The sequence below is a fragment of the Streptomyces sp. NPDC087859 genome (assembly GCF_044742595.1).
GTDB classification, from domain to species: Bacteria; Actinomycetota; Actinomycetes; order Streptomycetales; family Streptomycetaceae; genus Streptomyces; species Streptomyces canus_F.
In genome coordinates this window covers 516,810-574,134 of sequence record NZ_JBIUUU010000005.1, presented here as the reverse complement: position 1 = coordinate 574,134, position 57,325 = coordinate 516,810, and the positions used below count along the sequence as shown (strand labels likewise).

46 protein-coding genes and 4 pseudogenes (2 of these 50 only partly in view) are annotated in these 57,325 nt (G+C 70.6%); 29 read left to right on the top strand and 21 right to left on the bottom strand.

Annotated features, from left to right (window positions below; all coding sequences use genetic code 11):
* Both ACIOHP_RS15255 and fxsT read right to left on the bottom strand, forming a co-directional pair.
* Nucleotides 1-318, bottom strand: the 5' portion of a protein-coding gene (locus tag ACIOHP_RS15255) for a DUF6313 family protein (protein ID WP_401887529.1). It extends 99 nt beyond the left edge of the window; the window shows 318 of its 417 coding nt (coding positions 1-318); its start codon is at nt 316-318; its stop codon lies off the left edge, out of view.
* A 173-nt stretch (nt 319-491) separates the two neighbouring features.
* Nucleotides 492-2,198, bottom strand: coding sequence for an FxSxx-COOH system tetratricopeptide repeat protein (gene fxsT, locus ACIOHP_RS15250; RefSeq protein WP_401887525.1), 1,707 nt, complete (start codon nt 2,196-2,198; stop codon nt 492-494).
* A 612-nt stretch (nt 2,199-2,810) separates the two neighbouring features.
* On the opposite strand from fxsT, the pseudogene ACIOHP_RS15245 reads away from it, so the two are divergent.
* From ACIOHP_RS15245 to ACIOHP_RS15235, 3 pseudogenes are all read left to right on the top strand, one after another.
* Nucleotides 2,811-3,161, top strand: a pseudogene (locus tag ACIOHP_RS15245) (transposase family protein); the annotation flags it as partial.
* A gap of 238 nt (nt 3,162-3,399) precedes the next feature.
* Nucleotides 3,400-4,521 (top strand): annotated as a pseudogene (locus tag ACIOHP_RS15240) (IS110 family transposase).
* Between the two features lie 16 nt (nt 4,522-4,537).
* A pseudogene (locus ACIOHP_RS15235) lies at nt 4,538-4,933 on the top strand (transposase family protein); the annotation flags it as partial.
* Nucleotides 4,934-5,011: 78 nt separating this feature from the next.
* On the opposite strand, the gene ACIOHP_RS15230 reads toward ACIOHP_RS15235, so the two are convergent.
* Nucleotides 5,012-6,175, bottom strand: coding sequence for a hypothetical protein (locus ACIOHP_RS15230; RefSeq protein ID WP_401887522.1), 1,164 nt, complete (start codon nt 6,173-6,175; stop codon nt 5,012-5,014).
* A gap of 286 nt (nt 6,176-6,461) precedes the next feature.
* Here ACIOHP_RS15230 and ACIOHP_RS15225 point away from each other — a divergent pair, with 286 nt between their 5' ends.
* Nucleotides 6,462-6,923, top strand: a complete 462-nt coding sequence (locus ACIOHP_RS15225) for a hypothetical protein (RefSeq protein ID WP_401887519.1) — start codon at nt 6,462-6,464, stop codon at nt 6,921-6,923.
* 7 nt (nt 6,924-6,930) lie between these two features.
* Here ACIOHP_RS15225 and ACIOHP_RS15220 read toward each other — a convergent pair whose 3' ends face one another.
* Together ACIOHP_RS15220 and ACIOHP_RS15215 are read right to left on the bottom strand one after the other, a co-directional pair.
* The gene (locus ACIOHP_RS15220; RefSeq protein WP_401887579.1) at nt 6,931-9,744 is read right to left on the bottom strand and encodes an FtsX-like permease family protein; all 2,814 of its coding nucleotides are present in this window, start codon (nt 9,742-9,744) and stop codon (nt 6,931-6,933) included.
* A 5-nt stretch (nt 9,745-9,749) separates the two neighbouring features.
* Entirely contained in the window at nt 9,750-10,427 is a 678-nt protein-coding gene (locus ACIOHP_RS15215; RefSeq protein WP_401887517.1) for an ABC transporter ATP-binding protein, read from the bottom strand.
* A 75-nt stretch (nt 10,428-10,502) separates the two neighbouring features.
* Here ACIOHP_RS15215 and ACIOHP_RS15210 point away from each other — a divergent pair, with 75 nt between their 5' ends.
* Nucleotides 10,503-11,093: a PadR family transcriptional regulator gene (locus ACIOHP_RS15210; RefSeq protein ID WP_401887515.1), complete on the top strand. Its 591-nt coding sequence runs from the start codon at nt 10,503-10,505 to the stop codon at nt 11,091-11,093.
* A 6-nt stretch (nt 11,094-11,099) separates the two neighbouring features.
* Here the strand turns inward: ACIOHP_RS15210 and ACIOHP_RS15205 are convergent, their stop codons facing one another.
* Complete coding sequence (locus ACIOHP_RS15205; protein ID WP_401887512.1) at nt 11,100-11,282, bottom strand: DUF4232 domain-containing protein; 183 nt, start codon at nt 11,280-11,282, stop codon at nt 11,100-11,102.
* Between the two features lie 44 nt (nt 11,283-11,326).
* Between ACIOHP_RS15205 and ACIOHP_RS15200 the strand changes: the two genes are divergently transcribed.
* From ACIOHP_RS15200 to ACIOHP_RS15190, 3 genes are all read left to right on the top strand, one after another.
* Nucleotides 11,327-12,304 carry a radical SAM protein gene (locus tag ACIOHP_RS15200; RefSeq protein WP_401887509.1) on the top strand — a complete coding sequence of 326 codons (978 nt, stop codon included), beginning with the start codon at nt 11,327-11,329 and terminating at the stop codon, nt 12,302-12,304.
* A gap of 9 nt (nt 12,305-12,313) precedes the next feature.
* Entirely contained in the window at nt 12,314-12,454 is a 141-nt protein-coding gene (locus ACIOHP_RS15195; RefSeq protein ID WP_401887507.1) for a hypothetical protein, read from the top strand.
* Between the two features lie 65 nt (nt 12,455-12,519).
* Nucleotides 12,520-13,323, top strand: a complete 804-nt coding sequence (locus tag ACIOHP_RS15190) for an aminoglycoside phosphotransferase (RefSeq protein ID WP_401887505.1) — start codon at nt 12,520-12,522, stop codon at nt 13,321-13,323.
* 397 nt (nt 13,324-13,720) lie between these two features.
* Here the strand turns inward: ACIOHP_RS15190 and ACIOHP_RS15185 are convergent, their stop codons facing one another.
* From ACIOHP_RS15185 to ACIOHP_RS15165, 5 genes are all read right to left on the bottom strand, one after another.
* A complete protein-coding gene (locus ACIOHP_RS15185; RefSeq protein ID WP_401887503.1) occupies nt 13,721-14,818 on the bottom strand; it encodes a hypothetical protein in 1,098 nt (365 codons plus the stop codon).
* Entirely contained in the window at nt 14,815-16,557 is a 1,743-nt protein-coding gene (locus ACIOHP_RS15180) for a hypothetical protein (protein WP_401887500.1), read from the bottom strand. The genes ACIOHP_RS15185 and ACIOHP_RS15180 overlap by 4 nt, the downstream gene beginning before the upstream one ends.
* Nucleotides 16,550-17,656 (bottom strand): hypothetical protein, encoded by a 1,107-nt coding sequence (locus ACIOHP_RS15175; RefSeq protein WP_401887498.1) that lies wholly within the window; start codon nt 17,654-17,656, stop codon nt 16,550-16,552. The genes ACIOHP_RS15180 and ACIOHP_RS15175 overlap by 8 nt, the downstream gene beginning before the upstream one ends.
* Nucleotides 17,657-18,162: 506 nt before the next feature.
* Nucleotides 18,163-18,342, bottom strand: coding sequence for a hypothetical protein (locus tag ACIOHP_RS15170; protein ID WP_401887496.1), 180 nt, complete (start codon nt 18,340-18,342; stop codon nt 18,163-18,165).
* A gap of 408 nt (nt 18,343-18,750) precedes the next feature.
* Nucleotides 18,751-19,647 (bottom strand): hypothetical protein, encoded by an 897-nt coding sequence (locus tag ACIOHP_RS15165; RefSeq protein ID WP_401887494.1) that lies wholly within the window; start codon nt 19,645-19,647, stop codon nt 18,751-18,753.
* A 198-nt stretch (nt 19,648-19,845) separates the two neighbouring features.
* On the opposite strand from ACIOHP_RS15165, the gene ACIOHP_RS15160 reads away from it, so the two are divergent.
* From ACIOHP_RS15160 to ACIOHP_RS15065, 20 genes are all read left to right on the top strand, one after another.
* Nucleotides 19,846-20,445: a DUF4255 domain-containing protein gene (locus ACIOHP_RS15160; protein ID WP_401887492.1), complete on the top strand. Its 600-nt coding sequence runs from the start codon at nt 19,846-19,848 to the stop codon at nt 20,443-20,445.
* Nucleotides 20,442-21,320, top strand: a complete 879-nt coding sequence (locus tag ACIOHP_RS15155) for a hypothetical protein (protein WP_401887489.1) — start codon at nt 20,442-20,444, stop codon at nt 21,318-21,320. The genes ACIOHP_RS15160 and ACIOHP_RS15155 overlap by 4 nt, the downstream gene beginning before the upstream one ends.
* A gap of 22 nt (nt 21,321-21,342) precedes the next feature.
* Nucleotides 21,343-23,220 (top strand): phage tail sheath family protein, encoded by a 1,878-nt coding sequence (locus ACIOHP_RS15150; RefSeq protein ID WP_401887487.1) that lies wholly within the window; start codon nt 21,343-21,345, stop codon nt 23,218-23,220.
* A 36-nt stretch (nt 23,221-23,256) separates the two neighbouring features.
* Nucleotides 23,257-23,718: a phage tail protein gene (locus ACIOHP_RS15145; RefSeq protein ID WP_401887485.1), complete on the top strand. Its 462-nt coding sequence runs from the start codon at nt 23,257-23,259 to the stop codon at nt 23,716-23,718.
* Nucleotides 23,715-25,673, top strand: a complete 1,959-nt coding sequence (locus ACIOHP_RS15140; RefSeq protein WP_401887483.1) for a phage tail sheath C-terminal domain-containing protein — start codon at nt 23,715-23,717, stop codon at nt 25,671-25,673. Before ACIOHP_RS15145 ends, ACIOHP_RS15140 begins: the two co-directional genes overlap by 4 nt.
* An 11-nt stretch (nt 25,674-25,684) precedes the next feature.
* Nucleotides 25,685-26,203 carry a phage tail protein gene (locus ACIOHP_RS15135; protein ID WP_401887480.1) on the top strand — a complete coding sequence of 173 codons (519 nt, stop codon included), beginning with the start codon at nt 25,685-25,687 and terminating at the stop codon, nt 26,201-26,203.
* On the top strand, nt 26,200-27,552 hold the full coding sequence (locus tag ACIOHP_RS15130; RefSeq protein ID WP_401887477.1) for a hypothetical protein: 1,353 nt from the start codon (nt 26,200-26,202) through the stop codon (nt 27,550-27,552). Before ACIOHP_RS15135 ends, ACIOHP_RS15130 begins: the two co-directional genes overlap by 4 nt.
* Nucleotides 27,549-27,722, top strand: coding sequence for a hypothetical protein (locus ACIOHP_RS15125; protein ID WP_401887474.1), 174 nt, complete (start codon nt 27,549-27,551; stop codon nt 27,720-27,722). The genes ACIOHP_RS15130 and ACIOHP_RS15125 overlap by 4 nt, the downstream gene beginning before the upstream one ends.
* Complete coding sequence (locus tag ACIOHP_RS15120; protein WP_401887471.1) at nt 27,715-28,803, top strand: phage late control D family protein; 1,089 nt, start codon at nt 27,715-27,717, stop codon at nt 28,801-28,803. Before ACIOHP_RS15125 ends, ACIOHP_RS15120 begins: the two co-directional genes overlap by 8 nt.
* Nucleotides 28,800-29,477, top strand: a complete 678-nt coding sequence (locus ACIOHP_RS15115) for a phage baseplate assembly protein V (protein ID WP_401887469.1) — start codon at nt 28,800-28,802, stop codon at nt 29,475-29,477. The genes ACIOHP_RS15120 and ACIOHP_RS15115 overlap by 4 nt, the downstream gene beginning before the upstream one ends.
* Nucleotides 29,478-29,484: 7 nt before the next feature.
* The gene (locus ACIOHP_RS15110; RefSeq protein WP_401887466.1) at nt 29,485-31,044 is read left to right on the top strand and encodes a hypothetical protein; all 1,560 of its coding nucleotides are present in this window, start codon (nt 29,485-29,487) and stop codon (nt 31,042-31,044) included.
* 12 nt (nt 31,045-31,056) lie between these two features.
* Nucleotides 31,057-34,470, top strand: coding sequence for a DUF4157 domain-containing protein (locus tag ACIOHP_RS15105; RefSeq protein ID WP_401887463.1), 3,414 nt, complete (start codon nt 31,057-31,059; stop codon nt 34,468-34,470).
* Between the two features lie 87 nt (nt 34,471-34,557).
* A complete protein-coding gene (locus tag ACIOHP_RS15100; protein ID WP_401887460.1) occupies nt 34,558-35,457 on the top strand; it encodes a tetratricopeptide repeat protein in 900 nt (299 codons plus the stop codon).
* A gap of 24 nt (nt 35,458-35,481) precedes the next feature.
* Entirely contained in the window at nt 35,482-35,868 is a 387-nt protein-coding gene (locus ACIOHP_RS15095; RefSeq protein ID WP_401887458.1) for a GPW/gp25 family protein, read from the top strand.
* Between the two features lie 18 nt (nt 35,869-35,886).
* Nucleotides 35,887-38,085 (top strand): putative baseplate assembly protein, encoded by a 2,199-nt coding sequence (locus ACIOHP_RS15090; RefSeq protein ID WP_401887455.1) that lies wholly within the window; start codon nt 35,887-35,889, stop codon nt 38,083-38,085.
* Nucleotides 38,085-40,178 carry a phage tail protein gene (locus tag ACIOHP_RS15085; protein ID WP_401887452.1) on the top strand — a complete coding sequence of 698 codons (2,094 nt, stop codon included), beginning with the start codon at nt 38,085-38,087 and terminating at the stop codon, nt 40,176-40,178. Before ACIOHP_RS15090 ends, ACIOHP_RS15085 begins: the two co-directional genes overlap by 1 nt.
* On the top strand, nt 40,175-41,743 hold the full coding sequence (locus ACIOHP_RS15080; RefSeq protein ID WP_401887449.1) for a hypothetical protein: 1,569 nt from the start codon (nt 40,175-40,177) through the stop codon (nt 41,741-41,743). Before ACIOHP_RS15085 ends, ACIOHP_RS15080 begins: the two co-directional genes overlap by 4 nt.
* Complete coding sequence (locus ACIOHP_RS15075) at nt 41,736-43,712, top strand: AAA family ATPase (protein WP_401887446.1); 1,977 nt, start codon at nt 41,736-41,738, stop codon at nt 43,710-43,712. The genes ACIOHP_RS15080 and ACIOHP_RS15075 overlap by 8 nt, the downstream gene beginning before the upstream one ends.
* 11 nt (nt 43,713-43,723) lie before the next feature.
* A complete protein-coding gene (locus ACIOHP_RS15070; protein ID WP_401887444.1) occupies nt 43,724-44,959 on the top strand; it encodes a hypothetical protein in 1,236 nt (411 codons plus the stop codon).
* Complete coding sequence (locus ACIOHP_RS15065; RefSeq protein WP_401887441.1) at nt 44,956-46,650, top strand: hypothetical protein; 1,695 nt, start codon at nt 44,956-44,958, stop codon at nt 46,648-46,650. Before ACIOHP_RS15070 ends, ACIOHP_RS15065 begins: the two co-directional genes overlap by 4 nt.
* Before the next feature lie 292 nt (nt 46,651-46,942).
* On the opposite strand, the gene ACIOHP_RS15060 is transcribed toward ACIOHP_RS15065, so the two are convergent.
* From ACIOHP_RS15060 to ACIOHP_RS15045, 4 genes are all read right to left on the bottom strand, one after another.
* Complete coding sequence (locus tag ACIOHP_RS15060) at nt 46,943-47,731, bottom strand: BTAD domain-containing putative transcriptional regulator (protein WP_401887438.1); 789 nt, start codon at nt 47,729-47,731, stop codon at nt 46,943-46,945.
* Between the two features lie 80 nt (nt 47,732-47,811).
* Nucleotides 47,812-48,015, bottom strand: coding sequence for a hypothetical protein (locus ACIOHP_RS15055; RefSeq protein ID WP_401887435.1), 204 nt, complete (start codon nt 48,013-48,015; stop codon nt 47,812-47,814).
* A gap of 24 nt (nt 48,016-48,039) precedes the next feature.
* Nucleotides 48,040-48,804, bottom strand: coding sequence for a BTAD domain-containing putative transcriptional regulator (locus ACIOHP_RS15050; RefSeq protein ID WP_401887432.1), 765 nt, complete (start codon nt 48,802-48,804; stop codon nt 48,040-48,042).
* A complete protein-coding gene (locus ACIOHP_RS15045; RefSeq protein ID WP_401887429.1) occupies nt 48,801-49,394 on the bottom strand; it encodes a hypothetical protein in 594 nt (197 codons plus the stop codon). Before ACIOHP_RS15045 ends, ACIOHP_RS15050 begins: the two co-directional genes overlap by 4 nt.
* 412 nt (nt 49,395-49,806) lie before the next feature.
* Between ACIOHP_RS15045 and ACIOHP_RS15040 the strand changes: the two genes are divergently transcribed.
* Nucleotides 49,807-52,584 (top strand): AAA family ATPase, encoded by a 2,778-nt coding sequence (locus ACIOHP_RS15040; RefSeq protein WP_401887426.1) that lies wholly within the window; start codon nt 49,807-49,809, stop codon nt 52,582-52,584.
* A gap of 143 nt (nt 52,585-52,727) precedes the next feature.
* Here ACIOHP_RS15040 and ACIOHP_RS15035 read toward each other — a convergent pair whose 3' ends face one another.
* From ACIOHP_RS15035 to ACIOHP_RS15010, 6 genes and pseudogenes are all read right to left on the bottom strand, one after another.
* Entirely contained in the window at nt 52,728-53,657 is a 930-nt protein-coding gene (locus tag ACIOHP_RS15035) for a CHAT domain-containing protein (protein ID WP_401887423.1), read from the bottom strand.
* Nucleotides 53,590-53,970 carry a hypothetical protein gene (locus ACIOHP_RS15030; protein ID WP_401887587.1) on the bottom strand — a complete coding sequence of 127 codons (381 nt, stop codon included), beginning with the start codon at nt 53,968-53,970 and terminating at the stop codon, nt 53,590-53,592. Before ACIOHP_RS15030 ends, ACIOHP_RS15035 begins: the two co-directional genes overlap by 68 nt.
* Before the next feature lie 391 nt (nt 53,971-54,361).
* A pseudogene (locus tag ACIOHP_RS15025) lies at nt 54,362-54,598 on the bottom strand ((2Fe-2S) ferredoxin domain-containing protein); the annotation flags it as partial.
* Nucleotides 54,579-55,400 (bottom strand): ABC transporter ATP-binding protein, encoded by an 822-nt coding sequence (locus tag ACIOHP_RS15020; protein ID WP_401887420.1) that lies wholly within the window; start codon nt 55,398-55,400, stop codon nt 54,579-54,581. The gene ACIOHP_RS15020 and the pseudogene ACIOHP_RS15025, both read right to left, overlap by 20 nt.
* Nucleotides 55,397-56,410: a FecCD family ABC transporter permease gene (locus ACIOHP_RS15015; protein ID WP_401887417.1), complete on the bottom strand. Its 1,014-nt coding sequence runs from the start codon at nt 56,408-56,410 to the stop codon at nt 55,397-55,399. The genes ACIOHP_RS15020 and ACIOHP_RS15015 overlap by 4 nt, the downstream gene beginning before the upstream one ends.
* Nucleotides 56,407-57,325 carry the 3' portion of an ABC transporter substrate-binding protein gene (locus tag ACIOHP_RS15010; RefSeq protein ID WP_401887415.1) on the bottom strand. 134 nt of this gene lie beyond the right edge of the window, so only the last 919 of its 1,053 coding nucleotides appear in the window; the start codon falls outside the window, past its right edge — the gene reads right to left on this strand; the stop codon is at nt 56,407-56,409. The genes ACIOHP_RS15015 and ACIOHP_RS15010 overlap by 4 nt, the downstream gene beginning before the upstream one ends.

Sequence of the window (57,325 nt, the reverse complement as noted above, 5' to 3'; positions counted from 1 at the left end):
CTCACGGCTAACGAGGTATCCGGCCGCGCCGCCGACGAAGGCAGGCACGAGCAGCCATCCCGTCACCGACAAGACCACACTAAGCTCTGGATGCAACGTGTCCCTGGGCGACTTGATGCCGATCATGACCTCGTATGCCGTTCCCCAGCCCAACACAAGACTGCCCAGGACGTAGAGCGAACCGAACCCGGCACACCATCGCACCGCACGGGTCAGCAGCCAGTATTGTGCCCGATTCAGCCGGGACAGTGATCGAAACCAGTCACGCGCCCGTTCACGCCCGGTGTCAGGCGGGGCAGAAAGCGGCGGGTCGACCATGTGCTCAAACTACCGAATCGCGCCGCCACTTGAACCCACGTCCCTGCGTCAGCTCGCGGTGGGCCGCTCGCGCGTTGGCAAGCAGAACTCGAGCTGCTACGTCAACAATCCCTCTGGCCCCCTCCCCCCACTCGCCATTCGACCGGCAGCCGGACGATCAACCGGCGCTCAACCTAGTTCTGCAGCAGGGTGTCGTACAGGAGCTGCAGGCGGTCTCGGGCGAGGGAGGGCTGGCCGTGGTCCATCAGGTACCAGCACGCGCCACGGAGCGCCTTCCTTCCGTCTGTGGTGGTGAGGGAGGCTGGGTCCACGGCCAGCAGGTGCGGCAGCAGCACCTGCCACACCGGCCACCCCACCGGATCGGTCATGTCTTCGGGGGCCGCCGCGGTCAGGAGTGCTTCCGCATCCCGTAGCGCCTGCTCACGCTGGGATGGGGTGAGCTGGTCGGCCAGGACGGCCTGGGTCAGGCGGTGCAGCTGGAGGGTGCCGTTCTGGGTGCGGGCCAGGCTGTGCCGGGCGATCGCCTCCACCGCGCTCCCGGCGCGCAGCCGCGACGTCATCGTCTCGCTCAATGCGGTGCAGGTCTGATCGGGCAGACGGCCGACGCAGGCGGTCAGCGGGAAGGGCTCGGGAGCCAGCAGCGCGAGCGCGGCCAGCACGGCGGCGGCGCCCGGATGCTCGGTATCCAGACGGGCAGTGGTCAGCCGGACTTGCGCGGCCAAGGAGACCGGATAGTCATCCGGACGGCCCTCCGCCAGCACCTCATGCATGCTCCGGGCGAGTTCTGCCGTCAGATCGGCGGCCGACAGGCCCCGGGTGAGCAGCGCCGCGGCCTGGGCGAGCGCCAGGGGGAGGTCGTCCAGGGTGTGGGCGAGGTGGTCGGCGTCCTCGTCAAGGAGGTCGGCGCCTTGGGCGCGGAGCAGGGCGATGGATTCGGTACGGGCAAGGGTGTCCACGTCCAGCGGGGCGGCGTAGGTACGCCAGTGGGGGTTGCGCGAGGTGATCAGGACGTGCCCGGTAGTGCCGCCGGGCAGGAACGGCGCCAGGGCGCTGGGGTCTTCGGCGTTGTCGAAGACCAGCAGCCAGCGTGACATCGTTCCCAGCTCCCCCAGCAGCAGCTCGACCGCGGCAGCGGGCGACGTGCCAGCAGGCGCGGCGCCGATCCGGGCGGCGAGAGCCGCGAGCTGGCCGGGGATCAGGGCCGGGTCTTCCGCCGGGACCCACCAGGCAAGTTCGTACTCGCCAGCGAACCGGTAGGCGTACTCGATCGCCAGCTGAGTCTTGCCGACCCCGCCCCGGCCGTGCAGGGCCTGGACCGCAACCCGCTGGCCGGACGCGAGTGCCTGGCGCAGGTGGACTAGGAGGCTGTCGCGGCCGGTGAACGCCGCGTTGCGGGCCGGCAGGTTCCGCACCCGCGGCAGACTCCCCGGCAGGCGAGGACCGCTGGCGCCAACCTGCCGCACCACCCCACCCGGGCCGGGGAAGGGCGGCTCCGCATCCGGCCGTGCCGGGCCGTCGACCCCCTCCAGCAACACCCTGCGCGCCTCGGCCGGGCCCAGGTCGAACAGGTCGCGGCACAGCAGCGGGCGCAGGATCGCCGGCGGATCCACCCCGGACAGCCGCACGGGGGTGATCTTCTCCCGCATCGCCACCACCGCAGTCCACTCCGGGGTCGTGAACCGTTCTGGTTCGAAGTAGGCCGGGGAGAACAACGCCAGGAGCCGGCCGCGCTCGAGGGCGGCGTTCATCTTCACAACGAAGTTGTCGCCGGTACCCCAGTCCCAGTAATCCAGCTCGACCTGGTGCCCGGCGTCCAGGAGCTGCCAGCCGACCCACTCCGCCCACGCACGATCCGCCCCCGCATGGCTGATGAACCACACCCGGTCCGACCTACCGTCAGACGCCCACGTATCAGCCATCCATGCCCCCGCACCGTGCCGCCGTACGTCACCAACCAGGCTATGACCAGCGGCCCTTGACCCGCCCCACGTTCACCAGCATCCATCCCAGGTATCGGGAGGGCCCGGGGGATCTGCGTCGCATGCCGGTCGACGCGGACCCGCCGCATCGCCCGACCACCCCCGATCCGGGGCAGATACCCCGCCGCGGTACGTCCCGGCAGCGCACGGGCGGCCTCCAAGGATTCAGCAAGCGCCGTCGGGCGGGCGCGCACATCGCGTGGGTATCGGGCCCTTTCCGGCGCTGCAGCTCGTCGAGCCGGGCCTTCCGCGTCTGCGCGCGGTTGCTGAGCCAGGGCGGCAACAGTGGCATCCAGTGCACCTCTTGGTGGTAGACCAACCACCTCTCTGCTCCGCGTCAATAGTGCGCCGGCACCCATCGCCGGCAAGCCGGAGCAGGTCCAGGCCCAAGGACCACTGAACTTCTTCGATGTGGCTACCGATCGGGTGACGGCGTGCGAAGCGCAACGAGCGAGGCCCCCGGGCTGTTGATCGAGATGTCTGACGTCTCAATCACTTTGCTCGGGGGCCTCGTTGGTCATCTACCCTGCCGCACTCGACCTGCCGCATGCGCTCGTGGAGTGGGTGACCATAGTGGTTGTCATCCGTGAGGGCGACCGGCGCTGCAAGCTCCACCCGTCTCAGCGTGCGATGGTGGCACTGGTGTATCTGTGCGAGCACACCACCCTGGCGACGATCGCCGCCGGGTTCGGGATCAGCGAGTCCACTGCCCACGCCTACAGCAGCCGGGTCATCGACCTGCTCGCCGACCGCGCGCCGGGCCTGCTGAAGGTCCTGCGCGAGACCGGTCCCGACTTCGTCCTTCTGGACGGCACACTTGCCGAGTGCGACCGGGTCGGCGACGGACGGGCCGACTACTCCCACTGTGAGGATGGTGGCCGTGTCGTTCTGGCCAAGGCTTGACTCGTACTCTCACTGGCTGCTTGTGCGTTGTGTTTGATCTGTCAGCCTGGCCGGAGCGACACGTACCGGCACCGGGCCGGCGGAGCGTGTCCCGATAGGGGCCTTGGCCTCGAAGGCACTGTCACAGTCCTGACCGCTTCACCGACCGGCACTGACTATCGGTACGTCGTCGAACAGGAGCACTGTGACCACCCTCAGCATGTCTGCTGGCTTTCCTGCTGTCCACGCTGTCGGGGCCGCGGCCGAGCCGTGCGTGGTGGTGCTCGGCGTCGACACCCACAAGGACGTGCACGTCGCCGCCGTCGTTGACCACCTTGGCGGGCTGCTGAGCAGCGGGGAGTTCCCGGCCACCGCGGCCGGCTACCGTCACCTTCTCGATTGGGCGCGCCAGTGCGGGACGGTGCTGGGCTGGGGTGGAGTGCACCGGTTCCTATGGTGCGGGTCTGGCCCGCTACCTCGCGACCCAGCAGGTTCCGGTGGTGGAGGTTGGCCAGCCCGACCGATCCACCCGGCGCCGCCGTGGCAAGACCGATGCCGTCGACGCCGAGGCTGCCGCCCGGGCCGCGCTGTCCGGCATCGCACGGGCGCTACCGAAGAGCGGCGACGGGCAAGTGGAAGCGCTGCGTATGCTCGGCTTGGTGAAGAACTCCGTGGTCAAAGCCCGCGCCCAAGCCCTCAACCAGCTCAAGGCCGTGCTGATCAACGCTCCGTCCGCCCTACGCGAGGAGCTGGAGCCGCTCTCGACTTCGCAACTGGTCCGCCGGTGCGCAGAATTGGCCGACGCCCGCGAAGGCAACCCGGTAGCTGACGCGGCAGTCTTCACGCTGGGGCTGCTGGCACAGCGCGTTGCGCAGCTTCGGCAAGAAGCTACCGAGCTCGGAAGGCGCACGACCATAGCGGTCCGGGCTACCGCGCCCAGCCTGCTGAAGCCCTCGGGATCGGACCGGACAGCGCGGCGGCCCTGCTGATCACCGCAGGCGACAACCCGGAACGGCTGGGCAGCGAGGCACCCTTAGCCGCCCTGTGCGGTGTCAGTCCTGTTGAGAAGTCCTCAGGGAAGAGCCAGCGCCGTCGACTCAACCGCGGCGGAGACAGGCAGGCCAACGCCGCGTTGCACCGCATCGTGGTCACCCGTATGCGACAAGACGAGCGCACCCGCCTATACCTGGAGCGACGCACCGCCGAAGGAAAGGGGAAATGCGAGGTCATGCGCTGCCTGAAGCGCTACGCAGCCCGCGAGGTGTACCAACTGATCCGCGCGGACATGATCACCCGCCACCAGCAGCCTGATACTTCAGCGACCCTGATGACCGCAGCTTGACGAACATAGGGGCATCAAACACCGGCGCCACGGCGTGAACGTGCAGGTCGTTACCGACCCTGGTGGCCGACTGCTGTGGCTCTCGCCCCTTCTGCCTGGCCGTACTCACGACCTGACCGCCGCCCGCACCCACCGGATCATCCGGATCTGCGAGCGCCAGGGCGTTCCCATCCTGGCCGATCTCGCCTACCAGGGCGCCGGCCCGTGGCTGACCACCGGCATCAAGCGCAGGCCCCTGCGGGAACTCACCCCCACCGAAAAGACCCTCAACCGGGCGCCGGCCGCTGCACGCGCACCAGTCGAACGCGGCGTCGCGCGCTTGAAGTCCTGGAGCATCTTCCGCAGGTCCCGGTGCAGCCCGAATCGAATGACGTCAATCGCCAAAGCCATCCTCACGCTGGAGCGGCAACGCTCAAGAAGCTCACTGCGAGCGGGCCGCCCCTGCGAGCCGTGCGGGGCGCGACGCCCTCAGGTATGCGCGCCGAACGGGTTACCGCCGGGCCGCGCGGCGACGTACGAGCAGGACCGTACCCGCACCGGCGGCTACTACCGCAGCCGCGGCGCCCGCGAGGGGCAGCGCAGGACCGGAACCGGTGGCGGCGAGGTCACCGCCGGTGGTGGAGGCACTCCTAGAAGATCCGGTGGCCGAGGAGCTGCCGGTGGTCCCGGATTCCCCCGTCGTCCCGCCTCCGCCGGTGGAACCCGAACCGCCCGCCGACCCGCTCCCGCCCGTCGAACCACTGCCCTCGACGTCGAGCAGGATGTCGGCCTTGTCGTTCGCCTTGTTCACGTCGTACGGGCGGGATTCGGCAGTGAGGGCCACCGAGCCCTCGGCCCCCGCCACCGCCTTGTCGATCTTCAGCTTGAAGGAGTAGGTGTTCACCTGGTCCTCCTCCACCCAGCCCTGTGCGATGTAGCAGTCGTAGGTTCCGGGTGCCGGCTTCTTGCAGTTCGGCGCCTTGACCGCGGTCGTACCCGAGGGAATCTTGATCAGGACTCGGGTCGGCACCGGAGGGCCCAGTTCCACCAATACCCAAGCGGGGCCGGCGTTGGTGAACTTCACCTGCAGGTCGATCGTGTCTCCGACCCGGCCCTCCAGCCGCGCTCCCGACACCTGGAAGTCGGCCGTGTTCGCCGCGTTCACCCGCACCCGGGCCTCGGCATAGTCGGGGTTCCCCGAGCTACTGCCGGTGAGAACGGAGCCGGGCCGCTCCACCAGCTTCGCCGCAGGAGCGGTTCCGCGCACGGGCCCGTGGGCGCCCTCGTCGGGGCCGAAGTCCCAGCTCCCGACGGCGACTTCGAGATCGTCGTACAGCGCCCGGTCGAGAGCCTTGAGGGTCAGCTTCTCGGGCGCGTAGACGACATCCGGCTCTACGGCCTGGTCGAACTCGCAGGTCATCTGGGATCTGGCCGGCAACTCGTCGTACGAGTTGATGTCCCACCGCACGCAGTTCGAGGGCATGTCGGCGTAATCCAACCCCTGGGTGACGGTGTACCGCAGCCAGACCTTCTCCAACGCCTGGGTGCCCTTGTTACCGAAGGCGACCGGCGCCTCAAAGGTGCTCCCCGGCTGCACTGCGCTGATCGGCGCGATGGTCTCCAGCACCAGCCCGGTCCCGGAACCATCAGCCACGGCGCAGGGAGCGGTGCTCAACGTGATCAGCGCGCCGGCGCCGATAGTTCCGACAGCCCTGCGAAGGGTACGGAAGCTGTGATCGGAGCGGATCATGAAATTGCCTCTGGGTGATGTGACGAAGATGGGCGGTGAGCCGGGGAAGGCAAGTTGCGTACATCAGACACACACCGACGTCCAACAGTTGTACCGGCGTCCGTCGCGATCGGCCGCAGGGTTGCCGAGGGGTGAGCCTGCTTTCCCGGGGCCTACCGACGAACTCCCTCACGGCCGCAAAGGCGCTCGAAGCCAGTCGTCGACCGTCTTCTTGTACGGCTCCATCCGTGGCGAGGTCCGCACCGGACGCTTGCGCGGCTTCGCCACCGGTGAGGCCAGAGCCTCCCGCACCAGACGCCGGTGGACGCCGTACTTCCGCGACAACGCCCGGACCGACAGGCACGACAACAACAGCGTCGACCAGCCGTGGCAGCACGCCGTATGGATCACCCCGGAGCACCAGGGGGTCTGTGGCCCGGCGGCGTTCATCCAGTCGGACTTCACCACCGGAGACCACGGGAACTTCGAGGTGGTCGTACCCTTCACCCGACCCCAAGGCGGGGTCGGGCTACGGCAGTTCTGGAGCGACAACAGCAGCGGCACCCTCGTCTGGCGTTCCCCGGAAGCGGATGACGGCGCCAGTCTCGACATCCTCCACGGCGTCGGCGAGGTCGCGTGTAGCGCATACAAATCGTGCGACCACGAGCTGGGGGTGTGGCGCAAGCCTTGCTGACCGCCGCTCACTCCCTCGCCAGCAGTTGGGCCGGGGCGATACGGGACATGGCCCGGATCGGGAGGGAGAGCACACCACAGACCAGGCCGACCCCGGCCAGGGCCGCCAGAAGCGCTGCACCGGCCATCGTCAACAGCCGCCCCTCCCACAATCCCTGACCGATCATCAAGACGGTGGCCAGTCCTGCGACGGCTCCGGTGAGGCCGCCCAGCAGGGCGAGGCCGGCGCCCTCGTACAGGGCGAGGCGGCTGAGTTCGCGCCTCGACCAGCCGGTGGCGCTCAGTACGGCTAGGTCGGCGGCCCGCTCCCGCTGAGAGAGGACCAGGACGTCCACGGCGCCGGCCGCGCCGAGTACCAGCGACAGGGCGACACTGAGGTAGTCGGCGGTACGGGCCTGGGCGACGACGGCGTTGCCCAGCAGCGAGCCGGCCACCTGGCCGCGGAAGGCGAGGGTGAGGGAGAGCAGCACGGTGAACGCTGCCACGCCGAGCGCCAGACCGGCCGCGCCGAGCACGGTCCGGCCGGGGACGCGCAGCAGGTTGCGCAGCGCGAGGCCGGCCACCGACCGCACGGCGACCGCCCGTCGGACACCGGTGACCGGGGGTGTGACGGCGTCCAGCGGCTGCACCCGGGTGGCCCGCCAGGCGGGCAGCACGCCCGCGGTCAGCGCGAGCAGCAGGGCGACGGGCAGCACGAGGGCCGCCTTCGCCGCCGAGGTGGGCAGGCCGAGCAGGGCGCCCAGGCCGTAGGCGAGGAGGGCGCCGAGCGTGCCCGCGGCGAGCCCGATCACCGCGAGTTCGCCGAGGATCAGCCGGAGGATCTCCGGCGCGCTCCAGCCGACGCAGCGCAGCGTGCCGATCTCGGTGCGGCGCGAGCGCACGGAGGCCAGGGCGCCTTGGGCGAGGAAGAGTCCGCAGACCACCAGGACCAGTCCGAACAGCACCGCGCTCTTGGTGTCCACGGCCCGCAGGATCCTCAGGGCGACGCCCTTGGCGACCCAGTACTCGGTGACCTTGACGCCTCCCGGCAGTGCCACGGTCTGCGGGGCGGGCGAGCTGCCGACGGTGACGTCCACCTGGAGCTTGGGGTAGGCGGTGCGGATCTGTCCGGCGACGGAGTTGACGCGGGCGCGGGAAGCGGGGTCGACGCCGGTCACTCCGGCCACCCGGATGCGGATGGCGCTGACGGGTGCCTTCTCCTGCGCGGTGGGCTTTCTGCGGCTGTGGGTGATGACGGAGAGCGAATCGAGCGTGGTGAGCAGGGTGGGCGGCGGACTGAGGTAGCCGCCGAGGTTGCGGTCGGGGCGTAGCGGCTGGTTGCCGAGGGCGGCCCGGGAGGCCATGTCGGCGCCGGTGACCTGCGGGGGCCGGTAGGTCTCCAGGGGGACCTGGGAAAGGGCGGAGAAGCCGCGCAGTTTGTCGGTGTCGTAGCGGCCGACGATGTTCAGGACCGGTGTCGGGCCACGCCCGGCGTCCTTGCCTGTGCACGTCTTGAAGGCCATGCAGTCGGTGGCTGCGTGGGCGGTGACCTCACGGAACTGAGTGCCGGTGTTCTCCTCCGGGACGTTCGGCACCAGGTCGTCCTCGACGTTGGTCCGCCACATGTCGCGCGGCTGGGCGGAGCGGGTCCGCGCGGTGAGACCGTCCTCGGTGGCGCGGTAGTCGACGGGGCCGGCGGTCCAGTACAGGGGTACCTCGAAATCGTCGTCACTGGTGATGGTGCGGAAGCCGGCGTCGAGGTCGGCGGTCACCTCGCCTGCGGCGCTGCCGTGCAGGCCGTTGACGTAGTCGTGGGCCTGGGGGCTCGCCAGCTCGGCGGGCAGGGCGGCGGGATCGTCGACGTCGAGCCGCTGGACGGTGGCCTTCAGGGCGCCGGCAGTGAGGGTTCGGCTGCTGAGGATGACGGGGACCTGGTAATCGTGCTGCCGTTCGGACTCCACCGGGTTCAGGTCGAAGGCGTCGGGCCCCCAGAAGGGCTTGTCCTTGCCGGTGAGCATCCGGCCCGAGGTGACCGCGCCGCCCAGACCGACCAGCCGGTCCTCGGCGGCGGGGTCGATCGCCGACAGGAGCACCGGGTAGGCGACCGGGATCTGCGCCGTGGCCTTGCCGTCGCCCGGTATGCAGGTCATCCGGGAGCGGGCGTCGGGGGTGAAGGCCGTCTTGGGGACGGGGTTCCACACAAACAGCGGCTGGGGCAGCCGCTCACCGAGGATGTCGAATGTGTCCCCCTTCTTGTCCTCGTTGTAGAACCAGCACACCGCGTACTTCTTGTCGCCGGCGATCTCGTGCTGGAGGTCGGGCCAGGTGTTCTCGGCCTCGTTCCACTTCTCGTACGTGACGATCGGTTTGCGGGTCAGGTAGACGTACTGGTCGGCCATCGGGTAACTGCTCAGTCCGGCCTTCAGCGTCGGTGTAAGGCGCAGGAGTTGGGCAGGCGCATCGCTGTCGCGGAAGGCGGACACGTCGACCGGGACCGTGCTCTGCACCATGAGGTAGCCGATGTTGGCGACCGGTGCGGCGGTCTCGATCCCGGCGAGGGACTTGATGTGTTGGTACTGGCCGAGGGTGATGCCGCCGAAGATGCCGGACAGGAAGTTGGCCTCGACCAGGCCCTGTTTCTTCTCGACGTCGCTGCCGGCGCCCGGCGGTCGAACCAGGAGGTCGTAGGCGGAGCGGGAGCTGTCCTCGACGAGGCCGGTGGTGCGGGCCTGACTGGTGGTGACCGTCGCGCTGAGCAGGGTGAAGCTGGTGGCGGCGACCAGGATGCCCGAGGCGAGCGCCAAGGCGCGGGAGCGGCGGCGCCACAACTGGGACAGGATCATGGTGATCACGGGCGCAGGCCTCCGAGCCGGTCGAACACGTCGTCGTTGGGGGCGACTCGCTCGTCGGCGACGATCCGACCGTCGTGCAGCCGGACGATCCGGTCGCAGCTCACGGCGACTTCGGGGTCATGGGTGGTGAGCAGCAGGGTCATGCCGTAGCGCTCGCGCAGGGAGAGCAGGAGATCGATGATCTCCCGGCCGGTCGCGCTGTCGAGGTTGCCGGTCGGCTCGTCCGCGAGGAGCAGGCCCGGGCGGTTGATCAATGCCCTTGCTGTCGCGACCCGTTGCTGCTGGCCGCCGGAGAGTTCGGATGGCAGGGCGTCGGCGCGGGCGGCGAGGCCGACGGCCTCCAGGACTTCCATGGCGCGGGCCCGCCGGTCGAAGTCCACCCTGCGGGGCAGCACGGGCGCGAGGACGTTGTCCAGCACGGTGAGCGCGGGCAGCAGGTGGAAACGCTGGAAGACGAACCCGATCTGGCGACGGTGAGCGTCAAGTTGACGGGCCGTCAGTTCCGCGCCGTCGACCTCGATCACCCCCTCGTCCGGCCGATCCATGCCGCCGGCCAAGTGCAGCACGGTGGACTTCCCCGAACCCGACGGGCCGGTGACCGCGACCGCCTCGCCGTCGCCGATCTCCAGATCGACGCCATCCAGGGCGACCAGCCCCGGATACCGGCGGGTCACGCCCCTCAACCTCACGCCCACTGCCAGTCCTCCTACATTGTGACAATGCAGCGGTACATTGTCACAATCCAGGAGGTGTGTAAATTGCCGCTGCACCACGCCGTGCTCGCCCTGCTGACCGAGGGGAAGAGTCATGGGTACGAGCTCAAGGGCCGCTTCGAGGAGGCCATCGGCCCGCAGTGGGGCGGCCTCAATATCGGCCACCTGTACCAGATCCTCGACCGGCTGGTCCGCGACGGCTTCGTCACCCGCTCCCAGGTGGCCCAGCCGGACCGGCCCGACAAGACCCTCTACCAACTCACCCCGGCCGGGCAGCAGGAGGTGCGGGAGTGGGCCACCAGTGCGTGGGTGCGCACGGGCGGGTTCCGCGACGAGCTTTTCCTGAAGCTGTTCGGCGCCCGCGCGCTCGGCGCCGAAGCGCTGGAGGAGTTCGTCGCGGCGCAGCGCCAGACCTACCTCTCCGAACTCGCCGGACTGACCCGGCTGCGCCGCACCCACACCGGCGACCCGCTGGTATCCCTCCTCCTCGACGCGGCCATCGGCCACACCAAGGCCGACCTGGGGCTGGTGGAGGGCGCGGCCGTGCGGCTCGCGCCGGCGGCCGGGCGGGGCGGGACCGCGGCCGACGGCGACTCAGAGGAGGTCAGCCGCCGTCGCCCGGCCTGAAGGGGCTCACCTGCGGGACCGTGTTGCCCGTGCTGGAGACCTTGCCGCCTTCCACGCCACCTTGAACGACTCGGTCTCGTCGGGCGGGATGACGAGGACCGCCACCGGGGGCACGGTGGTCACGCCGGTGACCTCCCGGTTAGTGAACGTCAGCGCCGACCGCGCCCTGGCGCCGGGCTTCAGCGTCACCCGCAGCCCGGTTCGAGAAACTGCGCGCGCCAGGGGCTGGCATCGTGCCGCAGTGGCTTACGGATGCCGTCCGCACGCAATGGGACCTGAACCTGGCCGGCCGACACGTCGACGACGTCGTCCTGCTGCGCGAGGCCGGGCCGTACGCGTTCAGCCGCGCCACCTGGGAGCTCAACCTGGGCTGCGACTACGACTGCGTGATGTGCTACCTCGGCCCGAAGCGGTTCGAAGGCCTGGACATCGACGGCAAACGCACACTGTTGACCATCCTGCGCGACGCGGGCGTGATCTGGCTCCAGATGACCGGCGGGGAGCCGCTGATCGACCCCGACTTCCCCCAGTCCTACCAACTCGCCTACGAGCTCGGCATGCAACTGGAGATCCTTTCCAACGGATCCCGGCTCCACAACGACCGCATCCTCCACCTGCTGCGCACCCACCCGCCGGCCAAGCTCACGCTGAGCCTGTACGGCGCGACCGCCGCAACCTATGACCGGGTGACGCGCCGCCGCGGCGGATTCGACCGCTTCACCCGCGGCCTGAACAAGGCGCTCGCCGCGGGCCTGAACCTCGACCTGAGCCTGATCATCGTCCGGGACAACGCACACGAAGCAGACGCCATGCGCACCTGGGCGCGCCGTCTCGGGGTGGCGTTTCGCGAGTACGCCACCATCTCGCCGACGATCCACGGCACCGCCGAACCGCTGCCGCAGCAGTCCCCCGAACACCTGACCCACCGGCAGCCGTTCACCGGCTGCCCCGCAGGCGTGACGTTCTTCCACGCCAACCCGTTCGGACACGCGTCGATCTGCAAGGTCGTCCGCGAACCGCACATCGACCTGATCACCGAGGGCGTGCAAGACCTCACACGGCTCGGCCGCATCGCCGACTCCCTCATGCTTCGCACCGGAGGATGCAGCGGCTGCACCCTGTCCGGCACCTGCAGGGTATGCCGGCCGATGGCAAAAGTCCTCCAGGAGGCGAAGGCACCACTCAAGCACTACTGCCAACACGGAAAATGAGGTAGCCACATGACCACTGTCATGATCGAACTGACCCGCAAACCAGAACCCGACACACAAGACCCGGACCAGATCATCTTCGTCGCCGACGTGGAAGAACTGACCGCCCACACCCTGCCGGGCTGCGGAGAAGACAACCCCTACAACTAGCCCCACCCGAGCCGGGGCCGTGCCACCGCGCGGCCCCGGTGCCCCCACGCATAGGAGCAACCCCTTTGCCCACGCTGCGGTTCACCCAACTCCCGGACACCGTGCTGCGGCTGATCGAGAAGAGCAGCGGCCCCGTCATCGACACCGAGACCATCAACACCGGCCTCAACAGCGCCATCGCCGCCCGCGTACAAACCGCCCAGCGCACCCTGTTCGTCAAGGGACTGCCCCTGGATCACCCGCGCGTGCGGACCCAGCAGCGGGAGGCGGATCTCGGCCCGCATTTGAAGGGCATCGGGCCAGCACTGCACTGGCACATCCAAGAGGACGGCTGGAGCCTCCTGGGCTTCGAGTACGTGCCGGGCCACCACGCCGACTTCGCGCCCGCCTCCCTCGACCTGCCCGCCCTCACGGCCACCATGACCCGACTCGCCGCCCTGCCCACGCCACCGCTCGAACTGAAGTCCATGGCGCACCGGCTCAGGACCTACGTGGACGACCCCGCAGACCTCACCTGGTTCGCCGGCAACAGACTCCTGCACACCGAATGGAACCCCCACAACATCCTCATCACCAGCCACGGAGCACTCCTCGTGGACTGGGGATGGGCCTCCACCGGCGCCCCCTGGATCGACCCCGCCCTCTGGCTGCTCTGGCTCATCGCCCACGGCCACACCCCACAGCAAGCCGAAACAGCAGCCGCCGCCCACCCGGCCTGGAAAGACGCCCCGCCCCAGGGCCTCAATGCGCTCGCCCGAGCCCAACAGCGCCTGTGGGACTCCATCGCCGCCCAGAGCCCCGACGACTGGGCCAACCCGATGCAACAGGCCGCCACCGCCTGGCACCAACACCTCCAAACACAATCCTGACCCCACCCCATGCCCCTCCAAGGCCCGCCCTGCAGGACAGTTCGGGGCTTCCAAGTAGCTGCACGAGACTGGCGCGATCTTGATCGGGCACCTCCGCAGACTCCGCTGCTCGACGACCCGGATAGGCTCAATGTCGACCTGACCCGCGGCAAGATCCGACGCGGCCTGCTGCGGAATACCCTCTACCTTGAGCAGTTCACGCACATCTTGGCCGCCGAGTGGCTGACTTACCGCCACCGCCGCTACGAGCTACCGGGTGTCTGTCAGCAGGACTCGTCGTCCTTGACCGTGAACCACGTCACCGGCGTGTCCGTGAGGTGCGTGCCGGCATCGGGCTCCTGGCTACATACGGTCCAGTTGCGGTCATAGACCCGGAGTTCGCAGGTCCTCCGCCAAGTCACAGGTCGTCGGTGTCCGGCGGCAGGTACTGAGTCCCGAGGAAATCCTCGAGGCAGATGGCGGCGAACGACGTCGAGACGTACTTCCAGCGATCCTCGCGGTCCGGGCCGTAGTCGCTGATGCCACGGAAGATCAGCCATGGCAGGCCATCCACGGCCTGGGAGAATCCGTATGCCTCCATGTCAGCGGCGCGGATGGTGTTGTCGATCAGGTGCAGACCCGGCAGGAACTCCCCGTCCCTGAGGACCTCTTCGCCCGAGGCGATGGTGACATTGGTGGTGTGCACCTCCGGCATGCGATCGGCCGAGAAGGTCACGGGAATCTCGTCGGGCAGCAGACCGCCGATGAACTCCCTGACCTTGTCCTGGAAGCCTGTCCTTCCAGGGGCGTAGTAATAGAGTCCGTGCCCGAAGTCGCTGCGCCCCTGCGCGTGTCTGGGGCGCGGCTGCACGACCTGTCCGGGCCCGCGGCGGCCGGGCGGGTAGTAGTAGACGCGGTCACAGGCCACCACATCCCCGGTCTGCACTTCGTCCTTGACACCTCCGGCGGTGCCCAGCAGGCAGACCAACTCCGGCTCATAGCGCTTGAGAAGAGCGCTGACGGATTTCGCCATCTGTACGTTGCCCGCCTTTCCCGCCGTGGTGATGACGACCGAGAGCGGCTTCTGCGGGCGGTATCCGTTCGGCAGGCGGGTCCGGTAGAAGCGCTGATCACCCACGACATCACGCTTGTTGAAGTCGTCCTGAGTCATGCCGAAGGCGCCGAGTGCCGCATCGAGCTCCTCAAGGATGACGACGATCACAGCGATGTCTACGGATTCGGCTGCCTTGGGTGCCATGTCCAATTTCCCCCTGAGGGCAGTCGGGTTGGGCGGCAGGAAGGATTCCACGACTATGCGGTCGAGCTCCTGGCGCAGCTCTGTGGGGAGGTCCAGGGACTGGCGCGCGTAGTCGGCGATCAGCATGTTCCGTTTGACGTAGGCGAGTTCATCCGGATTGCGGCCGGCCGGCACCCATTTTCGGTTGTGTAGGAGGTACACCAGCGTCCGGCAGGCCTCTTCAGCCGATTGATCCCACACGCCGCCCCCGACCCTCATGCTCCGCTCCTGGTCGCTCGTATCCGGTACAGGGAGTGGACGGGCAGCCCGTCGAGATCCGTCTCGCCAGAGAAATCGAGGATAGGTATGTACGCCACCGGATGGACGTTCTCACTCAGCAGGAGCGAATGCATCGCGCGGGCCGTCAGGCCGGTCGCCCTGAACTCGTCGAGAATCACCACTTTGCTTTTGCGCCCCCGCAGCGGACGGAGTTGGCGCCGCCAGACGTCACTGCCCGGTGCCCTGCGCCGACGGGCCCGGGCCCTCGCGCCGCCGGAGGACGTGCTGTGGTCCAGGGCCTCGCCCGGAATCGCTATCTTCACCGGCCGACCCTTCATGAGGGTGCTGATCCTGTCGACGAGCTTGTTGATGTGGTCCTCATCAGGACAGACGAGGACCACGCTGGAAGGCGCCGGCCCCAGCGCTCGCAGGAGGTTGATCACCTTGGACGCGATGCAGTCCCCGTACTTGTCGAATACGTCCCCCATGTCGGGGACGAAGGGGAAGAACAGCCCGTCCGCTGTCGGAAAGACCTCTTCCTCTCCCCACCTCGATGTGAGAAGGATGTCCCAGGCGTCGTAGGTACGCAATGCGTGGTGTTCTCGCGACGGGTCAGTGTGGGGCAGCCCGATGCTGCACTGCTCGCATTCCTGATGGCGAAATGCCTTGCGGCTGAGTGTCTGCTCGGCGTCGAGCGGAAGCGCTGAATCCACGAATTTCGCGTCCACATCGGTAGCCAGGACGGTCCAGGCCCGTTGCGCCAACTGGATTTTGTCCCGGCGCAGAGCTCTAATGATCTTCTCGAACTTCTCCCGCTTGCTGACCACGGCGAAAAAGAGCACGACAGTTTTGTGGATCCTCGAGGCGTCCAGCAGCGCCCCGCCGGCGTCGAAGATTCTTCCTTCGGCGTCGAACGTCCCGCATTCCAGGCCCAGCCCACTGGCGATACCCGCGATGGCTTCGTCAAGACCCGTCTGGCGATCTTTGCTCAGCAGCATGAGGTCGCTCGACACCTCGCGATCGGCCAGGACCGTTCCGCGCAGCCAGCGTTCGGCGAGCTCACCGATCTCCGGCGCGGCGTGCTCGGCATCGAAGAAGTAGCGGTTGCAGTGCGGGTCGGCGCGTCCGCGGGAGGCATAGTGGCCGAGCCTTCGAACGATCTGACGCGACAGTTGCTCGCCCGGGTCCCTCGGGGGCGGATCCTGCTTCAGCACGTAGACCGACTCGAAGTCTTGTCGGAAGCAGCTGCTGTCGCCGTGCAGCCACTTGGTCGTCCCGTCATTGGAGATGACCACCAGTTTGGCCTCACGCACTCGACTGCCCGCACTCGTACGCAAGGTGCGCCAGAGTTCGGACCCCTCATGGGGCAGCTCCGGCAGAAGAATCGCGAGCGACCGGTTGGCGACCTGCGCGAGCCACCTCTGAACGGTGCTGGCCACGCCGATGACCAGCGACTCGCGCAGCTGGCCGTAGGGGTTCGCCGCCAGATCGATGATGAGGAGCTGGGGCGCACGGCCTTTGGGCAGTGTTCTTCCCAGATACTCCTCGACCCTGAAGGAGTCATCGTTGAGTTCCTCGGAGGTGATGTAGACCGTGTCTCCGGCGGGCCTGGTCAAAGCGGTTTGGCCCATGAGGATCTTGCCCAACCACTGGTAGAAGTCGTCGCGCTCCTCCGGCACCAGCTCGGGGGCATCGCGGCCCACCGTGATCTGCCGGGCCGTGACCAGGGGCCTAGTCATCACGCACCGGTAGCCGCACGGTAAGCAGATTTCCGTGCTGGTAGGGGAGTTGGGATCCGGTGGCCACATCGACCCGGTACCGGACCGTGCCCGAACCCGGAACGGCGGACACCTCCAGCCGGGTCTGCCGCGACTCGATGCGCAGGCTCCCGCCGAACGCATCGACCGCGCAGTTGTAGAGGGCATACAGGCCGTGGCTGCCTTCCGCATGGCCTTTCGCGTACCGGTCGCGCGGTGCACTGCCGATCAATCCTGCCAGGAGTACCTCGGGATCCTCGGAATCCGGCCAGTGCCGCCAGTGGGCGCGACCCAGTTCCTCGCCGGGAGACCAGCCGTTGGCAGACAGGGCGAACTCGTCGGCCCTCAGTACCTCGGCAACCGGTTCGCGCTTCCTCAGGTGGGTGATCAGTGATTCGCTGTCGTCCCATACGGCGAGGGTGAGTGTGCCCGTGCCGGACTTCTCATCGGGCAGCTCGAGTTGCGCACCGGTGATCGCGACCCTCCCGCTGCTGCGTTGCAACGGGCCACTCACAAGCTCCTGGACCAGTACGCGGATCAGTTCGGAAGCGGGCCCCGCGAGAACGCTCTGGAGCAGCCGTGTCAGAGCGAAGCCGCCCCAGCAGGACGTCTCGCCCTCAAGCATGTGGAGCCGGGCCAGCTCGTCGTCGAGCCGGTAGGGACGCAGGCCGAAGCGCTGCTGGGCCGTGAGATAGGCAAGAACCGAGGAGCGTGGACTCCCAGCGTCGCTGACCAGCGGCGCGGGCAGCGTTTTCTCGCCAAAATACGCACGATCCTCGGGCGTGACCAGGACCCTGAACGGGACCCGGGCGACCGAGCCGACCGCGTGCGGGAACCGCCACAGACGCAGGATGTGCCGAGCGGCGGCGTCCGCAGGCAGCCGGATCATGGTCTCTACGCCTTCGTTCCTGCGGGCTGCAATCGTCGACAGCAATTGCTGCAACGCCGCCACGTCGAACGCGGTCGCCGCGGCAAGATCGAGGAGAACCGTGCCGGCAGACAGACGGTAGGCCGAAGCATCCACCAGCACCTTGTCCACCTGGGCCGTCGACACCCGCCCTTCGACGCGCAGACTCGGCATCGATTTCACTGAAAGTGAGCCGCGAGTCCGCATACGGCCTCCCGAAATGGGCGAGGTCGCCTGATGCTCCCTCTAGTGGGGCAAGGAGGAAACTATAGCGAGAATCGGGTTCAATCGACCCTATAGCGTGCACAGTTGGCGCAAACTCCCCCGGCGCACGCGGGGGCCGCGCGCGCCGGGTCCCGGCCACAACACGCCGGATCCAGACGGTGCCGGGACAATGGCTGTACGACAACGCCTCGTGCCGCCAGGACAATTGGCGCGTCCGTGATTCTTTGCTGTTATGACGGACACTGCGGGGCCTGCAGAGGTAGATCCGGACGGCGAGGAGGCCCGCGAACGCGGCGAAGTCGCCGCGCCCCTGCCGCGGCCGATGCTGGCCTCGTGTCCCAGACCAGCAATCCCGGGACCGCGTTCCAGCCGGTCTGCAGCTTCCTGTGGCCGTCGATCAGGTCGCCGGTGGTGTGGGTGGGCAGCATCCTCGCCGTGATGATCCGCGAGTAGCCCTAGACCATCACCAGTACCGGCGGGCGCCCGCTCTGCCCGTAACCGAGTGGGATGTCGACAGGCGGGAACCACAGGTCGCACTGGGCCAGCTCGCCCGGCTGATAGGTGGTGCGCGAGACCGGATCGACCGGCAGATAGGTCGTCCGCAGCTCGCGTACGCGTTCTTTGAAGACGGTCATGCCCCGGTCCTAACCGTTCCTCTCGGCGATCACCGTCGCAGGCATGGTCGAGGTCTGCTTCAGGAGCTCCCGGGTCTGCGGCTCGACCGCATCGACCGCCGAGGACGCCCTGCAGGCAGAGCCGGTCCGCCACCGGCCGCAGCCCCGGCGACCCCTCCGGCCAGGGCGAAAGCAGGGGCTCGATCGGTGCCCACAAGTCGTCGTCGACGGTCCACGGCCGAGTACCCACACCATCCCGAACCGCCGAAGCGTCACATGGGTCACGCCCGACCAGAACACATCAACAAGATCGTGTTGCGAGCTCCATGGAACCCGGAGCGGTTCAGAACCTGTCTGGCCTGTCAGGCTGGAAGACGCTTCGGCGAATCCCTGCGTGGGCGGACGACTTGACTGGTGCGCGGCAGAACATCACACGGTGTCCGTGTCAGCTGCGTCGCGATCGGTGCTCTGTTTGTCGAATTCGGCCAGGAGTGCTGCGACGAGGTTCTTCTCCAGCGAATCGCAGCGTTCTTCCTCCGCCTTGCTGCGGCACTCCGCCACGGCAATGGCCCCTTCGAAGACGGCTCGCGCCTGCCAGGCCCTGAGCTCGCAGGTGAGGGCCTGGCAGAGGCAGTCCATGTAGTCGTTGGGGCCAGCGAAACCCCGCCAGACGGCGTCGAGTTGCTGCTTCACAATCAGCAGGCGTGCGTACAGGCGGTTCAGGGCTGTGCCCTTCGGGTCCTTGCCCATCTCCTCGCTGATCGCGGCGAGTTCGCTCTTGGCGTCGGTGACCCTCTTGGTGAGCTGTTCCGCCTCGATGACGAGATCGTCGAAGCACTTCTCGGCCTGGGCGATGTGACGTTGGGCCTCAGCGAGCCGCGCATGCAGCTCACCGATCGACACGTCGGCCACATCCGTGTCGAACTCGCAGTCGTCATCGGCGCAACAGCCCGTGCCGCGACCGCAGTCATCGAGCTTCTCCCGTACGACCCGGTGTGCGCCCTTCATACGCTCCACGACGCGCGCGTCGTCGATCATGCACTTCAGCCGGTCCCACAGTTGGTCGGCGAGGGTCCGGGACGCCTCCACGGACTTGGCCGCGTCCTCACGGGCGTGGGTGTACAGGTTGCGCGCCGCGTCGTACTTCGTCCGGCGCTGCCCGACCGCGGTCGCCGCGCCGGCCGTGACCTCCGCCTGCTTCTTGATGCCCTCGGCTTCGCACTTGAGTGCGTCCAGCCCGCTGGTGTCGCAGCCCGCGCACGGCTGCGGCTTCGTCTCGTCATGGCGTTGGCCGGGCCTGCGCGGGTCCCGATGGGTGGTGGCCATCACTCCTCCTTCGACCGGTCAGGCGCAGTGTGGGACCGACCACGTCACCTGAGCGTCGCCGAACGCGCCACGGTCGGCGCGTGGCGGTGCGAGACCGCCATGGAGCGGAGGGCGACACCACCTCTCAGCCGCGCGATGCCGCGTCACCGATGGCTCGTGGCGACGCTGCGGTGACGACCGACGCGGAGCATCGGCGCCATGGCCGGATACCAGGCTCTCGCCGCCGTGGGGCGCAGCGTCGTCGCCCTGCTCAACCGCCGCTTCTTGGCGGAACCGCCCGGGCCGCGTCGGCCCACCGCGGTGCTGGTGGGCACCGGCGACCTGGGCCGGTACAACGAGCCCGGCGCGATGATCCAGTTCCCGGCGGTGTCCGTGTACTGCTACCGCCTCTCGGTCGACCGGGAGACCCGCCCCGGGTGGTCCGCGGTCTCCGGCTCCGATGGTGTGCCGAGGCTGCCGCTGCGGATGCACCTGCTGGTCTCCGCCTGGGACACGACGGCCGAGTCCGAACTCGAGTCGCTCGGCCTGGCGGTGAGCGCCCTGACCGCCGAACCCGTCCTGACCATCCCGCAGTTGGACGAGAGGGGGAAGTGGCGCCGGGGTGACTCGATCCAGGTTGTGCCCGACGAACTCGCCCTGGACTCCATGAGCGAGGCGTTCCAGGCGCTGACCGCCGACTTCCGGCTCTGTCTTCCGTATGTGGCGAGGTCCGTCCTCATCGAGAGCCCGCGGACGCAGGAGGCCGCGGAGCCGGTCGCCTCCGTGGTCGCGGGGCAGACGCCCCAGGGGACGACATGACGACGGCTCCTCTGCATCGGCTGGCGCTCGGGGTGGAAACCCTCGACGCCGTCACCGGACGTGTCACCGGCACAGCGCTCCGGGTCGGCCGTGAACGGCCACGTCGGCCGGGACGGCAGCGCTCCGGTGGGAGGCGGCCACTGGATCCGCTGCTGCAACGCGCCGACGCCCCGCTGGAGTCGAACGGCAGCGGCCGTCACCTGCTCCTCCACGACCTGCGCCGGGCATCGGCCGGCCCGGCCGGGGAGAGTGCCGTCGTACGGATCGACGACCCCTGGCGGCGCTACGTTCCCCGGCGGCTCACGGTACCGCTGTGGACACTCGCCGAGGTGGAGGCCGCGGAAGCGGCCGGCCGTCACATCCCCGTACGGTCCCGTCTCCTGCGCCCGTGGCTGTGGCCGGGCAGCGCGTACCTTCTGCCGTCGGGGGCCACGGGTCTGCGCGGAGTCGTGCACGCCGCCGACGGTGCCCTCCCCTGGGCGCGGGTCGAGGCCCGTCTGGATGCGAACGGGGCACTGGTGGGGCGGGCGCACGGCGACGAGCGCGGCGAGTTCCTGCTGGTCGCGACCTACCTCGGGGTCCGCGACCTCAACACCGCCTCGCCCCGGATCGCGGTACGGATCTCCGTCTTCGGCCCGGGTTCCGCGCCCGAACCGGCCGATCCCGAGCAAGACCCGCTGGCGGGTCTGTCCGTCGAACAGGTGCCCCGGACCCCGGACCGGCCACCGCCGCTGGACGCGGCGCTCGACACGCCGCTGATGCGCGGGGAGAGCCTGCCGCAGGGCTACCGGCAGTCGACGGCCGGCAGCGTCCTCGTCCGACTTCCGCCCGGACGTGTCCTGTCCGAACCCGTTCCGTTCCCGTTCAGCCCGTGACCGCGACCGAGGAGGTCCGCGCATGCCCGAGTATCTGACCCCCGGGGTGTACGTCGAGGAGACCAGTTTCCGCTCCAAGACGATCGAGGGCGTGTCCACGAGCACCTGCGGAATGGCGGGCCTGACCCGCTACGGGCCGGTGGCGCACACGCTGACCTTCACGTCCGCCGGCGGCGAGGACGAGGTGCGGCCGGTTCCCGTGGCGCCGCCGCTGCTGACCAGCTTCGCCGATTTCGAGCGGGCGTTCGGCGGAGTGGAGGAGCTGGAGAGTGGCCCCGGCTATCTCGCGCTCTCGGCACGGGCCTTCTTCGCCAACGGCGGCCGCAGGCTCTACGTCGCCCGGGTCTTTCCCTGGTTCCGGTCCGGGGGTGAGGTCGACATCGGCCGGATGGACGAGTGCTTCGCGAGCCGGGCCGTCGGTACGAGCACCCCGCCGGTGGCGCAGTGGCGCGCCCGCTGGCCGGGGCGGGCCGGGCGCGGCATCAAGGTCGACGCCGACTTCCAGCGGGGCAAGAACGTACTGGTGCGGACGGGGGATCCGGCCGTGCCCAGGCTGACCGGAGTGCGGGTGGGCTCCCTCGTGGAGCTGGCTCCGCTCGGTGGCGAGGCGCCCGCCGACACCGTCCTTCCGGTGGCGGCCAACCTCCGCGTCGTGGTGCGCGACCCGGCGGACGGCGAGCTGAAGCTCCAGGGGACGAACGCGCTGGAACTGCCCGCGGACCAGTCGGCCTTCCCCATCCGGTTGTCGGTCACCGCGACACTGGGGTCGCGCCGGATCGATGTCTACAACGACCTCGCCGTCGACAAGCGCAGCGCCCGCTACGTCTGCCGCGTGCTGGACCAGGTCGATCCGGCCGACGAGTTCTCCCTCGTATGGCTGCGCATCACCGGTGACCCCACGCCGGCACAACTCCTCGAAGCCCTGCTGCTGCCCGCGAGCAGCGGATTCCTGACCGGTGGCAGCGACGGCGACACGGAGTTGCGGCCGGACGACTTCAAGGGTCAGGAGGCCGACCCCGCCAACGCGTCGACGGCGGCCACCGGACTTGAGGCTCTCGCCGGGATCGAGGACATCGCGGTGGTGGCTATGCCCGACACAGTGCGCTGGGAGGACCTGGGGCAGAGCAAGGTGGCGGTGGACCATCTCATTGGCCACTGCGAGCGGCTGAGGTACCGGATCGCCGTCGTGGACCCGCCGAAGGAGAGCTCCCTGTCCCAAGTACGCGAGTTCCGGGCCCTGTTCGACACCAAATACGGCGCCCTCTACTACCCATGGGTCAAGATCCTCGACCCGAACACGGTGCCCGAGCCCGGGACTCCGGCAGCGACCTTGACGCTGCCCCCGTCCGGATTCGTCGCCGGTATCTACGCCCGCAGCGACTTCGAGCGCGGGGTGTACAAGGCGCCGGCCAACGAAGTGGTGCGCGGGATCACCGAGTTCGAGCACAAAGTGAACTACGACCAGCAGGCGGTCCTCAACCCGGAGGGGATCAACGCACTGCGCTTCTTCGAGGGCCGCAGCAACCGTGTGTGGGGTGCGCGGACCATGACCTCGGACCCGGAGTGGAAGTACGTCAACGTCCGTCGGCTGTTCATCTACCTGGAGCACTCGATCGAGAAGGCGACCCAGTGGGCGGTCTTCGAACCGAACAACCAGCGGCTGTGGGCCTCCGTCCGGCAGTCGATCGAGGACTTCCTGCTGGTGGTCTGGCGCGACGGGGCCTTGATGGGCACCCGGCCCGAGGAGGCGTACTTCGTGCGCTGCGACCGCACCACCATGTCCCAGAACGACCTCGATAACGGCCGGCTGATCTGCCTGATCGGGGTGGCGCCGACGTATCCGGCCGAGTTCGTCATCTTCCGCGTCGGCCAGTGGACCGCCGATGCCCAGCGCAGTTGACCGCAGTGAAGTGACCGGACGGATCGGAGACAGACGATGGCGTTGCGCGCGGAAAGCCCGTACGGGGCGTTCAACTTCCTGGTGAAACTGGGCGACAGCTGGGACGAGGCCCAGCTGATCGGCGGCTTCTCCGACGTGAGCGGGCTGGGCAACGAGGTGAAGTACTCCGAGTACCGGGGCGGCAACGACTCGGCGAACCATGTCCGCAAGGTCGCCAACACCAACACGACGGACGATGTGACGCTCAAGCGCGGACTCATCGGTGACGTCCGGCTGTTCGAGTGGCTCAAGGCGACGCGGGACGGCCGATTCGAACCGCGTACGGTGATCATCGCACTGCAGGACGAGTCGCGCACGTCCACCGTCTGCCAGTGGAAGCTGGAGGCTGCTCAGCCCAAGAAGTGGGTGGGGCCCACCCTGGCGGGCAAGGGCGGGGGCGAGGTGGCCATGGAGGAGTTCCATCTCGTCGCCGAGAGCATCGAGTTCACCTCACCATGACGGCCGGACTACGGCTCGGAGCGCCCGGCATTCGCCAGGTCGCCGCCCGCACCGACGACCGGTCGCTGCGGCCGGTCCGGCTGGACGTCGCCGGTTTCGTAGGGGTCGCGCCGCGAGGGCCGGTCGATGAGCCGGTGCTGGTGCGCAACTGGGGTGACTACCGGCGGCGGTTCGGCGGCTGCGAGGGTCCGGGGCTGCTGCCGTACGCCGTCTCGGTCTTCTTCGAGCAGGGAGGTGAGCAGGCCTATGTGGTCCGGGTCGGCCCGCGGGACAGCCACGGCGAGGACGACGGCCGGACGCGCTTCACCCTGGAACCGGACGCGGCGACGGTGCGCTTCACGGCCAGGGACTGGGGCAGTTGGGGCGACCGCCTCATCCTGCGGTTGGAGCATGCCGTGACCTGGCGCTTCCGCCCGGCCGTCGACGCCACCGACCCGCCGGCGGAGGCGACCGACCGTGATCTGCCGCTGCCCCAGGGCACGGACGTCCCGCAGGGCACGCTGCTGCGCCTGCGCGGGCCCGGGCTCGCGTCCGCCGGGGAGTTTCGCTGGGTGAGGCGCGCGGAGCGGCGGCCGACCCTCGGAGGCGGCCGGCGCGGGGTCGCGGTCCTGGACCGGCCGTTGCCGCAGGGCGCGGACGGCGCCATGACCGTGGACGTGGTCACCGCCGCCTTCACCGCCGACGACCAAGATCTCGCCTTCCCGCGCCGTGAGCAGTTCGCCGGGCTCGGGCTCCATCCCGATCATCCACGCTTCTTCGGCCGGGTCGTGCGGGACGAGTCCCTGCTCGTGTCATACGAGGGCCCGGACACGCCCCTGCTCCCGCCCGGCCCGCTGCTGCCCGCGGTGACCTCCGCCCGGCTCGCCCACTGCGGCCGGGACCGGTACGCCGAGGTGACCGGCGACGCCTTCTTCGACGGCCGCCCCGGCGACCCGCCCGACGACGACCCACTGGACGAGCGGCCCCACCACGGGGTCGACCTGCTCGCCCGAACCGCGGAGATCGGCCTGCTGACCGTCCCCGACCTCCTGTGGTCATGGACCGCGCCGGGAGCGGCCCCGGATCCCTGGCCCGACGCGGCCCCCGACCCCTGCACGCCCCTGCTCCCCACCTGCTACGTCCGCCCGGACCCCGGGATGAAGCTGCTGGACGCCCGCTCCCACGCGGAGCCGGCGGCCGTCACCGAGCGGCAACGCCACCTGGCCGAACTGGCCGAACGAAACCGCCGGTTCACCGTCCTGCTGGACGTGCCGCCGGGCCTCGACAGCCAGGGCATCGCCCGCTGGCGGGCCGGCTTCGACACCGCGTACGCGGCCGCCTACCACCCCTGGCTCGACGTCATGGGTCCCGGCGGAGTACGGCGGCCGGTCCCGCCGTCCGCGTTCGCGGCCGGCATCATCGCCTCCCGCGAACGCCGCCTCGGCCTGTCGTGGGGCCCGGCGAACGAACAGGCGCGCGGCGCGGTCCTCTCCGAGGTCCGGGTGAGCGACGCGGAGCACGACACGCTCTTCGCCCAGGGCATCAACGTCTGCCTCGGCGAACGCGACGGCTTCCGGCTGACCTCCGCACGCACCCTCTCCTCCGCCCCCGAGTACCGGCAGCTCAGCGTCCGGCGGCTGATGACCATGCTGCGGCTCGCGCTCGAACGGCAGTCGCAGTGGATCGTGTTCGAGCCGAGCACCACCGGGCTGCGCGAACGGCTGCGGCACACCCTGGAGGTGTTCCTGCTGGACCTCTACCGGCGCGGTGCGTTCACCGGCGCGACCGAGCAGGAGGCGTTCTTCGTGCGCACCGGTGACGACCTCAATCCACGCCACTCCCTGGAGCTGGGCCGGCTGGTCGCGGAGGTCGGGGTGGCGCCCGCCGAGCCGCTGGAGTTCCTGGTGCTGCGGATCTCCGGTGACGGCGACGGCGGCGTACGCGTCGAGGAGACGGGCGGCGATGAGGACTCTTGAGGCGGGCGGCGATGACGACTCCTGAAGCGCGCCCCGATGCGTTCCACGCCCGGATCCTGCAGACCTTCCGGTTCGAGGTCGTGCTCACCCGCAGCAGCTCGGCCGGCGCCGGCGGCGCACCCGAACGGTTCACCGACGGCTCGTTCCAGGAGTGCTCCGGCCTGGAACTGGAGGCAGACGTGAAGGAGTACCTGGAAGGCGGCCGCAACGACGGGGTCATCCGCAGGGTCGGCCGGGTCAAGCTCCAGCCGATCGTCCTGAAGCGCGGGCTGCTCACCATGGACGGCGGGGCCGACACCGCACTGTGGGACTGGCTCCAGGGCATGGTCGCGGGCGTCCTGCCGATCCCCCGCTACGACGGGGTCATCGCGGTGAAGGACACGGCCAAGGCCGAGACCCGGGCCACCTGGCGCTTCGACCGCGGACTGCCCGTCAAGGTCACCGGGCCCGCCCTCAACGCGAAGTCCGGGGACATCGCGATCGAGGAGCTGCACATCGTCCACGAAGGACTACGGATGGTACGACGATGAGCGATCTGGCGAAGGCCGTGCTCCACCGGCTGGTCAAGCAGTACGACGCGAAGGGGTCGGCTCCCGCGGGCTACGCGCCCGCGAAGAAGGAGACTCCGTTCACCGTGCAGTTCAACCCGACGACGCTGCGGCTCCAGTACCAGAACAACACGGACAGCGGCGGGAAGACCACCAAGACCCAAAAACGCCAGTACTTCGCCGCCCACCCCGCCACCCTGAGCTTCGACCTGGAATTCGACACGGCCGAGGAGACGTCCGGCGACACGAGCGCGACCGGCGCCGTCTCTCCGGCGGACGTCCGCGACCTGACGGCCAAAGTACGGCGGTTCATCGAACCGCAGGGCGCCGAGGGTGCACAGCCCCCGGTGCTCCGCTTCGTCTGGGGCCGCTTCGTCTTCAACGGCATCGTCACCCAGATCTCGGAGGAACTGGACTACTTCGCGCCGGACGGCACACCGCTGCGGGCGAAGCTCGGCGTCAGCATCTCCGAGCAGAACCTCAAGTATGAGGGGAAGCTCGAGGGTGCCGGAGCCAGGAACGACAAGGCGGCGTCGGTGCCCGGCGCCGGGCAGCGCGACCGGCTCCAGGACGGCACCGGTGCGGCGCCGGGCCGCAGCGGTACGCGGGATCCCGAGAAGGTGGAGACGGCCCAGGGCGGCGAGAGCGTCCAGCAGTTGGCCGCCCGGATCGGCGGCGACCCGGCGGCCTGGCGCTCGCTGATGAACGAGCTGGGAAGCCCGCTCGGGCTCCCGCCCGGTACCCCTGTCCAGGTCGGCCCCGAGCTGACCGGTTCCGGGGGTGTCGGCCGGGCCGCCGGATTCGCGGCGGGGAGTTCCTCGTCGATCACCGAGGCACTGGCGCAGGCCCTGGGCCGGGTGGCACCCGAACCGTCCGGCCCGGCCCCGGCGGACGTGTCCGACCCGCTGGAGGCCGTGGGTTTCGCTCTGTCGCAGGCCGGTGGCACGGCGGCGGCCGTCGCGCAGGTCGCCGCCGAGGCCACCGACCGGGCCGCCGCGGCCGCCCGCGCCGCCTTCGCCCTCCCTGCGCGAGCACCGACGGACCGGCCGGCCGCGGTGGACGCACGCGCCCTGGCCTACGGCTGGGGCCTGCCCCTGCGCGCCCAGGCACATCCGGACACGCTCGCCGACCTCGCCGAGGGCGGCCGCCGCAGTCTCGCCGCCCGCGCCCGCCCGGCCGAGATCACCGCCCCCGCCGCCGGCGCCGGCCTCGCCCCCTGGCGGCAACTGCCCCCGTCGGTGCCCGCCCGCGCCGAGGCGGACCGGGAGCAACGCCGCCGTGACACCCGGCCGAGCACGATGCGGTGGAAGCCGGGAGGAGTGGTCACGTGAGCGTCCACGTCGACGAGTTGCACTCGGAGGTCGCCCCGGCCCGATCCGCCGCCGCAGGGAGCGCACGAGAGCCGCAGAACCCCTGGGCCGCCGAGGAGCACTGGCAGGAGATGTGCCGTCGCGTCGCATGGCTGGCGGCGCGCGTGCGCGCGGAGGACTTCGATGACTGAACCGGACTACTCCCTGGTATCCCCCGTCTTCTCCGTCGACGGCGAACCGGCCCGCGACATGGCGCGCGACTGCGTCCGACTGGAGATCAGCGAGGGCGTCGACGGCCTGCGAACCCTGCGCGCCCACCTGCTGGCGGTGATCGGAGGCGCCGCCGGTCCGCCCGGGCCGCTGCTCCATCTCGACGGCTCCCCCATCGACTTCGGCCGCTCGGTGCGGGTCAGCGTCGGGCCGGTGGGCGTTCAGCGCTTTGTCTTCGACGGCGCCTTCTCGGCGATCGAGGCCGTCTTCGGCGACGGCGAGCCACCCCTGGTCGTCGTCCACGCCGAGGACGCGTTGATGCGGTTGCGCATGACCCGGCGCATGCGGACCTACCGTTCCGTGACCGACGCCGACATCGCGGCCGAGATCGCCGACGCGCACCGGCTCAAGTCCGACGCCGTCGCCAAGGGGCCGCGCTACGACGTCGTCCAGCAGCTCAACCAGAGCGATCTGGCCTTCCTGCGCGAACGCGCCCGCCTGGTACAGGCCGAGCTGTGGTGCACCGGCGACGAACTCCACTTCCGCGACCGCGCGAGCCGCACGGGCACCGAACTCACCCTCGTTCAGGGCCCCGACCTGCTCTCGCTGCGCGTCTGCGCCGACCTGGCCCACCAGCGCAGCGCCGTCGTCGTCACCGGATACGACGCCCGGCGGGAGGCCGTCATCCACGAACAGGCCGGGCCCGAGACCCTCGACGCCGAGGTGGCCGGCGGCCGAACCGGACCCCGGCTCGTCGCCCGCGCCCTGGGCGGCGGCGCCTCGTACCGCGTCCGCGAAGCCGCCCTCGACTCCACCGAGGCCGCCGCCTGGGCCCGCGCCGAAATGCTGCGCCGCGGCCGCCGCTTCGTGACCGTCTCCGGTGTCACCCGCGGCTCCCCCGACATGGTCGTCGGCAGCCGCCTGGACCTGCGGCGCATCGGCGCTCCCTTCGACGGCGGCGGCTACTACGTCACCCGCCTCACCCACACCTTCGACCACATCCACGGCTTCCGCACCCACTTCGACGCGGAACGCCCGACCCTCAACGAGGCGGCCCGATGACACCCCCGCACGTGGGGCTCCCCGCCCCGGCCGACGGCTCCGCCCCGGCCTACTTCGGCGTATACCCGGCTCTGGTCACCGCCCTCGTCGACCCCGACCGCCTCGGACGGGTCGAGGTCCGCTTCCCCTGGCTGGGCACCGACGGCGACCGCGACGTCCGCGCGTGGGCCACGCTGTGCAGCCCTTACGCCGACAACCGCCAGGGCCTGCAGATACTCCCCGAGGTAGGCAGCCAGGTCGTCGTGGCCTTCGAGGCGGGCAACCTCCGCCGCCCGTACATCGTGGGCGCGGCGTGGAACGGCCGCTCGAGCCTCCCGGCCGCCGCGACGCGCGCCAACAACCTGCGGGTGCTGCGGTCCCGGAGCAACAGCCGACTGGAGTTCGACGACTCCGCCCAGCCGAAGGTCCGCATCACCACGGACTCCGGCCACCAGGTCGTCCTCGACACCGCCACGAACGAGGTGACGATCCGTCACTCGGCTGGCTGCACCGTCAAGTTGACGGCCACCGCAGTGGAGATCAAGGCCAACGTCGCCCTGGACATCACGGCCGCGAAGGTGAATGTCACAGCCCCCGTCGCCACCTTCAGCGGCATCGTGAAGTGCGCGATGCTCGCCGCCGACGCCCTCGTCACGTCTCCCGCGTACACGCCCGGCGCGGGCAACATCCTGTGAGCCCCGCATGACCCACGCATTCGTCCTGCGCACTCCCTGGTACGTCCTGGCGCGCGACCCCGGCCGGGACCCCTTCGCCCTCGGCGCCGACGCCCCTTCCATCCAGAAGTACGGCACCGTCGACTACGTCGACCGGCTCCTCGCCGACCCCCGCGACTCCCTGGCGTTCGGCGATGAGGACGAGTGGTCGTACCCCCTCGTCACAGCCCCGCTCCCGCTCCCGCGCCTGAGCAAGACGCACTCCCACCGCATGGTCCGGGCGGGCATGCGCAAGCTCTACCAGCCCAACCACGAACGCTTCTACGCCGTCGTCGTCGAGCTCTTCTGCGACGAGCCCGGGCTGCCCCGCCCGGGAGACGTCTCCGGGCTGGAAGTCTGCTTCGTCGTACGGCGCGAGCGCATGATGGTCGAGGGCGACACGACCGCGCTGCGCAAGCTGGCGGCCGATCTGGTCAAGCAACTCGACGGCGAACAGCACCAGCGGGAGACGGGCGCGCCCGAGCCTTTGGACACCGCGGACCTCGACCAGGTGGCCTGGGCGGCCCGCAACCGGAAGCTCACACCCGCCCAAGGGTCCCTGCTGGCTGCCGCTAAACCCGTCTGGGTGACGGAGGCGTGGACGCTCGGCGCCGACGGCCGTGGCCAGTGGAGCAGGACGGACCCGGACCCCGACGCCGAACCCCAACTCCTGCCCGGTGAAGCGGAGTTGCCAATGTGGCGGCTCCCGCCCTCCGCGGGACCCTGCGAGGCCGCCGGCACCCGTGTCCTCTGGTTCGGCGCCGTCCCCACCATGTCCGCGGACATCGAGGCGACCGGCCTGCCCAAGTTCGACGACCAGCACGTCTACCATCTGCGGTGCTTCGCCCGCCGCCGTCCCCCACCGGGTCACGAGCACTGCCCGCCCCGCTACTGGTGGAGCGGCCCCACCGCCCCGTACCGTCTCTCGTCCTTCTTCGATCCCGCCGGCACCAGGAACCGCCGCGTCTCGATCACCACTCCGGACTTCCGCGCCCTCGCCGCCCGCGCGAATGAGCCGAGAGGTCCAGGCGGCGTGGAATTCGTTCAACCCCCTGGATCCCAGCTCCGGTTCACCAAGGGCAAGACCGTCCCGGGCAGCGGCACGGTCGGCGGCGACGCGGCGGAGCGCTGCACCTACGCCCTGGAACTGTTCACCATCGTCGCGATGTTCCTCTTCACCCTCTTCCTCCCCATCGTCACGCTGCTCTTCCAGCTCTGGTGGATGCTGCTGCTCCGCTTCTGCTGGCCCCCGACCGGAGCGGCACTCAAACTCGTCACCGACTACCTCGCCAAGGGCGGCAACGTGAACGCGATGGACCCCGCCCATCGGGCCGCACTGGACGAGGTCCTCGGCGCCGAGGGGGCAACCGACCTGTTCGTGTCGGCCGACCCGAAGTTCGGTACGGACAGCGGGGTCGCGGCGCGGATCGTCGACGCTCTGCACCCCAACGCCATCCCGACGCCGGAGCCGCCTGAATCCGAGCCGAGCGTCGACGACCCGCTCTGCGGAACAGCCGTCCCTGTGTCCCCTGCTGGTGGGCCAGCCTAAGGAGGTGTCCACGTGACCGGTCGCCTGAGGCGTAACCCGGAAGCGGCCGTCGCCCGCGCCCCGGGCCCGGAGCCGGACCTCCGCGAGAAGGCTGCCACCCGTGTGCCGGACGCCGAATCGGTGCTGCGCGAGGCATCCGTGACACCCGCTTCCCCGGCAGACCACCACGCGGGCGCACATCCCGCAGACGGCCCCACGCCCGCCGGCCGTGGCCTCCTGGCCCAGGAACTGACGCATGTCGTCGCACGCATGGCCGACGGCGGAGCGCAAGAACCGAGCGAGCGGGAAGCGGAACGGACAGCCGACGAGGTGGCACAGGGCCACCATGTCGGCCCGCCCCGCGAGTCCCCGGACACGGGCCCGGACCCCGAGCGACAGCCCACCTCCCTGACCGAGGTCCTCTCAGACCCGGGACCCGGCCAACCGCTGCCGGCGGCGACCCGTGACCTACTCGAGTCCCGCATGGGCGCCGACCTGGGGGACGTCCGGCTACACACCGACCACCGCGCCAACACCGCCGCCGCCGACCTGGAGGCCCGCGCGTTCACCTACGGCGACCATGTCTACCTGGCAGCGGACTCCTCTCCACAGGACATTCGCCTCATGGCCCATGAGGCAACGCATGTGCTGCAGCAGCGGGGCGGGGAACCTCGGGTGCACCGGGCGGCGAAGAAGCCGGATGACGGGAGCAGCATCAAGGGCAACCTGATCACCCTCGACAAGGTGCGGCTACCCAAGTGGAAGATCGGAGGTCCTGCCGGGTTGATGACACCAACCAAAGATGTCCTGGTCGGAAGGGCCGAGGACACTCAGAACGCGGCCGGGGACCGCGACACGGCACAGCGGGAGAAGTGGGACACCGCGGTCCGTCCCGCCGTACAAAACGTGATCAAGAGCTGGGTCGACAGAGCAGATCGTATAGCGGTCAAAGGCGAGCAACTCTACTTCTTCGCTTATCGCGCCACTGAGGGATACGTGATCGGCAAACAGGCGGACGTGATCCGACGCATCGGACGTCCCGCGTGGGATTCCAACGGCATTCCACACCTTTTCGATGTCGACCATTTCCAGGAGACGCAGATCGGTGGCGAGGACAACCCGGACAAGAATTACTGGCTTCTGGACGCCGCCACCAACCAGGCGGTCGGAGGCGCGATCAACGAAGAAATCAACAGCCGTATCCGGCAGGCCTTCAAGGATCGCGACGGCGCGGCTGCCGAGGAGGTGGATCCACAAGAGATCCGCAGGGACAAGAAGTACGAGATCCGTATTGCCCAGATCGTCCCGGGCCTCCCGAAGTTCCGCGCAGCCACGCCTACGCACTGGACCCGTGGTCAGATCGAGGCGGGCAGGTCGGCGGACACACTGACCCTCCTGTCGGAGGCACAGGCACGGAAGCGCGGGCTCATAGGTCCCGACGCGGCGAGCCAACTGCTGTTGTTCACCTCGGCGTACGGCGGAGCGGCAGTACGGATCCCCTGGATGGCCAAGAACGGAAAGCCCACCGCAAGCGAGTCCGGTTTCAAGCCCTTCCCCGGGTTCCGCATCACCGACATGGCCTTCGACGGCAAGACCGGGTTCCTCAAGGGCGTGGCCTTCAACGGCAGCCGGTGGATCAAGGATCAGGCGTGCGAGCTCGCCCTTGAACCCTTCGCCGACCTTCCTCAGGCGGCGCGGGTACCTGAACGCGACCTCGAACGCGCTGTCCGACGAGCGACCATGCGACGTTTCAGCCCGATCGACGTTGTCGCGGCCGAACTGAGCGACGTGGCGGGCCTGCGCATCCGGGGTGTGCTGCATCCAACGATCCCCATGTTGAAGGGCGCCTCCGTCGACATCGTCGTGGAAGGCGAGGACGTCTCCTTCGAGAAGACCTTCGTCGGTGGGGATCTCACTCTCCCACCACCGGTGCGGATCACGGAGTCCGCTCTCACCGTGAGCTTGGGCACCCGGGGCCTCGGGATCTCGGGTCAGGTCCTCTTCTCCGTGGACCGTCTCGGCCACGGCACACTGGGCGCGGACGCCTCCACCGGTGACGGATTCGGCCTCCGCGGCGGTTTCGACTTCGACTCCGATCTTTTCGAAAAGGCCCAACTCGACGTCCGCTACCACCGCAAGAGCGAGGAAGACTTCTCCTTCGGGGGTAAGGGCATCCTGGCCATCGGACCGAACAAAGTACGCGGCATCCGCAAAGCATCCGTCACCGCCGCCTTCGAGAATGACGCCTTCTCCGCCTCCGGCACCGCCGAGCTGGACATACCCGGCGTCAAGAGCGGCACCTTCGAGGTTCGTCAGGATCCGAAAGAGGGGTTCGCCGCCACCGGAGCCTTTCAGCTCGCCGACAACATCCCCGGCATCCGCAGCGGCGAGCTGTCCGCCTCGGTCGTCAAGAACCCCGTCGACAACCGCTGGAAGATCTCGGCCCGGGGCAGCGCGGTGCCTGCCATTCCCGGCGTCGACGCACACATCACAGCCCAGTACGACGACGGGGCGTTCACCCTGGAGGGCAGTGCCGCCTACGCCAAGGGAATGCTGAACGGCTCGCTGCTCATCGGCGTCACCAACCGCCCGGTCACCCCGGAGGGACAGCCGGCGGGCCCACCCGGCAAGGACCTCACCGCATACGGCGAAGGCAGCGTCACCGCGCGTCTCGCCCCGTGGCTCCAGGGCACCGTCGGCATACGGATCCTGCGCAGGGGCGAGGTCGAACTCGTCGGAACGATCGCCCTGCCCGACACCCTGAAGCTCTTCGAGGCCAGGAACCTGGAGCGCAACATCCTGCGCATCGGCCTGGACATCCCCATCGTCGGGGTCTCCGTCCTCGGACACCGGGTCGGCATCTTCGCGACGATCAGCGGCGCCCTCGACGCCGACGCGGGCATCGGCCCCGGCGAACTCCGCAAGCTGGCCCTGGCGATCACCTACAACCCGGCGCACGAGGACCAGACAAAGGTGACCGGCGACGCCCGGCTGTTCATCCCCGCCCATGCCGGTCTGCGGCTGTCCGTCCGCGGCGCGCTCGGCGCGGGCATCCCGCTGGTCAGCGCCGAGGCCGGGCTGGAGATCGGCGGGCGGCTGGGCATCGAGGGCGCCGTCGACGCCAGCCTGCACATCGACTGGACTCCGGCGAAGGGCCTGGTGCTCGACGCCGAGGCCAAGGTGTCCGCGGAACCCGCCTTCACCTTCGACGTCGCCGGCTATGTGCTGGTCGAGGCCGATCTGCTGCTGCGCACGGTCGAGTTGTACAGCAAGCGCTGGGAGCTCGCGAAGGTCGCCTACGGCTCGGGGCTGCGGATCGGGCTCACCTTCCCTCTGCACTACGAGCAGGGAAAGCCCTTCGAACCCTCGCTCACGGACGCCCGGCTCGAACTCCCCGAGATCGACCCCCGACAGGTCATCGGCGACCTCGTCCGACGCATCGCCTGAGGCATCACCTGCCTCATCCCCGGCCCCATCGCCTGCCTCATCCCCCGACGCCTCGCCCGACAGCAACCCGCAGGAGGTACCCGCGCCATGAACGACACCCTTGAACTGGCCGTGCTCCGTCACCTGCGCGGAGACCTGGAGGGGGCGGCCGCGTACTACCGGGAACTCATCGACGCCGACCCGCTGCACGCCACCGCGCTCAACAACCTGGGCTTCGCCCTGGCCCAGCAGGGCCGCCACGCCGAGGCCGTCACGCTGTACGAACAGGCCGTCGAGGCGGCCCCCACAGGTCCCACCGCCCACCTGAACCTGGGCAACGCCCTCGCCGCGACGGGTGACCTGGCCGGTGCCACGGCGGCGCTGCGCCGGGCGGTCGAACTGGCGCCGCAGGATCCGACACCGAGCGACAACCTCGCCCAGGTACTGCTGCTCTGCGGCCGGGCCGCCGAAGCGGAGTCCCTGTGGCGGGTCGCGGTGGCCCTCGCCCCGGAAGACGCACGGCTGCGCGTCTCGCTGGGCACGGCGGTGGCCGCACAGCAGCGGCTGCCCGAGGCGGCGGCCCTGCTCGGCGACGCCGTCACGCTGGACCCCTCGAACGCCTCGGCGTGGTCGCAGCTGGGCGCCGTACTCATGCTCCGTGGTGACCTGGGCTCCGCCGTGGACGCCCTGCGGCAGGCCTGCGCACTGCTGCCGTACGACGCCACAACACGCCACCATCTCGCCCTGGCCCTGTTGGCGCTGGGCGATCGCGTGGGCGCCACGGTGGAGCTGGAGGAAGCCGTACGGGCGGCGCCCGACCGGATCGGTCTGCGGGCCGACCTCGCCGCCGTGCACCTGTCGGAGCACCGCTGCGCCGAGGCCCTGGCGCACGTGGACGCCGCCGAGGCCATGGCCGCCAGCGCTTCCGAGGAGGCGGTCCGGGAGCGGCTTCGCGCTTACCGGGCCGCCGCGGCGCAAGGGCTTGCCGGCACGGCGACGGGCCAGTGACGTCCGCGCCGAACCATGGGGGACATGACCACCGAGGCATGGACCGGCAAAGGCCCGCGGTTCCCTCTGCGCCCGGGCAGCGACGGCAAGTTGGCGTACGCCACAGGCGACGAGCTCGTTCGGCAGGCCATCGCCACGATCCTCGACACCGAACCCGGCGAGCGGGTGATGCTGCCCGGGTTCGGGTGCGGGCTGCGGCGCTATCTCATGGAACCGAACACGACCGCGACGCGGGCCGGCATGCGCCACGACATCGAGGACGCGCTGGCGCGGTGGGAGCCGCGGGTCCGCGTCACTAACGTTGCGGTGACGCCCGGCGAGGAGCCTTCGCTGGTGTGGATCGACATCTCTTACGTGCGGCTGGTGGACCGGCGCGAGGACAACGTGGTCTATCCGTTCTATCTGCGGTGAGGGCGGGGTGAGCGGCCGATGGCGCTGATGGGTCCCATCCTCGACGACCGCACATACGAACAGCTGCGGACGGAGCTGATCCGGCGGATCCCCGTCCATACGCCGGAGTGGACCGACCACAACGAGAGCGACCCCGGGATCGTCCTGCTGGACCTGTTCGCCTACCTCGGCGAGTCGCTGCTGTACCGCTTCAACCAGATCCCGGACGCCACCAAGGCCGCCTTCCTGCGGCTGCTGGACGTACAGCCGCGGCCCGCCCGGCCGGCCCAGGTCCTGCTCGTGGCGCAGACGGAGGCCCCGGACGGTGTCCAACTGTTCGCCGGGCGGGAGGTGGGCGCCGGTCCGGTGTCGTTCGAGACCGGCGGCGAGGTCTACGTGTGGCCGCTGGAGGCACTCGGCGCAGGCAAGGCGGCGGCCCCCCGGCTCGGTGACGACGACCCGTACGAGAAGGCGCGCCGGGAGGAGGCCGTGCGCCGCGCGCAGGAGAAGAAAGGTGCCCGCACACAGGTCGAGTTCTACGACACGGCCGTACTGCCGACGGATCCGACCGCGCCGGACGCCGTACCTCTGGACGTGGACGGGACGCTGGACCAGGCGTTGTGGGTGGCACTGCTCGACGGCCCGACCACGGATGTGCGCCGGATCGAGGGGCACACCGTCTTCCTCGGCATCGCACTGGACGAGAGCGTCGACAGGCCGTTCAGCGTGGACACGGCCGACGCGGAGGACTACCGGTCCACCGGATTCGACCGGAACGGGCCCGGGATGCGATGGGAGCTGTGGCAGAACACCACGGACCCCACAGACGCCACGGACAGCACACGCGAGCCATCCTTCGTACGGCTGGAAGTCGTCCAGGACAGCACAGCTGGGCTCACCACAAGCGGAGTCGTCGCGCTCACCCTCCCCCGTCCCCTGCCGCCCCGCCCGCCGGCACAGCCCCCGTCGACCCCGACCTCACCGCCCCGCCTCGACGATCCCGAGCAGGCCCGACGGGTGATCGCCTGGCTGCGGGCGACGCGTCCGCCGGAGAGCGGGTCGGGCCTGCACCGAATCCGCTGGATCGGGGCGAACGCGGTGGAGGCGGTGCAGGCCCGGACGAGCGCCGGGGCGGAGCTGCTGGGGGTCGGCACCGGTGACGGCGGCCAGGTCTGCCGGCTCACCCAAGCGAACGTGCTGCCCGGGACGGTTCTGCTCGAAGTGGAGGAGGACGGCGTCTGGCGGACCTGGACCGAGACCGAAGACCTTTCCCTCGGCGGGCCGGGCGACCGGCTCTTCGCGGTGGAAGCGGCCGATGGGCTGGTGCGCTTCGGCCCGGGCGGGCAGCAGGGCCGGGTGCCGCAGATCGGCCAGCGGATACGGGTGCGCTCGTACCGCTATGGCGGAGGCGCCGCCGGCAATGTCCCGGCCGGTGCGGTGACCGCCGTCACCGGTGCCGGCGGCGTCACCGTCACCAACCCGCTCCCCGCGGACGGAGGGCGCGACGCGGAGGCACTGGACGCGGCGCTGGACCGCATCCCAGCCGAGGTGCACCGCCGCGACCGGGCCGTGGTCGCCGACGACTTCCGCGATCTTGCCCTTCGCATTCCCGGGGTGGCACGGGCGGAGACCCTGCCGCTGTTCCATCCCGACACGCCCGCCCAGCCCGCCGCCGGAGTCGTCAGCGTCGTCGTGTTCCCGACCGACGACGTGCGCGACCCGGGCGCGCCGCTGCCGGACCGGGCCCTGCTGCGTCGGGTGGCCCGGTATCTGGACAAACGGCGCCTGCTGACCACCGAGTTGTACGTACTGCCGCCCGAGTACCGGAAGGTGTCGGTCGCGGTGGGGGTGGCGGTGACGGACGGCCACCAGGTCGACGCGGTGCGCCGCTGGGCGGAGTTGATCATTCGTCAGTTCCTGGCGCCCGTACCGCCGTACGGGCCGAACGGCGGCGGATGGCCGCTGGGGCGGGTGGTCCGCGGGGCCGAACTGGAGGCGGTCGCCGTCCAGGTGGAGGGCGTGGAGTTCCTCGAAGGGCTCGCTCTCGCCGAGGAGAGCGGCGACCGGGAGCACCCTTGGCGCACGGTGGCCCAGGTGGTCCTGCGGCCGTGGGAGGTGGTGGAGCTGGAGGACATCACCGTCGTTGCCGGTCCGCCCCTGGAGCCGGGCGCGGGGTACCGGCCGCCGCCCGGGCCTGGCGACGTCGTGCAGGTGCCGCTGCCCCGCGAGGTGTGCTGATGGAAGGCGACCGTGCGTTGTCCCTGCTGGCCGATGCGGACCAGTGGGCCCGCTGCCGGCACGAGAACACCGCGCTGATGCCCTGCGGGGGCGTTCAGCTCACCTGGGACGAGGACGCCCCGGTCCGGCCGGCCGACAGCGCCACCGGGCTGGCCTTCGACCGCTGGGGGCGCGCCTATCGCTCCCGGCCGGCGGCGGGCCGCGTCGATGTGATCCGTGCGGAGCGCACCGATCCGCTCGGCGGCACCCCCGGTCTGTTCACCTGGCCGCGCGAGCTGGCCGTGGACGGCGAACAGCGGCTGTACGTCGTGGAGTCGGGCGTGGAACGGGACACGGTCACCGTGTACGACATCTGGGCGGACCGAGTCCTGCGCCGCGTTCCCGTGGCGCGTCCGGTCGATGTCACGGCCGTCGACGCGTCTGCATACGTACTGGTGCACCACCCGGACGCCCTCGTCGTCCTGCACGGCAGGCGGGATCCGACGCCCGGTCCGACGCCTCGTCCACCGCGCTGTCATGGCCGTGTGAGGCCGTACCGGATGGCGGCCCGGCCGGACGGGACGCTGCTCGTGCTCTGGCGGAAACCGGACACGGCCCACGCCGTGGTGGCGACACTGGCCGGCGAGATCGTCGTGGAGACGCCGGGAGCCTCGGACTTCGCCGTGACGGCGGAGAACCTGCTGGTCGTGGGGCGGGCGCCCGGTCGTCCGTTCCAGCGCTTCGGACAGTGCGGGGACGGCCGGTGGCAGGAACTCGAGCCGGTCGCCGCCGACGGCTACGACGGCGGGGCCGTCGCCGCGGCACCCGACGGCACCGTCGCGTTCACCACCGAAGCGGGCATCGGCCGCACGGGCGGCACGCGGGCCGCACACCGTAGTGCCGGGCGGGTCGTGACCTACCGGCTCGACAGCGGGGCCCACCACACCCGTTGGGGGCGGCTGTTCCTGGACGCGTGCATTCCGCCGCGCACCGACCTACGGGTCGGCTTCCTCACCAGCGACGACGACGAGCCGCCCGGCGACCCCCTGCCATGGCTCCCCGCCGACCGCGGCACCGGCACGATCCGCCGCCCGGATCTCACCCCACCGCTGCCCTCCGACGTCCTGCTGGACGCGGCCCGCGCACCGAGCGGCCGCACGCTGCTGCGCCGCCCCACCGGGCGCGAAGGGCCCTGGGCACAGATCCCCGCGGACGACCGCTACGAGACGTACGAGACGCCGGTCGTCGCCGACCCGGGACGCTACCTCTGGATCGTCCTCGAGCTGTCCTCCGGCACCGCGGCCCTCACGCCCCGGGTACGGGCCCTGCGCGTGGAACGGCCGGGCCATCAACTGCTGCGGCAGCTGCCCCGATCCTGGTCGCGCGACGACGGGGACGCCGACTTCCTGCAGCGCTTCCTCGCCCCGGCCGAGGGAATGCTGCACGAGCTGGACGAGCGCGCGGCACGGCGCGAGCTCCTCGTCGACCCGTCGGCCGTCCCACAGGAGGCGCTGCAGTGGCTGGCCTCCTTCGCCGGGCTCACGGTGGACCGACGCTGGCCCGAGCACGCCCGGCGCACACTGATCGCGTCGGCGTACCGTCTCTTCCGACGCCGCGGGACGCTCGCCTCGCTCACCGAGATGCTGGGCATCTACCTGGGCCGGGAGCCCGTGATCATGGAGCGGTGGCGGCTGCGCGGCGTCCCCGGCGGAGTGCTGGGCGGCACACCGGGCGGCCGGGCGGCGGCTCCGGTGCTGGGCCGGATCCGCGTCGGTGGCACAGGCCCCGGCGAGGACGGCTACCGCACCGCCGCCCACCGCTTCACCGTCCTCGTGCACACCGCTCTTTCCACGGAACAGCTCGCCGTGGTCCGTACGATCCTCGACCTCGACAAGCCGGCCCACACTCTGTACGACATCTGCGAACTGGGCTGCGGCATGCGGGTGGGACGGCAGGCGCACCTCGGCCTCACCGCCGTCGTCGGCCCCGGCGCCGGGTGGGGTCCCGCGATCGTCGGCCAGGTCGCGGTCGGTGGAGACGGGATCGTGGGCGTACCCGCGGCGGGGGCCCGGGTACGTCAGACCGCCAAGGTCGGGGAGGTGCGGGTCGGATGACCGAACTGACCGTCCGCCGGCTGTCCGTCGCCGCCCGCACGGACGAGGGAACTTGGGACCCCGGGCGCCTCGACCGGCTGCTGCGCGGTGTGGCCGAGCACCGTCTGGAACACGTCGTCCGCGCGGCCGGGCTGCCTGCGGGCATCTGGTGCCTGCGCCGCCTCGACGTGCCCGTGCGGCTCGACCCGGCACGGCCGGACTCCGCCCTGGAGGAGGCCTGGGCCGAGGCGCTGGTGGCCGCGTTGCGTACGGCACTGGCGTCGGGGTCGGCGGACGCGGTGCGCTATGCGAACGCGTGGGACGGCCTGCTCGACCTGGTCTGCTCTGTCACCACCGGCCGTACGGCACGCAGTTGGGCCTGGCGCCAGGTCGGCCTGCTGCGTGCCGGCGACCCGGAACCCGACCGTGCGCCCCGGGCTCTGCTCCTCGCCCTGCTGCACCGGTACGCGTGCCAGGCGCCCGCCCTCGTCGCGGACGCGGCCGACCGGATCGGACTGCCCGCGCTGCACCGCGCCCTGGGCACGGGCGGATGGCAGACGGTCGCCGAGTCGGTACGCGCGGCGGCGTGCGGCGGTGTGACCTCCGGCGCCGGCCGCTCGGGGCACGGCGATCCGCTCTTCGCCGACAGTCGTGCAGTGGCGCGTACCGATGCAGAGGCCGTTCTGGTCGTCGCGCTCGCCGAGGCACTGGTCGCCGGGTCCCGGTTCGCCACGCGGGCCAGGCGTCCGGGGCTGCGACCCACTGTCGGCACGGTCGAAGCGTGGGCTGTCCTGGTCGTCGCGGAGACCGATCCCTCGGTGCTGCGACGGTCCCAGGCCCCCGAAGTCGTCGCGGCCGTGGCCCACTTGCTCGCAGGGGCACCCGCGTCCGTCGTAGGCAGCCCTGCATCCGGCGGGGCACGGTCGGCGCAGAGGACCCCTGCCAAGGACGGCGGCAGCGCCGCGCACTTGGGCGAGCCTCGGCGCCAGGACGCTGACGGCGGGCTCGCCCCGCCTTCCGTACCAACTGACCCGCCCGCACACCTCGTGACGCCCCCGGCGGACGACGATCCGGAGGATCCGGGGCGGCCCACATCCTGGGCTGGGCTGCTGTTCCTGCTGGCGACCGCTTCCGCCACCGGAATCCCGGAAACGGTCTTGGAGGATCCGGTGTTCGCGGGCCGCACGCTGCCCTGGGTGCTGCAAGGCGTCGCGCTGTCCCTGGTGCCCACGGGGTGCGCCGACCCCGCCGTCACCACGTTCGCGGGCACGGACCCCGAGGCGCGACCGCCGTGGGAGCGGGAGCCCGCGGCGACCGCGGCGGAACGGGACCGGATCGACGCGATCACCGACGCCTGGGCGGCGGTGACAGCCGCGGTCCTGGAGCCGGCCGAGGCCGGGCAGAAGCCGCGCGAGGCCGTCCACGCGCTCGTCCGCCGCACCGGGCACATCCGGCAGACACCGGGATGGACCGATGTCCGGCTGCGGGCCGACGAGATCGACGTCCGTGCCCGGCGGGCCGGGCTCGACCTGGATCCGGGCTGGGTGCCCTGGCTCGGCACGGTGGTGAGGTTCGTCTATGTCTGAGCGGACCGAGCAGGTGAGCCGGGCCCTGTCCGCGCGGGCCGCGACGCTGGCACAACGACTGGCCGAGCTGCTGGACACCACGTGCAGCGCCCAGTCGGGAGCACCACAGGCAGCGGGGTTCCTGCGGGACTGGGCGACGGCGGCGATCGCGGCCGGACCCGACGCCGGCCCGCGCGACGATCCGCTCACGGCGCTCATCGAGCGGTTCGGGCTCTGCGACGACGAGCGTGATCTGCTCCTGCTCGCCGGACTCCCCGAGGAACACGAGGGCCTGGCCGGTACGTTCCGCTCGCTCCACCCGCGCTCCGAGCCTCGCCCGACCGTCGGGCTCGCCGCACTGCTGATCGGCGACCCGCGGGGGGATCGGCCCGGACTGCGACGGCTGTTGGCGGAGGGGGCGGCCGTACGGCACGGCCTGCTCAGGGTCGAGGGCGGCGGGGCCGAGACCTGCTACGAGCGCGGCCTGGCCCCCGCCGCACGGCTCTGGGACGCGCTGCACGGCCATGACGCCTGGCCCGATGGCATCGAGCGGGTGGCCGTGGGCGAGCCACCGGCCGGGCTCGACGGCTGGCTCGCGCTGCCCTCCGTACGGTGGGCCGTCGACGCCCTGCGCTCCGCAGAACCCCGGACGCTGCTGCTGTCCACCGGCGACGAGGTGATCGCCGCGAGCCGGTGCGCGGCGCTGGGCACCGCCGCCGGCCGGTCGTTGACCGGGGCCCGCGTGAGCACGACGGACCGGGCCTCGATCGCCCTGGTCGCCGCGCACGCCGCCGCCCGCGACGCGGTGCCGCTGCTCTTCCTCGACGCGCCGGCCCAGGACGGCCGCCCGGTTCCCGCGCTGAACATCGAGGACCTGCCCGGGTCGGTCGTGGTGTGCGCCCCGCCGGGGACCATGCGTCCCGTAGGGCACCGCCCGGTGCTCGGTGTGCCTGCGGCCCCGGTCGGCGCGGACGACCAGCGCCAGACCTGGCAGGCCGAGCTGCCGGAACTGGCCGACCAGGCAGCCAAATTGATGTCCCGTCACCCCCTGGATCCGGCCCTGATCACCGAGGTCGCGGCGGACGTGCGCAGCATGCGCCGGCTGTCTGTCGCGGCAGGCCCGCCGGGGCGTCCGGCGCGCGGCGTCTCCGACGTGATCCGGGGGCGGGCAGGGGTGGTCCTGCCACCCGGGGTCGGGCTCCTGACTCCCGAGCTGTCGTGGCAGCGGCTCGTTCTGCCGGACGAACCGGTCGGCCAACTGCGCGACGCGGTGGCGCGGTTGGACCACGCCCCACTGGTCCTCGACAAGTGGGACCTGCTCGCCACGGCACGCGCCGACCGCGGGGTGCGGCTGATGTTCACCGGACCGCCCGGCACGGGAAAGTCCCTGGCCGCCGAGGTGGTCGCCACCGCCCTCGGCACCGATCTGCTCGTCGTCGACGTGTCCCAAGTGGTGTCGAAGTGGCTGGGCGAGACGGAGAAGAACCTGGCCGGTGTCTTCGACGCAGCCGAACGCACCCGCGCCGTACTGCTGTTGGACGAGGCGGACGCCCTCTTCGCCACCCGTACCGGGATCACGGACGCGCACGACCGCTACGCCAACCTGGAGACGGCCTACCTGCTGCAGCGCATGGACCGCTTCGACGGCCTGGCCGTGCTGACCACGAACCTGCGGCAGAACATCGACGCGGCCTTCCTGCGCCGCATGGACTTCGTCGTCGACTTCCCTCTGCCCGACGAGCACCACCGCCGGCTGCTGTGGGAGCTGCACCTGCCACGTGCCGCCCTGGCCAACGGTGTCGACCTCGGCCTGCTCGCCACTCTCTACCCCGTGCCGGGCGGCTGGATCCGCAATGCCGCCATCGCGGCGGCCTTCCTCGCCGCGCCCCGGGGCGGGCCGATCCACCAGGACCACCTTGTCCGTGCGATGGCCCGGGAGTACGCGAAGGCCGCCAGGCCCTTCCCCGGCAGCCCGGTCCCGGCCAGTTAAGGAGACAGCCCATGCCCACAACACGTGAGTACCGGTCGGAGGGGTCCGCACCCGCACAGGATCTGCCGGTCAATCCCTTCGTGGCGCTCCGGGTCTCCTACGGAATGCTGCTCGGCGAGGACGACTTCGGCGCGCTCCTGGGCAATCCGCGCGGCAAGCACATGCTGCACACCTCCTGGCTGCACGGCTCCGGCGTGATCTGGGGATTCCCGGTGACGGTCCCGGACGACCCGAAGTCACTCCGTGTGGGCGCGGGCCTGGCCGCCGACACTCTGGGCCGGGAACTCTCGCTGGAGGCCCAGCAATGCCTGTCCGTCAAGGCACTGCTGGAGGACTTCACGAAGCGGGGCGGAAAGATCTCCGGCGCGGGTCCGCACACCTACCGTCTGGTCGCCGTGTTCGACACCTGCCCGGCCGCCCCGGTCCCGGCTCTCGGCTCCCCCTGCGACCTCTCCCGCGAGCAGAACGAGTACTCCCGCACCGTCGAGCGGGTCCGTTTCGAACTCCGTCCGCAGGCGCCCGCGGACCGTCCCGTCCCGTACCCGCGGCTGCGGAAGCTGTTCGCCTCCGGCCCGCCGCAGGACCCGGCGAGCGCGACCGACCGGCTGCACGCCTTCCTCGAACTCGCCGCCCGGGACGCCACCGACCTCGGTCCGGCCGTGGGGCCCGACTCCCGTCCGACACTGTTCCCGGTCCCCGCTGCGGACGCCCCAGTCACGCTGGCCACCGTGGAGATCCGCGGCACCGGGGAGGCGGCCGAGGCCGGCGCCGTGGACCAGCTGGTGCGCCGCGTCCTGCTGCCCACGGATCTGCTGCAGGATCTCCTCGGCGCCCTGCGGCCCCCGCAGGAGGACGAAGCGGCGCCACCCGCTCCGCAAATACGCGACCCCCTCGACTGGGCTCCTGGCCATACGGGGTTCAGCTTCACCGTGACGCGGCCCCTGCACCCCGGGTCGGTCGGCCGGGGCTCGCTGGAGGTCGCCTCGCTCGGCGAGCGCGCGTGGGCCACCGCGAACGTCCGGGAAGTGACGTACCGCCAGGAAGGGGGCGTGGACACCGTCATGGTCACCCTCGGCGACTCCCCCCAGCACGATCTCGTCCGGGTGGTCGTCCACGGCACCGGACCCACCCCTGTCCTCGGCGCCGACCTCGTCCCGCTGGCCGGCCTCGACGGTGAGCCCCCCGGAAGCCGGACGGACGGCCGCGATGCCGTGATCATGCAGAACCTGGGGAGGGCCTCGTCATGAGCATCGCCCGGCTCAACGCCTTCGACGGACTGTTCCTGCGGTCCGCGCATCTGGAACGCATGCAGGAATACACCCGCTCCCTGGCCTATGCACTCGGGCAGTCGGGCGGCCCCGGCGTGGTGCACGGATACACCACCAGGCTCTCCGCCGACCGGCTCCACCTGGAGGTGGACCCGGGACTGGCCATCGGCGCGACCGGACGGCCCTTCCTCCTGGAACAGACCGCCACCCTGGATCTGACCGACCCCGAGGTCGTCCGGGACCAACCGGGCGCCGGCACACTGAAGATCATCGTCGTGACCGGACATGACGTCCCCTTCGGCCAGGAGAACGTCTACGGCGAGCTGTGCGCGGGCAGCGCGCTCGGCAGCACCGACGCGTACGTCCGAGAGGGCGCGGCCGTCAAAGTCGTGGACTGGCCGCTGCCCGGTCCCGCGAACAAGGCGGACGCGACCCTGCGGTCGCGCGTCGCGAACCTGTGGTTCGAGCGGGAGCGCACCGATGGCGCCCCCTGGATCGCGGACGACGACCCCACGGACTCCACCGACCTCCTCCGGCCCGACTGGGGCGCCGGGCTCGCCCCGCGGGCACCACACAGCCCGGACGACGTCCCGCTCGGAGTGCTGCTGCACACATCGAAGGAGTGGGTGCTCGACGTCTGGACCGTCCGGCGCGAACGCATGGACTCACCCGCGCGGCGGGCGCGGCAGCAGCAGATCGGGCTGCGTCCCTGGGATGTCTTCGTCGCGCAGGTCCTGCAGTTCCAGAACATGCTGGCCGGCGCCTGGGCCGGGGCGGCGCCGGCCGTGTCGTCCACCGCCGCCGACACCAACCGGGAAGTGCGCGAGAAGGTGCAGGCCGCCAGGGACGTCATCGTCTCCGCCCGGGCGCGCGCGAGCCTCGACGCGGTGCTGGAGTTGGTGCCGGAGGCGGTGGAAGGAGAGGCCCCGCCGGGAGACCTGCCGCCACTCGTCCACGGTCTCGGCATCGAGGAACTCCCGCCCGCGGGCTTCCTTCCGCTCGGCACGGGCACGGACGCCTCGGTGCAGGAACGGATCAGGGCGCTGTTCCCGCAGTCGGTCGAACTGACCTTCCGCGCCTGCCCGGTGGACGCCGTCCTCACCGCCGTCGAAGCCGCGCAGCACCTGCGCCGCATCCCCCTGCCGACAACGGAACGGGAGAGCCGGGCTCCGGTCGACATCCTGGTGCCCGACGGCACGGAGGGCGCCGGCGGCCTCGTCACCGACCGCCCCTGGGTCGCCTTCCGCCGCCACACCGACTGCGGCGACGCGCTCGAGAGCGTGGACCTCTATCTCTGCCGGGCCGACACACCCGACGACGCGAAGCGTCTGCTCGATGCACTCGCCGCCGGGCAGACCTCCCCCGCGCAGGTCGACGGCGTGGAACGGATCACCCTCCGCTACCCCGTCGGCGGATGGGCCCTGCCGGCGGAACAGCGAGCCGTGGAGAGGTGGAAGGCCGACGCAGGGCTGGTGACCGCCCTCGCGCTCACCCGGTCGCCCGAGCGGCGGACCCTGACCGGGGGACGCGCGGCGATGCTGCTGGACGTCTTCCCGGCACCGCCCGACCGGGCCCCCCGCACCGGCGGGGTCTTCGCCGCCCTGCGGAAGGAGCCGTCCCGGGACGCGATCGTCCTCATCAGGCACCCGGACAGGGACGGTCCCGGGTAGCCGGAGCGGGACGGGGCGGGTCCTGGGGCGTCGGAGCGGGACAGGGGGCGGCCCCGGGGCGTCGGCGCGGGACGCGGGCCCCTCCCAGGGCGCCGGAGTGGGACAAGGGCCGAACCCAGGGCGCCGGCGCGGGACGAGGGCCGATCCCGGTCACCGGACTCGGTGCCCGGTCGCCGTCACGAATCCCAGGCAGCCGAACGCGCTGCCCGGCCCCCGTCACGAGTCACGTAGCCGGACGCGGTGCCGGGCCGCGCCATGAGTTCCAGGCAGCCGGACGCGGCACCGGCCGCCGTCACGAGATGGTGGTCAGGTGCCCGTTGGCGCGTATCTTCCCCCGCTTCGAGCACCCGGACAGCAGGGTGGTGATCTCGGCTCCGGGCGGCACGCCCAGCTCACGGTCGAGCAGCTCGGTGTAGAGGTCCAGACTGCGGCGCGCCTCCAACCAGTTGCCCTCCGCGAGGTGCGCCTCGATCAGCACGCGCTGGGCGCTCTCCCTGAGTGGGTCGGCGCCGACGGCCTGCATCGCGGCCTCCACGGCCTGGGCATGGCACCCCAGTCGGGCGAGCTGACGGCTCTGCGCCTCAAGGGCGTGCAGCAGCCGCTGACGGATGCGCTCCCGTTCCATCAGAGCCCAGTCCTCGTACCAACCGGGCAGCAGATCGAGCGCGTCCATCGCGGTCGGTATCGCCCGGAGGTCGACGGAGCTCGCCGAGCCGTTCACCATCCGCGCCGCCCAGGCGGCGACGAGCCGGACATCGAGGAGTACGTCCCTGTGCAGGGTCAGCCCGTACTTGTCGACCTGCAGCAGTTCCGCCCCCACCTTGTTCAGGCGCCACAGGGCCGATCGCAGGTTCCCGGCGGCGCGGGCGTCGTCCCCGACGGGCCAGAGCGCACCCGCGGCGTGCCGCCGCTCGACCCGCCCCTGCCGTAGCGCGACGAACACCAGCAGCCGTTTGCTGCCTTCCGGGATGTCGATCCGCCGCCCGCCGAAGGCCACGAACGGGCCGCCGAACAGATGCAGTGCCGGCAGCGGGGCACGGGTCTCCTGGACAATGAGCTGCTGTACGAAGTCGGACGGCATCGCACCCCCTAGTGACGGCGCGCCCGCTCGGGCGGCGCGACCGGCGGCGTCACCGTAGCGTCGAGGCCGTCACCGCGCTGTCACAGCCGGCCCGCGTCGTCGGCGAAACAACCGAGGAACTCCCGGACCGCTTCGACGGCCGACTCGACGTCCGGGAACGTCAACACCCGCTCGGTGCTGGCCTGTTCGATATCGGGGTTCTGGCGCACGGTGACGAGCACCCCACCACCCTGAACCTCGACGCGTATCAGGCAGACACCGGTTCTGTTCGGCTCGTGCCTCATGGACGCCAGGGTGCCAGCACGCTGTCACCGCACCGTGGCAACGGGGCCCTGGCCGCCCTCGAAGGAGAACGGCTCCTGCGCGAGGGCCCTGGAGAGCATCGACGAGAACAGCGGTGAGGGCAGGAGGCCGTGCCGGTCGCGGAGCAGCTGCCTGAACGCGTGGTAGTGCCGGATCGCTTCCGCCGGGTCGTCGCGGGCCAGGTGCACGGACACGACCGTCCGATGGGCGCTTTCACGCAGAGGCGCGCTGCGCGTGCTCGCCGTCGCGGCCTCCAGAGCGAGCGTGAGCCGGCCCCGGGCGGCGAGGCGCTGGGCCAAGGAGTCCAGGGCATGGAGACGCAGTTGGCGAAGGTGTTCCCGTTCGAATCTGACCCAGTCCGCGTCCCATCCGGGAAGCAGGTCGGCTTCAGGGAGCAGCAGACGGAGCAGTTCGTCGTCGTACGCGTCACCGTCCGGCGAGTGCGCGGCGCGCAGCACGGATCGGGCGAGGACGCGCGTGTCGACCTCCACCGACTCCGCGAGCGAGAGATCGCCCCGGTCGCAGACCACGAGCGGCCGGTGTCCCCGGCCCAGCCGCCACAGGGTGGACCGCAGACAGCCCTGAGCGTGTTCCTCCGTGGCGTCGGGCCACAGCGTGCCAGCCACGGCCGCGCGGGTGGCACGGCGGTGCAGACCGAGGTAGGCGAGCAGGCGCCGGCCGCCCTCGCAGACCTCGACCGGGGCCGCGTCGCAGTCGAGCCGGAAGGATCCGAGGAGATGGAGACACGTGAGGGGTTTGCCGGGGGTCATCGCTCAGCCACTTCCCGCCTGGTGTCCCTGAACCACTCGGCGTCACCGGCGCGTTCTGCCTTGTCGCGCCGATGGTGGATGCGGCAGAAACGGTAACCGGCCTGCAGCAGCACGAGGAACAGAGTCGCCGAGGCGACGGCAGCCACGGTTTCGGACCAGTGGGCCAGCGCCACGTACATCCAGCCGGCCAGGACGGCCGGATATACCAGCATGGCGGCGAACGGCTCGTTCATGAAGCCGGCCAATGCATGCGGGCGCTTGACGAACTGGCCTTCCACGATCCACTGCAACTCGATGTGCCGACCCGCGTGGATCAGGCTGCCGCACTTCTCGATCCCGTACAGCTCGTAGGCGAACAGCCCCAGTGACACCACGAAGCCGAAGAGGCCGATCGGCAGCCAGATCGGCTTCGGTTCGCCCGGATCCCTGCCGATCAGCAACCCGACACTCGCCCCGCTCACCACCGGCAGAAGGCTCAGCAGCTTGGCGCGGAAGTCGTCGATCGCCCGGTAGCTCAGGCAGATCTCCTGGTAGACGGCCCTGAGTTGATCGTCTGTCGCAGGCTCGGGGTGCGCGGGACGCTCGGTCATGGTTGTGCCCTGCGCGCACATGCCCGGTCGTCCTTCACCGCGTCATGAGTGCTCATCCGTGGTCCCCCTCCACGTGAACGTCGTCCGAGGCCACCAGCGGAGCGCACCAGGGCGGCGGACGCCAGGAGGGAATCCCCTCCCGCGTGCGACGCCCTGCCGTCGCCGTTTCACACCCCAGTTGCGCCTGGCTCGGGCGCCGCACCACACGCCACCCACGAGAGCGGAATCGCCCCGCGCTGTCACACGGCGGGAAGCCGCCGCAACGGGGAACTCCCTTTCCCCTGACGGAATATGACGGATCGACGGGAAGGGACCCAGATGCGGCAACTGTCCTCCGGGATCACCCGCCGCGGTGCACCCTGGGGAACGGCGGAGCGCACCGCCACGCGGAGGCATGGCGTACGGGGGCACCATGGATGAGCCTGCACAACGGGAGTGGGAGACACTTGTCGGGCGCCGTCGCGAGTGCGGGGCGCTGGATGAGTTGCTGGACTCGCTGGCCGAACGCGGGGCAGCCCTGCTGCTGCGCGGAGACCCGGGTATCGGCAAGAGCACCCTCCTCGACTACACCGTGCGGCGCAGCCGGTATCGGGTGCTACGGATCAGGGGAATCGAGTCGGAGGCGGTTCTTCCGTACACGGTGCTCGCCGATCTGCTGCTGCCGTTGCGGGAGCACTTCCGCGAGGTGGCCGTGGCTCAGCGCCGTGCCCTGGAGGGGTGCCTCGCGCTGGCCGACGTCAGCGATCCGAATCCGTACGCGGTCTGTGCCGGGGCGTTGAGCGTGCTGGCCGCCGCGGGTGAGGCGGAGCCGCTGGTCGTGGTCGTCGACGACCTGCACTGGGTGGATCCCTCGTCCCGTCGGGTGCTGCAGTTCGTCGCGCGGCGCCTGTCCACCGAGCGGGTGGCTCTGGTGATGGCGGTACGGACCGACGGCCGTGACGACCTCGCCTGGGAAGGCGTGCCCGAGCTGCTGCTGGCCCCGCTGGACGACGAGGAGTGCCGCCAGCTCCTGCGGCGCTGCAGGCTGGACCCCGCCGGACCGGAGGCGGCGCAACTGATCCCGCTCAGCTCCGGGAACCCCCTGGTCCTGGTGGAGTACGCGGAGACACTGGCCCGGGCCGGGGCACAGGGCGACGCACTCGGCGGCCAGGGCTGGCAGACCCCCGGCCCGCTGGTGGAACGGGCCTGGCGGGGCCGGATGCGCGCGCTTCCCCGGGACACCCAGGACGCGTTGGTGTTCGTCGCGGCTTCCCATGCCCCCGAGTTCGCCGAGCTGGAGCGGGCGCTGAACGCCGTCGGCCTCTCGCTGGACGCCCTGGAGCCGGCCGAGGAGGCAGGACTGGTGCGGGCCGAGGACACGGGTTTCGAACTACGGCACCCCGTGCTGCGCCCGCTCGTACTGGCCGGTTGTCCGCTGGCCCAGCGGTTGCGCGCCTACCGGGTACTGGCCGACGTGTCGGAGGTCGAACTGCGTACCTGGTATCTCGCCTGTGCGGCGCCCGGCCCGGACGAGAAGGTGGCCGGGGCACTGGCCGACGAAGCCGAACAGGCCCGGCAGCGCGGGGCTTTCGACTCCGCCGCCCGCGCCTGGCACCGTGCCGCCGAGCTGTCACCCACGGCGCCGGACAGAGCCCTTCGGCTGCTCCGGGCAGCTGAGGACGCGTTCTGCAGCGGGGCATCCCGCGATGCCGCCCGCTGGTGCGAACAGGCACTGCGTCACACGGCAGAGCCGCGGCTCACCGCCGACATCGAGCTGTTGCGCGGACAGATCCGCAGCTGGGCGGGCGATCCGGCCGGGGCGTACCGATTACTGGTGGCGGCCGCCGCCGCGGCCGAACCGGCCGACCAGGCCCGGGCCTGCGCCCTGTACGGCGCCGCCGTCATGCCGGCGGCGATGGGCGGCCACCTAGGTCAGGCCGTCGCGGCGGCCGCCCGCTGTGGCGAACTCGCAGATGCCCAGGCCACCCGACCGGAGCTGCAACTGGCTGGAGTGATGCAGGGCAACGCCCTGGCACTGACCGGCCAGGTACAGCGGAGCCGCCGACTGCTGCGGGACTGCCGGGCGGCGCTGCGCGGGGCGTGGGCTCTGGAAGAGCGGCAGTCGGCGGTGCTGATCGGGCAGGCGCTCTCCTGGGTGGACGAGGAGGAAGCGGCGCGCCAGGTGCTCGGCGTGGTGATCGACGGGGCCAGGCGTGAGGGGGTTCCGGGGCTGCTGCCCTTCGCCCTCGTGGCGCGGTGCGAGGTGGAGTCGTGGAACCGGTGGGCGGCCGCCCGCGCCGACGGAAGCGAAGCACTCTACTGGGCCCAGGAGTTCGGCCACAAGGCGATGACCGGATACGCGCTGACATCACTGGCCCGGTTGGAGGGGCTGCGCGGCGACCGCGCGGCCTGCGAGGAACGTATCGCCCATTACGAGGCACACTGCGGCGAGGGCATCCCCGGCCTGGACGTGTTCGCACACTCCGCGCTGGGCTCAGCGGCCCTGGCCGCCGGGGACCCTCAGCGGTGCCGCTCCCATCTGGAACGGGCGTTCACTACGGCGCAGCGGATGGGGCTGGACAACCCCCACCTGATGCCGTTCACGGCGGACCTCGCCGAGGCGCACAGCCGTACCGGCAACCATGAACGTGCCCGGGAGATCACCCTCTGGCTCGGTGAGCGTGCCCGGTCGACCGGCTTGGCCTGGCCCGCGATGGCTCACGCACGCTGCCGGTCGATGCAGGCCCGGTCCGCGGACACGGCCCTGAGCTGGCTGGCGGTCGCCGAGCAGGCGCACACCCACCGGGCCATGCCCTACGAACTGGCCCGCACCCGGCTCGTCTGCGGCGAGACTCTGCGTCGCCTGCGTCGCCCCGCCGCCGCTCGCGAGCCCCTGCAGGCCGCCCAGCGGACGTTCCGGGCTATGGGGGCCATCTCATGGGCCGCCCGCGCCACGGCGGAACTCGCCGCGGCCGGACAGCGCACGCATCCCGGAGACAACCCGCCACCGCAGGTGGACCTCCTCACGGCACAGGAATTCCAGGTGGCCCGGGCCATCGGCGAGGGCCTCAGCAACGTGGAGGCCGCCGATGCGCTGTTCCTGTCCCGCAAGACCGTGGAAGCTCACCTCACTCGCGTCTACCGCAAGCTGGGCATCCGGACACGCTGTGACCTGGCGCGCTGTCTGGCCCAGGCCGGCGTCGTCGGCTGATCCGTCCGTCCGTCTTACCGACGGAGCACGATGGAACGATGCTGAGCAGAGCGACTTCCTCAATGTGCCGAAGCCCGACTCTGCTGTCATGCCGCTACCGGGATCTATTCGTAGTGCTCCGCCCCCGAGGCTGCTACATCGCGTCAAGCTGTCTGCGGAAAATCCTTGAGGTTCGTTCCGCTGCGGTCGGAGCGTTCGAGGATCTCGAAGAGCTGTCGGCAGATGGCTCGCTTGAGGCAGCGCTGTGCGTCGCGGGAGGTCTTGCCCTCGGCGGCGCGCCCGCAGTCGGTTCGTCCGCCGAGCCTCTCCAGGAACAACGTCGCCCACTCGCGGACGACCGGCATCCGCACATCCCACATCGGCGCTACCACTGCCGCCGCACCGATGCGCAGGAACACCTCGGCGAGGCTCTGCGGTTGATCACCCGGGTGGATCACCGGCCGTCCGGTCGAGCACCCGAGCAGCACGACCAGCGGCCAGACCACATGTGCCCAGCGGTGCTCAAGTTCGGCGACCGATAGCAGCTCCGCCGACCGGGAGGGGCTCAGTTCTGGCGCCAGATCCCGGGACGGCAGATCCTGGAATAGGTATGGCACGTTGCCGGTGTCCGCCCGCCGACCGAAGACCGGCTGAAAAGCCCGTCCCCGAGGCTCGGGTGAGGAGCGCAGCACGACCCCGCCGCTTAGCGCACCGAGGGGATTGCGGTGGCCGTGCGCAGCTAGGACCACCAGCTCGTACTCCTGGCCGACCAGCCGACTGGCGAGCACCGTGCGCAGCGACTGATCGGTGGACTCGAACATGGACAGGTCCACTTCCGGAGCGTAAATCTTCAGCAGTTCTGCGGGAAGCGTGCGCCAGACGTCGTCGTTGTCGCCGAGAGCGTCGACTCCCGCCGCCGGCCAGCGGCTGCTGGTGGGGAGGTAACCGGCGAGGGACCGGTCCAGCCCGGGGCCTGCCTTGGCGTACAGGCGCTCCGCGTCCTTGCGGCGGGCGGCGACGAACTGGTCAGCCAGATCCCTCGCCCAGCCGGAACGTTGCAGCGCGTAGCGCAGCGCAGTGAGGCTGCTGGTCACCGGAGTCCGTGCGGATCAGATGCAGCGGCAGCTCGTGTAAGAAGGCGTGCGGCACCAGAACGCAGGTCTCGGGTGGCTCGGCCAGCCACGACGGCGGCAACAGCTTGCGGCCCCACCCCGAGGCGAAGCGCTCCAGCTCACGACAGACGGGTCGGGACAGCAGAGCCGACGTGTTCAGCTCGCTCAGCAACGCATCGACGTCATCGAGCAGGTCGCGGGTCGAGCACAGCTCAACGTCCGCTGTGGTTTCGGCAGAGATGTCGGCCGCTCGCACCACGGCGAGATTGACGGCGTACGCCAGGACACGCGTCATGCCTCATTCTCGCGTACGCGACGGCGGAACGGCAGTCGTCCAGTTGACTGTGCCGCCCCTCAAACTGCGCCCGGCGGTGAGAAAGATGAGCGTGTTCACCAAGGCCAATAGGCGGGCTTCCGCCATCGAGGATGAGCGAGTTGGTCAGGGTAGGGAGAGTGGCCGTTCGGCCCATCCGGCACCAAGGTGCGCGATCCTGGAGGCATGAAGATCGAGGTCCTGGTAGTGCCGGACTGTCCCCACCGCCAGCTCGTGAGCAGCGGCTGCTGCAGGCGCTGAACGAATCAGGGCTGAGCACCACGGGCTTCACCACCCGGGTGATCGCCGTGGGCCTGCCGTCCGTCCTCGCCTCCGCCGACGGCCGTGCCTGGACAGGCGAGGCCTGCGGGACGGCGCGTGCGGCAGCGGTGGGCTGGACAACGATCACGTTGGCGTGTTCGCACACGTCGAGGCAGTCCGAGACGCGTACGGGCACCTCCTCGGCCAGGCGCGCGAATTGCCGGTCATGATCGACACCGGTGACTTTCGGGGTTCCACAGCAGCAGTCCCGGCAGACGACGACACGGCACGGAGCCGGTTCGGCGGAGGTGTGCTCCGTGCCAGCCGCTTCAGGGCGCTGTTGAGGCATCGTTCTTCACACTTCTCTCCAGAGGAGATCCGTCTCGGGTTGATGGACGCAGGAACCGGATCACGGGGTGGCCGGGGTCGTGAGTGACCTCGGCGCGGACGCCGTAGACCTGTTCGACGAGGGCTGACGTGAGCACCTCGGCGGGGGTGCCCTCCGTGACCGCGCGGCCCTCGCGCAGGACGAGCAGGCGGTCGCAGTACATCGCGGCGAGGTTGAGGTCGTGCAGGGCTAGAACGGTGGTGACCGGCAGGCTCGCGACGAGTTCCAGCAGATCGAGCTGGTGCTGGATGTCGAGGTGGTTGGTGGGTTCGTCGAGCAGGAGTTCGCGAGGTTGCTGGGCGAGCGCGCGGGCGATCTGGGTGCGCTGGCGTTCGCCGCCGGAGAGGGTGTGCCAGAACTGGTCGGCCCGGTCGGTCAGGCCGGTGCGCGCGAGGGCCTCAGTGACGGCCTGCGCGTCGGTGGCCGTGGCCGGTGTCCAGGCGCGACGGTGCGGGATGCGGCCGAGGGCGACGACGTCGCGGACGGTGAGTTCGGTCTGGGTGTCGGCGTGCTGGTTGACGGTGGCGATGCGGCGGGCGGTGGCCCGGCGGCCGACCTCGGTGAGCGGGCGCCCGTCCAGGCTCACGACTCCGGCGGTGGGTGCGAGGACTCCGGCCAGCAACCTCAACAGGGTCGACTTTCCGGAGCCGTTGGGTCCGAGGAGGCCGACGGTCTCACCGAGGTGCAGGGTGAGGGTGACGCCGTCGACGACGACCTGGTCACCGAGGCGCCGTACGACGCGGTCCGCGTGCAGGCTGGTCATGTCCTGCTCCGTCTGCGGTAGAGCACGGCCACGAACGCTGGCACGCCGATCAGGGACGTCACCACGCCCACCGGGACCTCCTGGGGGGCGAGGACGGTACGGGCCAAGGTGTCCACCCACACCAGGAAGACGGCCCCGGTCAGCGCGGTGACGGGCAGGAGGCGGGCGTGGCCGGCGCCGGTGAGGGCGCGGGTGGCGTGTGGGAGGACCAGGCCGACGAAGCCGATCGCGCCGGCGCAGCTGACCAGCGCGGCGGTGAGCAGGGCGGTGGCGCAGAGCAGGATCAGGCGAGTGCGGGCGACCCGGACCCCGAGTCCCGCGGCGGCATCGTCCCCGAAGGCGAACGCATCGAGCGTTGGGGCGTAGCCGAGGCAGACGACGAGGACCGCAGCCAGGACGGCGGTGCAGAGGAGTACCTGTCCCCAGTCGGCGCCGCTGAGCGAGCCCAGCAGCCAGAAGAGTACGCCCCGGGTGGTCTCCGGGTCGGCCGAGGTCAGGACGATGAACGAGGTCAGCGCGGAGAACAGCTGCATGGCGGCGACCCCGGACAGGACGACCCGGTCGGTGCTGGCGCCGAGGGTGTGGCTGAGCATCAGTACCAGACCGAAGGAGAGCAGCGCACCGAGGAAGGCTCCTGCCGACAGGGACAGCGCTCCCCCACCGACACCGAGCACCACCACGGCGACAGCGCCGGTGGAGGCGCCGGAGGAGACCCCGAGCACGAAGGGGTCGGCGAGCGGGTTGCGCAGCAGCGACTGCATGACCGCGCCGCACACGGCGAGTCCGGCCCCGCACACGGCGGCCAGCAGGGTCCGCGGCATCCGCAGGTTCCACACGATGCCGTCCCGCAGCGGCGCCAACTCGCCCTCGCCGAGTCCGAGATGGGCCGCGACGGACGCCCAGACGTCCCCCGTGGAGATGTCGGCGGGGCCGATCGTCACGGCCACAGCGAGCGAGGCGAGCAGCGCGGTCAGTCCGCCGCCGGTCAACAGCGCTGTGCGCAAAGTCACTTGGCGAGCCCGAAGTCACGCAGCCCGGCCGCGACCTTCTCGATCCCCTCGATCGTACGGATGGACGGGTTCATCGCCTGCCCGCTCAGCAGCACGTACCGCTTCTTCTTCACGGCGGTGAGGTTGCGGGTGGCCGGGTTCGTCTCCAGGAAGCGGATCTTCGCCTTGGCGGTTTCGGCGGTCTGCTGCTTGCGGGTCAGGTCGCCGATGACGATGACGTCCGGGTCGCGGTCGGCGACAGTCTCCCAGTTGACCTGGGGCCATTCGTCGTGGGTGTCGGCGAAGGCGTTCTTCGCGCCGACCGCGCGGGTGATGGCACCGGGCGCACCGCAGCAGCCGGCGAGGTAGGGCGACTGGGAGTTGGCGAACCAGTACATGAGGGAAACGTCTGAGGCATGCAGTCCGGCAGCGGCTGTGCTCACCCTCTTCTTCAGCGCGGCGACGAGCTCTTCGCCGCGCTTTTCGACGCCGAACGCCCGTGCCAGGTCGCCTATCTCGCCGTACACGACGTCGAGCGTGAGGGGTGTGGAGCGCGATCCGTCGCCGCCGCTGTCGTTGTCCTTGCCCGCCGCGCAGTCGGACGGCGAGACGTAGGTCGGCACGCCCAGCTTCTCGAACTGCTCGCGGGTGGCGACGCCGCCCTTGCCGAGGGTGGAGACGAAGGAGGCGGTGACGAAGTCGGGTTCGGCGTCCAGGACCTTCTCGAAGGAGGGGTTGTTGTCGGCGAGGCGCGGCACGGTGGCGTTGGCCTTCTCTAGGCCCTTCATCACCGGGTCGGTCCAGGTCGCCGTGCCCGCCATGCGGTCGGCCAGGCCCAAGGAGAGCAGGATCTCCGTGGTGCCCTGGTTGAGTGAGACGGCCCGCTTCGGGGCCGACTTCATGGTGACCTTGTTCCCGCAGTTGTCGATGGTGACC

Bases quoted from the DNA above. Each gene is read 5' to 3' on its own strand.
- ACIOHP_RS15050 (WP_401887432.1), bottom strand. From the start codon at position 48,804: ATGACCCCCGGCAAACCCCTCACGTGTCTCCATCTCCTCGGATCCTTC.
- ACIOHP_RS15145 (WP_401887485.1), top strand. From the start codon at position 23,257: ATGGCGTTGCGCGCGGAAAGCCCGTACGGGGCGTTCAACTTCCTGGTG.
- ACIOHP_RS15060 (WP_401887438.1), bottom strand. From the start codon at position 47,731: ATGCCGTCCGACTTCGTACAGCAGCTCATTGTCCAGGAGACCCGTGCC.
- ACIOHP_RS15075 (WP_401887446.1), top strand. From the start codon at position 41,736: ATGTCTGAGCGGACCGAGCAGGTGAGCCGGGCCCTGTCCGCGCGGGCC.
- ACIOHP_RS15130 (WP_401887477.1), top strand. From the start codon at position 26,200: ATGAGCGATCTGGCGAAGGCCGTGCTCCACCGGCTGGTCAAGCAGTAC.
- ACIOHP_RS15030 (WP_401887587.1), bottom strand. From the start codon at position 53,970: ATGACGCGTGTCCTGGCGTACGCCGTCAATCTCGCCGTGGTGCGAGCG.
- ACIOHP_RS15165 (WP_401887494.1), bottom strand. From the start codon at position 19,647: ATGGCCACCACCCATCGGGACCCGCGCAGGCCCGGCCAACGCCATGAC.
- ACIOHP_RS15085 (WP_401887452.1), top strand. From the start codon at position 38,085: ATGGAAGGCGACCGTGCGTTGTCCCTGCTGGCCGATGCGGACCAGTGG.
- ACIOHP_RS15055 (WP_401887435.1), bottom strand. From the start codon at position 48,015: ATGAGGCACGAGCCGAACAGAACCGGTGTCTGCCTGATACGCGTCGAG.
- ACIOHP_RS15110 (WP_401887466.1), top strand. From the start codon at position 29,485: ATGACCCACGCATTCGTCCTGCGCACTCCCTGGTACGTCCTGGCGCGC.
- ACIOHP_RS15195 (WP_401887507.1), top strand. From the start codon at position 12,314: ATGACCACTGTCATGATCGAACTGACCCGCAAACCAGAACCCGACACA.
- ACIOHP_RS15080 (WP_401887449.1), top strand. From the start codon at position 40,175: ATGACCGAACTGACCGTCCGCCGGCTGTCCGTCGCCGCCCGCACGGAC.
- ACIOHP_RS15065 (WP_401887441.1), top strand. From the start codon at position 44,956: ATGAGCATCGCCCGGCTCAACGCCTTCGACGGACTGTTCCTGCGGTCC.
- ACIOHP_RS15220 (WP_401887579.1), bottom strand. From the start codon at position 9,744: ATGATCCTGTCCCAGTTGTGGCGCCGCCGCTCCCGCGCCTTGGCGCTC.
- ACIOHP_RS15180 (WP_401887500.1), bottom strand. From the start codon at position 16,557: ATGACTAGGCCCCTGGTCACGGCCCGGCAGATCACGGTGGGCCGCGAT.
- ACIOHP_RS15150 (WP_401887487.1), top strand. From the start codon at position 21,343: ATGCCCGAGTATCTGACCCCCGGGGTGTACGTCGAGGAGACCAGTTTC.
- ACIOHP_RS15090 (WP_401887455.1), top strand. From the start codon at position 35,887: ATGGCGCTGATGGGTCCCATCCTCGACGACCGCACATACGAACAGCTG.
- ACIOHP_RS15040 (WP_401887426.1), top strand. From the start codon at position 49,807: ATGGATGAGCCTGCACAACGGGAGTGGGAGACACTTGTCGGGCGCCGT.
- ACIOHP_RS15155 (WP_401887489.1), top strand. From the start codon at position 20,442: ATGACGACGGCTCCTCTGCATCGGCTGGCGCTCGGGGTGGAAACCCTC.
- ACIOHP_RS15020 (WP_401887420.1), bottom strand. From the start codon at position 55,400: ATGACCAGCCTGCACGCGGACCGCGTCGTACGGCGCCTCGGTGACCAG.
- ACIOHP_RS15100 (WP_401887460.1), top strand. From the start codon at position 34,558: ATGAACGACACCCTTGAACTGGCCGTGCTCCGTCACCTGCGCGGAGAC.
- ACIOHP_RS15135 (WP_401887480.1), top strand. From the start codon at position 25,685: ATGACGACTCCTGAAGCGCGCCCCGATGCGTTCCACGCCCGGATCCTG.
- ACIOHP_RS15140 (WP_401887483.1), top strand. From the start codon at position 23,715: ATGACGGCCGGACTACGGCTCGGAGCGCCCGGCATTCGCCAGGTCGCC.
- ACIOHP_RS15120 (WP_401887471.1), top strand. From the start codon at position 27,715: ATGACTGAACCGGACTACTCCCTGGTATCCCCCGTCTTCTCCGTCGAC.
- ACIOHP_RS15175 (WP_401887498.1), bottom strand. From the start codon at position 17,656: ATGCCGAGTCTGCGCGTCGAAGGGCGGGTGTCGACGGCCCAGGTGGAC.
- ACIOHP_RS15160 (WP_401887492.1), top strand. From the start codon at position 19,846: ATGGCCGGATACCAGGCTCTCGCCGCCGTGGGGCGCAGCGTCGTCGCC.
- ACIOHP_RS15115 (WP_401887469.1), top strand. From the start codon at position 28,800: ATGACACCCCCGCACGTGGGGCTCCCCGCCCCGGCCGACGGCTCCGCC.
- ACIOHP_RS15095 (WP_401887458.1), top strand. From the start codon at position 35,482: ATGACCACCGAGGCATGGACCGGCAAAGGCCCGCGGTTCCCTCTGCGC.
- ACIOHP_RS15170 (WP_401887496.1), bottom strand. From the start codon at position 18,342: ATGACCGTCTTCAAAGAACGCGTACGCGAGCTGCGGACGACCTATCTG.
- ACIOHP_RS15045 (WP_401887429.1), bottom strand. From the start codon at position 49,394: ATGACCGAGCGTCCCGCGCACCCCGAGCCTGCGACAGACGATCAACTC.
- ACIOHP_RS15070 (WP_401887444.1), top strand. From the start codon at position 43,724: ATGCCCACAACACGTGAGTACCGGTCGGAGGGGTCCGCACCCGCACAG.
- ACIOHP_RS15185 (WP_401887503.1), bottom strand. From the start codon at position 14,818: ATGAGGGTCGGGGGCGGCGTGTGGGATCAATCGGCTGAAGAGGCCTGC.